At 39.6% G+C, this 57,671-nt stretch carries 46 protein-coding genes (2 of these 46 cut by a window edge); 12 read left to right on the top strand and 34 right to left on the bottom strand.

Going from position 1 to position 57,671, the window contains the following annotated elements; all coding sequences use genetic code 11:
• The 5 genes from D172_RS07175 to D172_RS07155 form a co-directional block, all read right to left on the bottom strand.
• Positions 1-2,598 carry the 5' portion of a nitrate reductase gene (locus D172_RS07175; protein WP_007375240.1) on the bottom strand. 99 nt of this gene lie to the left of the window's left edge, so the window shows 2,598 of its 2,697 coding nt (coding positions 1-2,598); the start codon lies at positions 2,596-2,598; its stop codon lies off the left edge, out of view.
• A gap of 29 nt (positions 2,599-2,627) precedes the next feature.
• Positions 2,628-4,151, bottom strand: a complete 1,524-nt coding sequence (locus tag D172_RS07170; protein ID WP_007375241.1) for an FAD-dependent oxidoreductase — start codon at positions 4,149-4,151, stop codon at positions 2,628-2,630.
• A 227-nt stretch (positions 4,152-4,378) separates the two neighbouring features.
• Positions 4,379-5,572 (bottom strand): alginate export family protein, encoded by a 1,194-nt coding sequence (locus D172_RS07165; RefSeq protein WP_007375242.1) that lies wholly within the window; start codon positions 5,570-5,572, stop codon positions 4,379-4,381.
• 9 nt (positions 5,573-5,581) lie between these two features.
• Positions 5,582-7,339: a bifunctional protein-serine/threonine kinase/phosphatase gene (locus tag D172_RS07160; protein ID WP_007375243.1), complete on the bottom strand. Its 1,758-nt coding sequence runs from the start codon at positions 7,337-7,339 to the stop codon at positions 5,582-5,584.
• A gap of 13 nt (positions 7,340-7,352) precedes the next feature.
• Complete coding sequence (locus D172_RS07155) at positions 7,353-8,822, bottom strand: NarK family nitrate/nitrite MFS transporter (RefSeq protein ID WP_007375244.1); 1,470 nt, start codon at positions 8,820-8,822, stop codon at positions 7,353-7,355.
• A gap of 288 nt (positions 8,823-9,110) precedes the next feature.
• Here D172_RS07155 and moeB point away from each other — a divergent pair, with 288 nt between their 5' ends.
• A complete protein-coding gene (gene moeB, locus D172_RS07150) occupies positions 9,111-9,869 on the top strand; it encodes a molybdopterin-synthase adenylyltransferase MoeB (RefSeq protein WP_007375245.1) in 759 nt (252 codons plus the stop codon).
• Here the strand turns inward: moeB and D172_RS07145 are convergent, their stop codons facing one another.
• From D172_RS07145 to modA, 3 genes are read right to left on the bottom strand one after another with little or no spacing between them, the layout of a single operon-like run.
• On the bottom strand, positions 9,870-10,898 hold the full coding sequence (locus tag D172_RS07145; protein WP_007375246.1) for an ATP-binding cassette domain-containing protein: 1,029 nt from the start codon (positions 10,896-10,898) through the stop codon (positions 9,870-9,872).
• A gap of 1 nt (position 10,899) precedes the next feature.
• Complete coding sequence (gene modB / locus D172_RS07140) at positions 10,900-11,577, bottom strand: molybdate ABC transporter permease subunit (protein ID WP_007375247.1); 678 nt, start codon at positions 11,575-11,577, stop codon at positions 10,900-10,902.
• A complete protein-coding gene (gene modA, locus D172_RS07135; RefSeq protein WP_205986649.1) occupies positions 11,564-12,316 on the bottom strand; it encodes a molybdate ABC transporter substrate-binding protein in 753 nt (250 codons plus the stop codon). Before modA ends, modB begins: the two co-directional genes overlap by 14 nt.
• A gap of 45 nt (positions 12,317-12,361) precedes the next feature.
• On the opposite strand from modA, the gene glp reads away from it, so the two are divergent.
• The gene (gene glp, locus D172_RS07130) at positions 12,362-13,579 is read left to right on the top strand and encodes a gephyrin-like molybdotransferase Glp (RefSeq protein ID WP_007375249.1); all 1,218 of its coding nucleotides are present in this window, start codon (positions 12,362-12,364) and stop codon (positions 13,577-13,579) included.
• Positions 13,580-13,647: 68 nt separating this feature from the next.
• On the opposite strand, the gene D172_RS07125 is transcribed toward glp, so the two are convergent.
• The 8 genes from D172_RS07125 to D172_RS07090 all read right to left on the bottom strand — a co-directional run bounded on the left by D172_RS07125 (position 13,648) and on the right by D172_RS07090 (position 27,314).
• On the bottom strand, positions 13,648-15,528 hold the full coding sequence (locus tag D172_RS07125; RefSeq protein WP_007375250.1) for a hypothetical protein: 1,881 nt from the start codon (positions 15,526-15,528) through the stop codon (positions 13,648-13,650).
• 9 nt (positions 15,529-15,537) lie between these two features.
• Positions 15,538-16,611, bottom strand: coding sequence for a hypothetical protein (locus tag D172_RS07120; protein ID WP_007375251.1), 1,074 nt, complete (start codon positions 16,609-16,611; stop codon positions 15,538-15,540).
• 79 nt (positions 16,612-16,690) lie between these two features.
• A complete protein-coding gene (locus tag D172_RS07115; RefSeq protein WP_007375252.1) occupies positions 16,691-19,738 on the bottom strand; it encodes a hypothetical protein in 3,048 nt (1,015 codons plus the stop codon).
• A gap of 827 nt (positions 19,739-20,565) precedes the next feature.
• Positions 20,566-21,732 carry a 2-methylaconitate cis-trans isomerase PrpF gene (gene prpF, locus D172_RS07110; RefSeq protein WP_007375253.1) on the bottom strand — a complete coding sequence of 389 codons (1,167 nt, stop codon included), beginning with the start codon at positions 21,730-21,732 and terminating at the stop codon, positions 20,566-20,568.
• 11 nt (positions 21,733-21,743) lie between these two features.
• A complete protein-coding gene (gene acnD / locus D172_RS07105; protein WP_007375254.1) occupies positions 21,744-24,353 on the bottom strand; it encodes a Fe/S-dependent 2-methylisocitrate dehydratase AcnD in 2,610 nt (869 codons plus the stop codon).
• Between the two features lie 125 nt (positions 24,354-24,478).
• On the bottom strand, positions 24,479-25,603 hold the full coding sequence (prpC, locus tag D172_RS07100) for a bifunctional 2-methylcitrate synthase/citrate synthase (protein WP_007375255.1): 1,125 nt from the start codon (positions 25,601-25,603) through the stop codon (positions 24,479-24,481).
• A gap of 35 nt (positions 25,604-25,638) precedes the next feature.
• Complete coding sequence (prpB, locus tag D172_RS07095; RefSeq protein WP_002962361.1) at positions 25,639-26,517, bottom strand: methylisocitrate lyase; 879 nt, start codon at positions 26,515-26,517, stop codon at positions 25,639-25,641.
• 89 nt (positions 26,518-26,606) lie between these two features.
• Positions 26,607-27,314 (bottom strand): GntR family transcriptional regulator, encoded by a 708-nt coding sequence (locus tag D172_RS07090; RefSeq protein ID WP_007375256.1) that lies wholly within the window; start codon positions 27,312-27,314, stop codon positions 26,607-26,609.
• A gap of 265 nt (positions 27,315-27,579) precedes the next feature.
• Between D172_RS07090 and rsmF the strand changes: the two genes are divergently transcribed.
• The gene (rsmF, locus tag D172_RS07085; protein ID WP_033022945.1) at positions 27,580-29,031 is read left to right on the top strand and encodes a 16S rRNA (cytosine(1407)-C(5))-methyltransferase RsmF; all 1,452 of its coding nucleotides are present in this window, start codon (positions 27,580-27,582) and stop codon (positions 29,029-29,031) included.
• Positions 29,032-29,251: 220 nt separating this feature from the next.
• Here the strand turns inward: rsmF and D172_RS07080 are convergent, their stop codons facing one another.
• The 14 genes from D172_RS07080 to yceD all read right to left on the bottom strand — a co-directional run bounded on the left by D172_RS07080 (position 29,252) and on the right by yceD (position 41,093).
• Positions 29,252-31,111: an alkaline phosphatase D family protein gene (locus D172_RS07080; RefSeq protein ID WP_007375258.1), complete on the bottom strand. Its 1,860-nt coding sequence runs from the start codon at positions 31,109-31,111 to the stop codon at positions 29,252-29,254.
• Positions 31,112-31,115: 4 nt separating this feature from the next.
• The gene (locus tag D172_RS07075) at positions 31,116-31,895 is read right to left on the bottom strand and encodes a TatD family hydrolase (RefSeq protein ID WP_007375259.1); all 780 of its coding nucleotides are present in this window, start codon (positions 31,893-31,895) and stop codon (positions 31,116-31,118) included.
• Positions 31,896-31,913: 18 nt separating this feature from the next.
• Positions 31,914-32,240 carry a PilZ domain-containing protein gene (locus D172_RS07070; RefSeq protein ID WP_007375260.1) on the bottom strand — a complete coding sequence of 109 codons (327 nt, stop codon included), beginning with the start codon at positions 32,238-32,240 and terminating at the stop codon, positions 31,914-31,916.
• 12 nt (positions 32,241-32,252) lie between these two features.
• Positions 32,253-33,167: a DNA polymerase III subunit gene (locus tag D172_RS07065; RefSeq protein WP_007375261.1), complete on the bottom strand. Its 915-nt coding sequence runs from the start codon at positions 33,165-33,167 to the stop codon at positions 32,253-32,255.
• A 1-nt stretch (position 33,168) separates the two neighbouring features.
• Positions 33,169-33,795, bottom strand: a complete 627-nt coding sequence (gene tmk, locus D172_RS07060) for a dTMP kinase (RefSeq protein WP_007375262.1) — start codon at positions 33,793-33,795, stop codon at positions 33,169-33,171.
• A gap of 6 nt (positions 33,796-33,801) precedes the next feature.
• The gene (mltG, locus tag D172_RS07055; protein WP_007375263.1) at positions 33,802-34,788 is read right to left on the bottom strand and encodes an endolytic transglycosylase MltG; all 987 of its coding nucleotides are present in this window, start codon (positions 34,786-34,788) and stop codon (positions 33,802-33,804) included.
• Entirely contained in the window at positions 34,782-35,597 is an 816-nt protein-coding gene (pabC, locus tag D172_RS07050) for an aminodeoxychorismate lyase (protein ID WP_007375264.1), read from the bottom strand. The genes mltG and pabC overlap by 7 nt, the downstream gene beginning before the upstream one ends.
• A 59-nt stretch (positions 35,598-35,656) precedes the next feature.
• The gene (fabF, locus tag D172_RS07045) at positions 35,657-36,895 is read right to left on the bottom strand and encodes a beta-ketoacyl-ACP synthase II (protein WP_007375265.1); all 1,239 of its coding nucleotides are present in this window, start codon (positions 36,893-36,895) and stop codon (positions 35,657-35,659) included.
• 216 nt (positions 36,896-37,111) lie between these two features.
• Complete coding sequence (acpP, locus tag D172_RS07040) at positions 37,112-37,348, bottom strand: acyl carrier protein (protein WP_002962377.1); 237 nt, start codon at positions 37,346-37,348, stop codon at positions 37,112-37,114.
• A 250-nt stretch (positions 37,349-37,598) separates the two neighbouring features.
• Positions 37,599-38,345, bottom strand: a complete 747-nt coding sequence (gene fabG / locus D172_RS07035; protein ID WP_007375266.1) for a 3-oxoacyl-ACP reductase FabG — start codon at positions 38,343-38,345, stop codon at positions 37,599-37,601.
• 11 nt (positions 38,346-38,356) lie between these two features.
• Complete coding sequence (gene fabD / locus D172_RS07030; RefSeq protein ID WP_007375267.1) at positions 38,357-39,283, bottom strand: ACP S-malonyltransferase; 927 nt, start codon at positions 39,281-39,283, stop codon at positions 38,357-38,359.
• A gap of 52 nt (positions 39,284-39,335) precedes the next feature.
• A complete protein-coding gene (gene plsX, locus D172_RS07025; protein ID WP_007375268.1) occupies positions 39,336-40,376 on the bottom strand; it encodes a phosphate acyltransferase PlsX in 1,041 nt (346 codons plus the stop codon).
• A 12-nt stretch (positions 40,377-40,388) separates the two neighbouring features.
• The gene (gene rpmF / locus D172_RS07020) at positions 40,389-40,559 is read right to left on the bottom strand and encodes a 50S ribosomal protein L32 (protein ID WP_002962381.1); all 171 of its coding nucleotides are present in this window, start codon (positions 40,557-40,559) and stop codon (positions 40,389-40,391) included.
• 9 nt (positions 40,560-40,568) lie between these two features.
• On the bottom strand, positions 40,569-41,093 hold the full coding sequence (yceD, locus tag D172_RS07015) for a 23S rRNA accumulation protein YceD (protein WP_007375269.1): 525 nt from the start codon (positions 41,091-41,093) through the stop codon (positions 40,569-40,571).
• Positions 41,094-41,224: 131 nt separating this feature from the next.
• On the opposite strand from yceD, the gene D172_RS07010 reads away from it, so the two are divergent.
• Positions 41,225-41,824: a Maf family protein gene (locus D172_RS07010; RefSeq protein WP_007375270.1), complete on the top strand. Its 600-nt coding sequence runs from the start codon at positions 41,225-41,227 to the stop codon at positions 41,822-41,824.
• A gap of 9 nt (positions 41,825-41,833) precedes the next feature.
• Here the strand turns inward: D172_RS07010 and D172_RS07005 are convergent, their stop codons facing one another.
• Complete coding sequence (locus tag D172_RS07005) at positions 41,834-42,496, bottom strand: HAD-IA family hydrolase (protein WP_007375271.1); 663 nt, start codon at positions 42,494-42,496, stop codon at positions 41,834-41,836.
• A complete protein-coding gene (gene rluC, locus D172_RS07000) occupies positions 42,493-43,452 on the bottom strand; it encodes a 23S rRNA pseudouridine(955/2504/2580) synthase RluC (protein WP_002962392.1) in 960 nt (319 codons plus the stop codon). Before rluC ends, D172_RS07005 begins: the two co-directional genes overlap by 4 nt.
• A 774-nt stretch (positions 43,453-44,226) precedes the next feature.
• Between rluC and rne the strand changes: the two genes are divergently transcribed.
• Entirely contained in the window at positions 44,227-47,520 is a 3,294-nt protein-coding gene (gene rne / locus D172_RS06995; protein ID WP_058230545.1) for a ribonuclease E, read from the top strand.
• Positions 47,521-48,318: 798 nt separating this feature from the next.
• Here the strand turns inward: rne and yejK are convergent.
• Positions 48,319-49,335 (bottom strand): nucleoid-associated protein YejK, encoded by a 1,017-nt coding sequence (gene yejK / locus D172_RS06990; protein ID WP_007375275.1) that lies wholly within the window; start codon positions 49,333-49,335, stop codon positions 48,319-48,321.
• Between the two features lie 62 nt (positions 49,336-49,397).
• On the opposite strand from yejK, the gene D172_RS06985 reads away from it, so the two are divergent.
• The 7 genes from D172_RS06985 to D172_RS06955 all read left to right on the top strand — a co-directional run bounded on the left by D172_RS06985 (position 49,398) and on the right by D172_RS06955 (position 55,716).
• A complete protein-coding gene (locus D172_RS06985) occupies positions 49,398-49,610 on the top strand; it encodes a DUF1414 domain-containing protein (RefSeq protein WP_007375276.1) in 213 nt (70 codons plus the stop codon).
• Between the two features lie 5 nt (positions 49,611-49,615).
• On the top strand, positions 49,616-51,112 hold the full coding sequence (locus D172_RS06980) for a DUF3413 domain-containing protein (RefSeq protein WP_007375277.1): 1,497 nt from the start codon (positions 49,616-49,618) through the stop codon (positions 51,110-51,112).
• A 102-nt stretch (positions 51,113-51,214) separates the two neighbouring features.
• Positions 51,215-51,691: a hypothetical protein gene (locus D172_RS06975; protein ID WP_033022918.1), complete on the top strand. Its 477-nt coding sequence runs from the start codon at positions 51,215-51,217 to the stop codon at positions 51,689-51,691.
• Between the two features lie 112 nt (positions 51,692-51,803).
• A complete protein-coding gene (gene aceK, locus D172_RS06970) occupies positions 51,804-53,522 on the top strand; it encodes a bifunctional isocitrate dehydrogenase kinase/phosphatase (RefSeq protein ID WP_007375279.1) in 1,719 nt (572 codons plus the stop codon).
• Between the two features lie 17 nt (positions 53,523-53,539).
• Entirely contained in the window at positions 53,540-54,478 is a 939-nt protein-coding gene (locus D172_RS06965) for a LysR family transcriptional regulator (RefSeq protein WP_007375280.1), read from the top strand.
• A 175-nt stretch (positions 54,479-54,653) separates the two neighbouring features.
• Positions 54,654-55,097: a ferritin-like domain-containing protein gene (locus D172_RS06960; RefSeq protein WP_007375281.1), complete on the top strand. Its 444-nt coding sequence runs from the start codon at positions 54,654-54,656 to the stop codon at positions 55,095-55,097.
• A 223-nt stretch (positions 55,098-55,320) separates the two neighbouring features.
• On the top strand, positions 55,321-55,716 hold the full coding sequence (locus tag D172_RS06955; protein WP_007375282.1) for an ExbD/TolR family protein: 396 nt from the start codon (positions 55,321-55,323) through the stop codon (positions 55,714-55,716).
• Between the two features lie 401 nt (positions 55,717-56,117).
• Here D172_RS06955 and D172_RS06950 read toward each other — a convergent pair whose 3' ends face one another.
• A protein-coding gene (locus D172_RS06950; RefSeq protein ID WP_033022920.1) for a TonB-dependent receptor plug domain-containing protein crosses the window boundary here: on the bottom strand, positions 56,118-57,671 show its 3' portion. The gene runs 1,482 nt beyond the window's last position; only the last 1,554 of its 3,036 coding nucleotides appear in the window; its start codon lies beyond the right edge, outside the window — the gene reads right to left on this strand; the stop codon is at positions 56,118-56,120.

Here is a 57,671-nt window from a genome sequence, read left to right as displayed (position 1 = left end):
ACATTTAAGTTCAGACCCCAATTGCTCGACTGTGTTTGCACCGTTTTTAATGGCGTTTATAATTGGCTGCTCTCTTACTTTAAAGCAGCTACACACTTGCACGCCTTGGGTAAATTCTTCATCGGGGGTCGCATAAAGCAAAGACTGTAACTGTGTAAAAGTCAGTAATGGCACTGCAAATAAATGGTTTATCCACTCAAGTGATATTTCTTTTTGTTCATTAGAAATAACACCAACAAACGCTAATTGATCGTTTTGAATACACTGCACATGCATGGCTTTTGCCGTGTTCATAGCCGACCACTGCCCTTGTAAACCAGTTAAGGTTTGGCAGTAATACAGTAAATCACTTTGTGGCTCATTAAGCGCCAATTGGTAATTAAAGCAATTGCTTGCATTAACTTTGAGCCAAAAATCACTGTTTATAACAAGTTCGTTTTTAGCAAACAGCTGCATATATTGCACAAAGGGTGCTTTAACTATATTAACAGCGCCGTGTTTGCACTCAGCCTGACCAGATAGAGGGTCAACTACCGATTGATACAACCCACTTACTGTTGCTGATGACGCAAATTGCTTATTCCAATGAATAGGCATAAAGCATTCACCTTTTCGCACCGAATCGGTTACTTTTGCATGCGCGGTAACCTGCCCTGTTTGGGCAATTGCACTTATTAAATCGTTTTGCTTAATTGCTAATTTACTGGCATCAAGCGGGTTAATTTCAATGTACGGGCGTGTAATATGCGATGAAAGCGCAGTGCTTTTACCGGTGCGACTCATGGTATGCCATTGGTCGCGTATACGCCCTGAGTTCATTACAAAAGGGTAATCATTTGATGTTTTTTGCACCGGTAATTGCGGCGTTATGGGTATAAAACGCGCCTTTTTATCAGCGGTGCTAAATTGATTATTTGTAAAAACCTGACCATTTTTATAAGGCTGATTTTTAACAACAGGCCACATAATGGGTTTTAAATTATCATACTGATTTTGTGTGAGCCCAACTAAACCAGAGAGGTTTAATACTCGGCTGCCGTTATTTTCAAAGTCGGTTAATTGTGCCCATTCTTCAAAAATGCCACTTGGATCTGTAAAATCAAACCCTTCAAAGCCCATTTTTTTAGCGACTTCGCACATAATTTGCCAATCGTTTTTAGCTCCTGAATAAGGCGCTACTAACGGGCGCTGCCTTGATATTCTGCGCTCTGAGTTGGTTACTGTGCCGTTTTTTTCACCCCATCCGGTTGATGGAAAAGCAACATCGGCAAATTTTAACGTATCACTTTTTGCAATACAGTCAGATACAACCACCAGCTCACAGGTCTCTAATGCTTTTTTAATAGCGGCGTTATTGGGCAAGCTCACCATTGGGTTTGTTGCCATTATCCACACTGCTTTTATTTTGCCTGCGGCTATTTCATCAAACATATCGATGGCATTACTGCCTGCATTTTTAGCGATCGTTGGCGAGAGCCAAAAGCGTTGTACAAGTGATTGATGCGCTTCGTTTTCAATATCTAAGTGCGCCGCTAACTGATTAGCCAAACCACCTACTTCGCGCCCGCCCATCGCATTGGGCTGCCCAGTAATTGAAAACGGACCACTGCCTGGTTTAAGTAATTTACCTGAGGCTAAATGCGCATTAATAATAGCGTTGCATTTATCTACACCCGAGCTTGACTGATTTATACCCATTGAATAAAAGCTAATCGCACTTGGGCTGTTAGCAAATAGCGCGTAAAACTCAGTAACTTGCTCAATTGCTATATCGCAAAAGTCACTAACTGCCTCACAGCTCCATTTTTGTGCTTCTTGCAATGCGCTTTCAAAACCGTTTGTGTGCTGAGCAATAAATTGCGTATCGAGGTGGTTATGCTCATTTAAATAATTAAGCAAACCGTTATAAAGCGCAGCGTCACTGCCTGGTTTTATATTTAAAAATGTGTCGGCAAGCTCAGCGGTGTCGGTTTTACGCGGGTCAATAACGACTACTTTCATATTTGGGTTAAGCTGCTTTGCACGCTCCATTCGCTGATACAAAACCGGATGAGTCCATGCTGCATTAGAGCCAATTAAAATAAGCAGCTCAGTTTGCTCTAAATCCTCGTAGGTACACGGCACTACGTCTTCACCAAAAGCGCGTTTATAACCTGCCACAGCAGACGACATACACAGGCGCGAATTTGTATCAATATTGCCTGAGCCTATATAGCCTTTCATTAATTTATTAGCAATGTAGTAATCTTCAGTAAGTAACTGCCCCGATACATAAAAAGCCACCGCATCGGGTCCGTGCTTTTGTATTATGTCGTTAAATTTATTTGCAACATGGTCGGTTGCTTCATCCCACGTAACGGCTTGATTATTAATAAGAGGCGACGTTAAGCGGTTATCACTGCCTGTGGTGTCGAGCAAATGCGTGCCTTTTACACATAAACGACCAAAGTTTGCGGGGTGCTCTCGCATGCCTTCAAGCTTGGTTGGCACATTATTAAAAAGTGAAATATCAACACCGCACCCTACACCACAGTAAGCACAGGTTGTTTGTTTTAAACTGGTTTTATTTATAGTTGGTGACGTGTTTGCGGTTGTCATACTACTGCTCTCTTTTAGTGTGCTTTAATTTATGCAGGCTGTTTTACAGGCTCATTAAGGGTAACTACGTTAATAGTGTTACTTGCTTTAGCGAGCGCGCTATTTATTACGTTTTGAACGAGCTTTTCACACCCTCCACAACCTGTACTGGCTTTGGTGCTTTGCTGCACACTTGCCAAATCTATGCAGCCGTTAGAAACTGATTGTTCAATGGTGTGTTTAGTTACTTTATGACAAGCGCAAATAATGGCGTCATCAGGCAAGTCATCGGCGCTTAGCTCTGCTATGTCGCCGGCAAGGGGCATAATGAGCGCTTCGGGATCGGTGGTAAGTTTAATGTCGTTTAAATGATATTGCAGCAAATTGTCGTAATCGCTGGTATCGCCAACAAGTACCGCGCCAATCAGCTTATTACTTTGTGAATTAGTGACTATTTTTTTATAAATACCATTGGCTTGGTCTTCAAAGTAATAGCTTATTGCGCCTTCGCTGCGTGCATGTGCATCGCCGATAGAGCCTACTTCAACACCCATTAATTTAAGCTTGGTGCTCATATCGGCACCGCTAAATTCATCGGCTTTATTGTCTAAGCCAGTACTTTGTAAACTACCTTGCTGCGTATCTTGTAAAATATGACCAACTGCTATTTTAGCCATGGCGTAACCAGGTGCCACTAAGCCAAAAATAAAATTATTCCACAGTGCACATTCACCAATAGCGTATATGTTTTTGTCGCTCGTTTGGCAGTGGTTATTAATTACAATACCGCCGCGTTCGCCTATCTCTAAATTAAACTCGCGGGCTAAATTATCATAAGGGCGAATACCTGCCGAAAATACAATCATGTCAGTTTCAAGGGTTTTACCGCCCTTAAAACACATTTTATAACGGCAACTTTCACCTTCTACTATTTCCTCGGTTGCTACCGATGTATGCACAGTAACGCCCAAGTCTGTAATTTTGTTTTTTAGTAACCGACCGCCCCCCGCATCAACTTGTACGCCCATAAGTTGCGGTGCAAATTCTATTACGTGAGTATGCAGACCCAGTTGCTTTAATGCGTTTGCAGCTTCAAGCCCCAGTAAACCGCCACCAATTACCACGCCTACTTTGCTGCCGTGGGCTGAGTTTTTTATTGCGTGTAAATCGTTAATGGTGCGATAAACAAGGCAATGCTCACGATCTTTACCCGGTATAGGCGGTACAAATGGGAATGAACCTGTAGCAAGCACAAGTTTGTCGTATTCAAACAACTCCCCTTTAGCGGTCGTTACAGTGTGCGTATCACGATTTATATCAACCACTTTAGAATGAGTATGAAAGCGTACTTGCCAATCGTCATAGGTTTTATTGCATGTAAGTGCGAGGTCGTCTGCGGTTTTGCCTTTAAAAAAAGAGGATAGTTGTACACGGTCATACGCTAAACGGTCTTCACCGCTAAGTACCGTAATTTCAAATTGTTCATCAGCCTGATTTTGAGAAACTAGCTGCTGCACAAAATGGTGCCCCACCATTCCGTTTCCTACCACTACAACACGCTGCTTACTTAACATTTACCCACCTTAAAGTGATACCTATTTTAGTAATTGACTAAAATTGAAATCGAATGATTTGTTATAGGATTGTTATAGCAATATGTAAGCCAAATATATAAGCATTTAAAATCAGCAAGTTGTCTATGTTGGTGCAGGGGTGAAAAGCATAAAGCCCCACAAGATGGTGCAACTGCACCATCTTGTGTCGCTATAAATTACAAGTGAATATTAGAAGATAAAGAGGGTTAAAATTTAGCGCTCATCCATACCCACAATTTTTGAGTATCGACTTTATTAGCAGCAGTATCGCCCGCTGAGTAATCAGCGTATTTAACACCCACTGCGTATTGTTTATTAATAGGTTTAACGTATTGTACGTTTAGTTCAGTACCCAAATCGTCAACCCCATTTGATTGCTCATTAGCATCAAAACTGTGATAAGCCACCAACCATTTTCCGTCAAACGCTTTACCATTTAAGCTTATGTAAGTGTCGTCCAAGCCTTGTGCGGGTGTATTTAAAAACGTATCTGCCCAACCATTAAATTTATGTAACGTGGCAAGCGGTGTTGCAAACCCGTAATCGCCATTATCAGAGCCAAGTGACTCTATGCCAACTTTTAATGTTACTGTTTTTATACCCAAACCATTTAAATCCACAGCGCCTTCAAGTGCATAGTAATCGGCATCAAAATCACTCACGCTTGTTGAGGCAGACTGCGTTGCATACTCCGCTTTGTAATAAAATTTTATGTCGTTTAGGGTTTTATTACCGTTAAAAGAAACGCCATAAGTGTCTAAACTGTCGTCTTGTAGTGCATCGTCACTTAATAAGTAACTGTATAAAACCACTTTACCGTAGTCTGTTTTAAAGCTTGCATTAATTAGATGATCGGACGATTTAATGTCTTTATCGTCAGCAAATATGCGGTTACGCTTATTTAAATAACTGTACTGTAAATCTATGTTATTAAATGCGTAATTAATGGTTGCTGCATCAAAGGTTTGTCTGTCTTGACGCCAACCTACGTGCCCAACAAAACGCTGCCCATCAAGGGCTATTACTTGGCGCCCTACTTTTAGCGATAGACCATCGCGGGCATATTTAACAAAACCTTGGTCTATCTCGGTGTTTTCTGGGTCGGCAATAACAGAGTAATTAGTATTTTTCCCCACCGTATTGTTGTAATCATCTACGCCCAATAGGCTGCGAGTATCTTCTACTTCAATAAGGGCTGAAAAACCATTAACCTCGTCTGTTTGATGCGTTAAGCGGGTTCTAAGTGTTAAGCCGCTTGCATCTTTTAGAGCATTTTCTTGATCAACGCTTTCAAAACGCAGTCTAAAATCAAGATCAGTTTGCGAAGCTTGGCTTATTGAAGGTGCAGTGAAGCAACCCAGTATAAAAATAATAGGTAAGTTGTTCTTATAGTTAAGCATTTTGGTTCTCTAAGTTTTAATTATTAATACACATACCAAAGCAATAAATAAACACAGCGAAATACATTTCCACACCATAACTGGATCGCGTTTCATTATTGAACTTTTATTAGCGGTACTTTCTAAATAAGGATTAGGTTTGTTGATATCGTTTATAAACTCAGAAAAAGCTTGGTATCTGAGCTCAGGTTTAGGGGCAAGCGCCTTCATAAGGGCTTGATCTAACCAAAACGGAATATCGGCTCTGTATTTACGAATACTTGTGTAATGCCAATGGCTGTAATCTTTTGGCGCTACGTGGTTAAGTGGCAGTGGTTTATAAGGCAATTTTGAGCACAATAACTCATATGCAATCACGCCAAGTGAAAACAAATCACTTTTAAAATCGGCGTGCATAGTAATGAGTGTTTCGGGTGCAGTGTAGTCGGCAGTGCCTTGCGGGCAATCATCCGCAATTTGTTTAACCGACTCGTCCATAGCCGCAACACTTACTGTGCCGTAATCTATTAGCGTTACTTTGCCGTGCGCATCTATCATTACGTTATCGAGTTTTAAATCACGATGTACCATATCGAGTCGCTGAAACGCCCTTAGTGCATGTACTATTTGTTCAATAATACTGCGTACTTGGGTTATTTCTGGGTGCGGCACGTCGTGCTTCCAATCACTGAGTGTTTGCCCGTCCATGTACTCACAAATATGATACAAAAAACGACTTTGCGATTGCGTACTCAGTACTTTCATCACGTTTAAATGGTTTATGCGTTGCCCTACCCAGCCTTCTCTTATAAAGCCTTGAAGGTAGTGCACATCGTCTTCAAAATTAACCGAAGGTGCTTTTAAAACCACTGGCGGTATATCGGGCGCTTGTTGCACTAAATAAATGTGCGAGCGACTACTGGCATGTAATTTACGAATAACCGTGTAGTCATCAATTTTTTGCCCAACATTAAGCGCAGGTGGAATTTTTCGTCGTGTTAGCGAATGATAAAGTTCATCTAACTTTTGCTCGGCAATATTTTCTACTTTTACCAGTAAGCAACTTACGTTGTCGTCACTGCCTCGCGCTAATGCAAGTTCGGTAATTGCTTTAGCTGCACTTTCTAAATTAGTGTGCTCTAAATTAACGTGTTCATTAACTAATTTAGCTATATCGCTGTTTGGGAGCACATCGTGTACGCCATCGCAGGTTAATATATAAATATCGTCTGCTTTTAGGTCAACTTCGTATACATCTATTTCTTGATGAAGTTGTGCGCCAAGCGCACGCGTTAGCGTATCGTTTACTTTGTGATCCCGTGTTATTGCCTCTATTTTATTTTCTCGCAAGCGGGTAATACGCGTATCACCTAAGTGAAATATATAACCCGTTGCCGACTTTAAAATAAGCGCTGTAAAAGTCGTCATCCAATCGGCTTGGCGCTGACCAAGGTGATTATAATTAACCGATTGCGAATAAAGCCACTGATTTAAACTTGCTAACACCTTCGATACTGACTTTTTAACCGCCCAACTTTCGGGGGTATTTAAATACTCATTTATAAAATGAGTAACCGAAAGTTGAGACGCTTGTTTAGCATTTTTTGCTGATGAACACCCATCGGCTAAGCAGGCAATAACGCCTTTAGACTCTTTTTCTTGCGCTTTGGTATTAAGAGCTGCAAACGCATCTTGGTTTTCTACTTTTAAGCCTTTTGCGCTGTGTCCGCCAAATGAAACGTTGAGTTCATTTTTTAGCGCTTTAACGTGGAGTGTTTCATCAAACATAGTCAATAATGCCTTAAGTCACTGAAATAAGTTCAACGGTGCCGTCTTCATTTACTTCGGTAATATGTCCGTCTGGCTCGGTCATAAAAAACAGTGCGCCTAAGCCAAGTATTGCGCTGCCCGCAATAATGAAAAAGAAAGTTTGATAATCAACAAGTGACAATGCCGTTAAGTACACTACTGCACCTACATTACCGTAAGCGCCTGTCATACCAGCTATTTGCCCAGTTAAACGGCGCTTAATTAGCGGTACTGCCGCAAATACAGCACCTTCACCAGCTTGCACAAAGAACGAACATGCCATAGCCGCAACAACTGCAAGCCATAAAGGCCAAGATGCATCAACTAAGCCCATTACAAAATAACCAACAGCAAGACCCGTTGTAAGTACAATAAGGGTAATACGACGACCTAATTTATCTGAAATCCAACCGCCACCTGGGCGAGATGCTAAGTTCATAAATGCATAAGCAGAGGCTAAAATACCCGCGTACACCATATCAAGCGCAAACACATCCATAAAAAACAGCGGTAACATAGAGACAACCGCAAGCTCAGAACCAAAGGTTGTAAAATATAAAATATTTAAAACAGCTACTTGCTTAAACTCATAACGATGCGACTCGGGTACAGGCTCTTTAAAAATATGACCATTTACGTCAAAGGTTTTATACACTTCGTAAATATAAAGCAGAACTAAAAAAGCATACACGGCAAGTACAAAATTAGCCGAAATTAGGTTAGCACCGGTTGGTGAAAGCTTCCAAGTAAGTAATGCTAATGCGCCATACATAGGGATTTTCATAATAAGGAGTAATACAAAGTCGCCTTTACTGGTTACTTCCATTGCGCCTACTTTTTTAGGTTTAAAGTATGTACCGCCTTTTGGTGTATCGGTTACATTTAGGTACCAAATAATACCAAATATAACGCTTAATACACCGGTTAAACCTACTGCATAACGCCAACCATCTTCGCCACCAAACATAAGTGCAATAATTGGCAATAACATAGCCGCTGCTGCTGAACCAAAGTTACCCCAGCCGCCATAAATACCTTCTGCTATCCCCAGCTCGTTAGCAGGAAACCATTCACTCACCATACGAATGCCCACAACAAAGCCTGCACCAATAAAGCCTAGCGCAAAACGGGCTATAGCGGCTTGTTCAAATGTGGTTGCCATAGCAAACATAAAACACGGAATACTACAGGTAATAAGTAGCGCCGCATAAACAATCCGGGGACCAAATTTATCGGTCAGCATACCCACCACAACACGGGCAGGAATAGTTAACGCTACATTTAAAATTAGTAATGTTTTAACTTGTGCCATGGTAATACCAAGCGAGCCCGCAATTGCACCCAATAAAGGAGCATGGTTAAACCATACAAAAAATGACACAAAAAAGACCATCCAACTTAGATGTAATACTTTCATTTTTCCTTTAAAGGATATTAAGTTAAATCCAGAACTCGGTTGCATGTTTATTTCCTCGTAAACGTATTATTGTTTTATAAATGCCCCACTCTTTTATATGAGTAGCAGCCCAAACTTTGTTAAATTTTAGTTAACCCAATACAGCAATTACTGAGCCACTAATTAAAAACCATATATTTCAGTTGGTTATATGCATTTATTATTTTAATGCGTTATAGTTGCACTATATGAGTGAGGGGGTATGGGCTGTTACAGTGCAAATAAAAAGCGTTACTACTTGCTCTAGGATTTAACAAATTGGTATTGTTCAAAAAAAGTATGAGATGTTTAAAAATGCAAAAAGCACCGTTAACGTACCAACAGCAACTACGCTATTCTCGGCACATTATGCTGCCGCAGCTTGATATAGACGGACAAGAGAAGCTATGGCAATCGCATGCTTTAATTGTTGGTGTGGGTGGGCTTGGATGTGCGGTAAGTCAATATTTAGCGGCATCTGGCGTTGGGACGCTTACCTTAGTTGATAACGATGAAATAGACGTGACCAACCTGCAAAGGCAAATACTGTATAAAGAAAGTGATATTGGTAGCTCAAAATGCAGTGCTGCAAAAAAACAGCTTAACGCACTTAATAGTGAAATAGATATAAACACCATTGAGGCATTTTTTGATGTAAATACCTCTACAAAACAATTATTTAATAACATTGATATAGTGATTGATTGTTCAGATAACCTAGCAACGCGTAATGCACTTAATAGCGCCTGTTTTAAAGCTAAAGTTCCGCTAGTGTCAGGCTCTGCAATACGCATGGAAGGACAAGTCGCGTGTTTTACTATGGATGAAAATAGCCATTGTTATGGTTGTTTATCGCAATTTTTTAGTGAACAAACACAAAGCTGCTCCGAATCCGGCGTACTTTCTCCTATTGTGGGGTTAATAGGCAGCATTCAGGCTACTGAAGCGCTAAAAATGCTTGCTGGTTTGCCAAGTGGTTTAAGCGAGCACTTATTGCTGGTGGATGGTTTAAGCATGGAGTTTAATCGTTTTAAAATAGCTAAAAGCAGTCAATGTGCAGTGTGCAGCATTTAGTTATTCTAGATTACTGATTGTTGTATAAAGCACATCGCCCACTTTAAAGTCGTTTTTGTCCCACACTCGTCTTGAAGCCAAACAATACAATGTTTGCCCATCTACATTAAGCGTTAACTGCCACTTATTATTAATAAGCTCAGCCTGAGTTAATACCGACTTTAAAACATTACTGTGCGTTGTTTGCTCAGGCTTTAACGCACTAAACGACATTTGCTCACTTTCTATAATTAGCTTATTACTACTATCTACAAGTGCAGGAAGCACAAAAAGCGGCTGCTCACTTTGCTGTAATTGCAGTTGATATAGCCCGTAGTCTTCATCAAATTTAACCACATCGTAATTAATTAAGCTCAGCGGTGTTTGCCTGTCGTTTGCGTAAATAGCTTTTGCAACGTGCGCACTTGCACCTTGGTTTATCACCTTACCTTTATCAAGCTGAATAAGGGTATCGCAGCAAAATAGCAGCTCTTTTAATGAGTGACTTACTATTATAAATTTAATATTAAACTTAACGGCTAACTCATTGAGTTTAGTGAGCGTTTTAAAACGCAATGACCAATCAAGCGCACTAAAAGGCTCATCGAGCATTATAAATTTTTGACCGGCAAGCAAAGTGCGCGCAAATACTACACGTTGGCGCTCACCGCCCGATAAGCTTTGTACGTCACGATTTAGTAAGTCTTGTAATTTAAGTGTTTTAACAACGTATTGAAGCGTTAAGCTGGTTTGTTTATTCCCGCAGTGTTTTTGTGTAAACGCTAAATTACCTGCCACATCTAAATGAGGAAACAACGGACACGATTGCAACTGAAGCGTTATACCGCGTTTATCGCTTGGCAGCTCATGCACTGGCTGATTATTTACATAAACACTTTTTGCAGGCTCTAAACCGCTAATACAACGCAGTAATGTTGACTTACCGGAGCCAGAAGGTCCGAAAACACCCAATACATCAAACGACTCAAGCTCAAGGTTTATATCTAAATCAAAATTATTGAGTGCTTTAAAAAGGCTTAACTTAATCATGTTATTGCTTAACCCCGACAATGCTTTTATTAAACTTAAATAACAGCACTAAACAGGCAAACGAAATAGCCAGTAAAATAAGTGAAAGCTGATGCGCCGCCGTATAATTTAACGATTCAACATGGTCATAAAGCGCAATAGACACCACCTGTGTTTGCCCCTGAATATTACCGCCAATCATTAATACCAAACCAAATTCACCCAATGTATGTGCAAAACCTAAAGCAAACGCGCTACCAATACTGGGTTTTAAAAGCGGAATTATTAAATGCACAAAGCGTTTAAACGGGCTCAACCCAAGCGCAATGGCAGCTTCGTTATAGGTTTGATTAATATGTTTAAACCCAGCCACAAGCGGCTGCATTACAAAAGGCAGTGAATAAAAAAGCGAGCCGATAACCACGCCCTGAAAACTAAACGCAAGCTGCGTACCCGTTAGCCAAAACCAAAACTGCCCAAAAGCGTGATCAGGCGAAAATAAAACAAGTAAGTAAAACCCTAATAATGTAGGCGGTAGCACTAAAGGCATTGCAATTAATGCCTCTAAAAATGGTTTAAATTTACCGTTATAGCCAGCGAGCTTGTATGCCAGTGGAATACAAAAAATAAGAAGGAGTACTGCGGTTATAAAGGCAAGTTTTATAGTTAACCACAGCGCGGTTAAATCACTTTGAAGCATTGTTATCCTTTATTCTGTAACCTAATTCAATTAACTGCTGCTGCGTAGCTTCTGCCATTAAAAATTGCATAAGTTGCTTAGCGCTAGCATGCTTTTTAGTCGAGCTAATAATAACGCCTTGTTGAATTATATCGGGATATTGATTGGTAGGCAGCACGGTATAATCTAAATATTTTTGATCTTGCGTGTTACTGTAAGCCGCCTTTAGTGATGAAACAGCCACCAGCCCTACTCCTACATTACCACTTTGCACAAACTGAAACGCATGTGTAATGTTATTCCCGTACACATAATTTATTGGTTTTTTAAAATGGTTATTCGCGTAATGCTCTGAGGCACGCCCGTATGGTGAAAAACGCGGATTAGCAATGGCTACTTTATCATTTACTTTTTCAGCTTTGGGTTGCCACAAAGCAAGTTCGCCTAACGCGTAAGTGATTAAGCTGCTTTGCTCGGCATAGCCTTCTTTAATAAGCGATTGCGGGCGAAAATCGTCAGCCGATAAAAACACATCAAATGGCGCGCCATGCACTATTTGCGAATATAAAACACCGCTAGAGGCGGCTGATATTTTCACGTCAACATTTGGTAATGGAGATTTTTTTAGTAGGGTTTGCAATACCGTTTTAAAATTACTCGCCACGGCTACTTGTAGCGTTTCTTTTGCGTTTACGCTGCACGAAAGCATGCATGCTATAAGCAAAAAATAACCCAACCATGTATTGTAAAGCTTTGACATTATAAGTATTGTTTCAAAATAAAATGATTTAAGTAAGCAATATATATGAACGATGTTTGCAATGCACCCGGTTTATTGCCAATTGAAACTGCAATACAAAATATACTTGGCTCGATAACGCCTGTTAAAGACGTTGAAACCATCACTATAATGCAAAGCGTTGATCGCGTTTTAGCAAGCGATGTTAAATCAACTATAAACGTACCAGCGCATAACAACTCTGCAATGGATGGCTATGCGCTATGTATTTCAGATAAAAGCTTAACCTATACACAAGTAGGTAGCGTGTTTGCGGGTCAAGTTTTTGAAGAAACGCTTACCCCAGGGCAATGCGTAAGAATAATGACCGGCGCCGCCATTGCACCCGGCGCTAACGGCGTTGTAATGCAAGAAAACGCCTCGGTTAATGGCGATAAAATTACGTTTACTGCGCAACCAGAGCTAAATGAAAACGTACGTTTTGCTGGCGAAGATATAGCAATCGACGATGTTATTTTAAAAGCAGGGGATAAATTAAAAGCCGTTGATGTGGGGTTACTTGCATCTTTAGGAATTGCCAATATAGACGTAGTAAGAAACTTAAAAATAGCCGTGCTTTCTACAGGCGATGAGCTAATTGAACCTGGTCAGCCTCTTAAACAAGGCGCTATTTTTGAAAGCAACCGCGCTGTTATTATTAGTGCGCTGCAACAAAAAAATATAGACGTGCTTGATTTAGGAATAATCCCTGATGACAAAGAACTCATCACTAATGCATTTTTGAAAGCGAACGAACTTGCCGATGCCGTAATAAGCTCAGGCGGTGTATCCGTTGGTGAAGCCGACTTTACTAAAGAAGTGCTCAACGAAATTGGCAATATCCACTTTTGGAAAATAGCCATGAAACCAGGCAAACCTTTTGCCTTTGGTAAATTAAGTAACAGTTACTTTTTTGGCTTGCCAGGTAACCCTGTGTCGGCTGCTGTTACGTTTAATCAATTAGTAGAGCCTGCACTGCAAAAGCTGTCGGGTCTTGGTGAAGTAAACCCTAAAATGCGCTTTAACGCTGTTACTACATCCGTTATTAAAAAGCGCCCTGGCAGAGCTGACTTTCAGCGCGGTACTGCAACAACTAACGAACAAGGTGACTTGATGGTTGCCCCGTTTAATAAACAGGGCTCGGGTGTACTTTCGTCGCTTAGTAAAGCTAACTGCTTAATTGTAGTGCCAGCACAAAGCGGCAATATCGAAAAAGGCGCAACAGTAAGTATTGAGTTGCTATAAATGCTTACTATTAGACATAAAAAACCAACTAATGTTGGGTTTTTATGTCTAATATTTAAGTCAATTAATTAGAACAACGATTCAAAATCGCCATTTGAAAATAAAACCCCGGGGATGCCACGAACGGCAGTAACGTCAGCTATTTTAGTATCACCAAAATATAAACCTCCACTGTAATTACGGCCCTTTTGTTTTACATCTAACCAACGGCCATCTTCGCCTTTCGCAATGAGGTTAATATTGCCACTAACATCACGAATACGTAAATCCAACGCCCTATTTTTTACACTAACAAATATATCTGTAGAAGTAAGTTCAGATAAATTTTCAACATCACCTACGTATGCAAATTTAAAATCGCTTGCACCACTCAATGGAAAATCTAATTCAAAAGTAAAGGCTAAATCGTCATTATCTTCACCAATAAAAGGCGAAGCCTCTACTGCTGTGATATGAAATGCAGTGTTTTGAGTGTCGCTTACGTAATTACCATTAAAATCAAAGGTAGATAACGTAGTTGACTCCTCACCTAGTGAATTAACAAAACGATTTAAGTTTAATGATAAGTCACCTTCTAGTTTACCCGCTGCTTTATTGATAATTACATTGGTCGTGATCTGCGCTATACCTGTATCAGCTTCTGGGTTTAATTCACTTTGAGCATCTATACCATCAAATTGAATCACCAGCTCACTCACATCAACACTTAATACCGTAGCGCCATTTGTGACAGTTGCACTCATTACACCTTCAATTTTATCTCCCAGTACACCACTTACCCTAAATGTTGGGATTGATAAATCAATTGCTATAGGTAAATCATCATATGTGCCAGTAATAGCCCATGTATAAGGTGATTGGCTATAAATGATATCCAAATCACGAAGCTTATATTGTCCTGCTGGCGTAGAGCCTTCTGCAAGTGGAGAATAGTTTGTAATAACTTCATTTAAAGCATTAGTAAGCGCACTAAGAGTTCTTTGTGTGTCTTCATCAAATGCACCTTCAAGCTCAGTAAATTTTGCGTCTAATTCATCTGAGTAAGCTTTTTCTTGAAGTCTTGCAACACCTATTATATTTCGCGTATCAACAAGTAACTCTCTTGAATCTAAGCTTTGTACTTCTGCTGAACGAGCCTGCCAATTTGTGAATGTAGTTACGCTCGCAATGGTTTGCTTAACTTGACCAGCGACATTTTTCAGCAAAGCATTACCTTGGTCGCTAAATAAGTTATCTGTAACATACTGCACTGCTAAATCGCTGTAATCTTGCCACGCTTGCTGGTCAGTCTCCAAGTTAGTAAATGCATTAAAAGCACTTACAACGCTAAACGTACTATCAGCAACACCAGCTAAAATTGCCGCGTAAGTAAATGCGTTAGTAACCATTTCTGCTTCAACACTTGCATTTAAATTACTGTGCGTTAAATGATAAAAAGGCGTGGCTGATAAACTAGCCTGTGTAGCACCAAAACCTTCGTCAGTAATTGCTTTACTCAATGGCGATAAATAAACCGTATTTACACCAGGAGCACTAAAAGCAGCTGCTTTGTAATTAAGAGTAACGGCTGTTAATTCTTGATAGTCGATTAAACGGTTCGCGTTTAAGTCATTTGCATCACCACGAACTGTTCTGCCGCAACCGGTAAAGCGTGGGCAAGGTAGCGTTGTATCACTAGGTATAAACTCAAAGCTATTAAAAGTAAGTGGAGTTACATTTATACTCGCAGTATTGATGTTTTCGACTTCAATTGATTCTTTCACCACCCCATCACTATCTAAAACATTAAGCGTTCCCTGTGGTGATTGCCAATTAGATACATAAAAATTTACAGAAGAAGATGTTGAAACTTCACTCACTGCAACAGATTCTGAACTGTCACTGTCTGATGAAGAACCACAACCTACCAATGCAATAGCGACCCCTAAAGGTATAATTTGTTTTAACATCTTCATTCCTTAAAACTTAATGTTCACGTACCAATTCACATTCGCATAATAGGCTTTATCTAAATCTAAGCTATCTGTTTGTAAATTAAGACCAAAATATTCACTTTCTATACCAACCAAAAACGCTTCACTTTTTGTTTCGTAGCCTGCTTGTACTTTCCAATGATCCCAAAAGTGAATGCGGCCTTTTAATTGGCTAAACGTGTCTTTATCGTAACGTTTTAAAGTTAGTTGGGTTGAAAAACGCTCGTTTATTCTGTAATCGGCAAATGCTTGTAGTCGCATTTCCATCTCAAAATCATGCGATTCGGTATTTCCAAATGCAGACGTTTTTAATGATACTGTTGGCTGAGTAATAATATCGCCGTTGTCATCTTCGCTAAATGGGATCTCAGTAGTTTGACCCTTTACAGAGCCGCTGTCTTCGTACTCTGTTTTATAGAGCAAATCTTTTACGCTAAAACCAACTTGAAGCTCATCATTTACTTGCCAATCAGCAAAAATATCTAGGCTATAGCCAAGCCCTTCAGGTTTTTGTGAAGGTGAAAACTTTTTAAATAATATGTCTTTTGAAAAGTTGTAATCGACAGTTACAGCGCCTTCAACTTCATCACTATAAATTTCACCATTTACAGTGGCATCTTGATAGTGCGAGCTGGCAAAAACAGAAAGTTTAGGTGTTATTGTTAATGCATTTTTATCTAAAAATTTAAAATCATAAGATACAAATACACCGTTAGACGTTGCTTGTTTAGCATCAAGGTAATATGTATAAAATCTATCTTCAAACTCTAGATCATTTTTTTCGGTATGAGTATATTTGGCTGTATCAGGATCAAAGTTAAGAACATAGTCGTAACGACTTTGTAAACCTACCTTAAAATTACCGTAGCCAACACCTACTTCAAATATATTATAGGTAAATGCACTGTCACCCGATTTTAATGGAGCATCAAAATCATCTACAAAAGCTTGTACTGGTTGTGCTTCTGTATAAATTTCTGCGTCAAAGTGGGTAAAAATTTGAAATTGGTTATCTGCGGAAGCAAGAGGAGAAATAAAAGCTGTTGAAAATCCTAACAAGAGAATTTTTTTTTCATAATTTAATCGCTTTCTATAAAAAAAGGGAAAAGCGCTGCTTTCCCCTTTTATAGTTTAAATATTACTTAGATGAATCAATTAAATCAACATCAGTGTAATCAACTACGTCACCATCAATGTAAGTAATTGAAAGACCGTTTGTTGTTTTAGCTGCAGTACCAAAAGACATCATCATCTCATTGTACATAGCCATAACGTCACCAGTGTAACCTGCACTTTCATTACCAGTAATAGACAACGTGTAACCCATTGCATTATTTACTGTAATATCTAAAGCACTTGCTTCTTCCATGTCGCTGTCAAGGTATGTAGTCATTACTTTAAAGTCTACATCACCAGATACACCTTCTAATGAAATAGAACTTGAATCTGTTTCTTCATCAGCTGTAATGCTTAACACGCCGTTAAAGCCAGAATCGCCATCCATAATTTCAATATGGTTAGTCGTTTCAGTCATTATGATTTCTGCATCATCTACATTATCAGCCGTCACCGCGCCATCAAAAGTAAATACTAAACATGAATCGATTTGAGTAGCATCAATTGTACCTGCTGCAAATTCAACACAATCCGTCAATGCTGCTACTTGCGTATCAGCAGTTACAAGCTTAATAGATGCATCATTTTCGCCTACCAGCGTAGCACCCCAAGCAACAACTAGCTTATCACCTTCATAAGAAGCCGCTGCGTTAATCATTTCACCTGTAGTAGCATTGCTAAGCATAAGTGTAAGATCATCTAAGCTGTAATTGTAAGCCCAGTTAGGGAAACGTGTAGATGTACCCGATGCAGAATCACCCATACCAGAAACTTCATCGATTACATCAGCTACAATTTCAGCAGCATCAATAATAGCATCACCACCAGTACTCGTTAGCACTGTCATAGTCGCTAATGACTCTGACGTAGCTTTAACAGAAGCTAGTACAGTTAGTTTAGGAAGCGCTTCTTCTGCAGCAACTTGAAGCGCTAACGCAGCTGTAAACTGCTCCGCTGCTAATTCAGCTTTATCAGTAGCAACTTTAACCATTGCATCAGCATCATCAACTAATGTTTGTGCTGCGTCTTTATCTTCATCTGTTACAGCAACATCTAAATATGCTTGTGCAGCTGCTTTAGCTTGCGCTATAGCAATTTCCAATGCATCTACAGTTGCAGCAAATTCAGATGCGGCAGAGACTGCTGCTGTTGCAAGCTCTAGAGCAGCCGCTGCATTAACAGCGGTATCGATCGTCGCGTTTTGTGCATCAGCAAGCGCTGAAGTAGAAGCAGCTTCTGCCGTCATTGATAGGGTTTGCTTCGCATCTGCAACATCTGCTGCATCAATAGCAATAGCTTTAGCCGCCGTTACTTCAACATCAAACTCTGTAACAGCCGCATCAACAGCAATAACTAATTCAGCAAGCGCTGCGTCAAACGCACTTACTTTGTCAACTTCTGTATTTGCATCAGATAGTAGATCTTCTGCATTATCAAGAATTTGTTGGTATGTATTATTTTGGTCAACAAGTAATGTTGCTGCTGAAACAAGACCTTGAGACTTAATAAATAATTTATTTACTTTATTTGCTAAATCGGCAGTTTCAGCTTCATTAACAAGTGTAGCTACTGCACTTGCAAATGCGACAGCACTTGCTGCATCAGTAACCGTTTCTCCACCTAGAGATTGAGCATCTGCTAAGTTAGTCTCAGCTGTCACTACTAAAGCTTGTAAAGTAACAAGTTCAGCTTCTGATGCTGTAACCTCTGCTGTAACAGAAACAGCTAATCGAGCATAAAAATTGTCATCAGCTTCACAGTTATCTGTACAACCTAACTTTTCTAATGCTTTTTTAACTTTTTTAGCAATAAGCGCTAAACTAGCGTCAGTTGCTGCGCCATTTTTAATAGCTTTATTTTTTGCTGCTTTTGCTTTAGCAGCAATGCCAGCCGCTTGTAAAATAAATGCATCTTTTTCAGCATCTGTTGCATTTGGATTAACAACATTGAATGCATTTATAATTGCAGCTTCAATAGCATCATCATCACCAGTAGCAATGGCTAAAAAAATGTTAGATGTGTTTGTTACTGCTTGTTGAAGTTTAGCCGCTAACGCTGCAATTTCAGCATCATCACTACCGCTTAACTTACCATCTTTAATGCCTGTTTTTAATTTACTTAGCACATCGCTGATAGAGTCTAAACCTTGAATAGATGACGCTATTTGAGAAATTGCTAAAATACCTTCGCTTAACTCTTCTTCACCGTCTACATCACTTAAATCAACTGCACCACCAATTGAAGGGTCAGCAAGTAACTCTGGTATTTGAAGTGTGCTATCAGGTCCCATTAATTGGAAAAAACTGCGTAAACTTACTTCAGCAATAGTAGGAGGACCAACCTCTCCTCCAGCTGTAATAATTAACTGAGAACCGATAGTCGTAAACAATGTTGCATTAGCTGTTAAAGAACGAGATACACCTGGATCGCCTTGAGCTCCACTTGCACCTGACGTATCAGCTGTAATTGCTGGGACAAATTTGATTACTGAAAGTTCTAGATCAGTTTTGTACCATTCACCAAATTCAATTGCAGTATCGCCATCATTTACATCATCAACTTCTGGGGCTGTTGCGTAAGAACCACAACCTAAGTAAGCATCACATCTTAAAAAGCTCTCATCGCCTTCTTCTGACGTTTTAACTGTGATGTAAACTGGTCCAGTAAAGTTATCTTCTAAGAAAATGCTGTAGCGTCCGCTTTCATTTGTTAGAACATCATCAGGGTTACCTGCAATTTTGTTTGCTTCTAAATCAGCATCGGCTGCATCTTGCGATAAACCTTCTCCAGAGAAAGATTCAGCTTCAGAAGAGGCTTCTAATCTAAATGCAACAGCTACACTTTGACCAGTTGCATCTAATGTAGAAACGCTTACTACCGCGTTCATCATTGCGCCTTTAACAGCTTTACCAGTTACTTCAACATTAAATTGAGCATCATCTGATGAGCTAAAAGATTCAACAGGAGGTACGTATACATTCCTATCGTTATCAGAACCACAAGCTGTTAAGCCCAATGTAAGTGCAACTGATGCTGCAATTGGTGTAAATTTGATCATACGCTTCGACATTTATTTCTCCTTGATAGCTTGAAATGAGTATCAGAAATTAGTTTAGTCACAATTTGCATTGTTCAAGTTTACAAAAATAATAAACGAACACGCAATACTAACCTTTGTTACTAGAATTCTAAAAATACCATTAAGCCATATATTTTTGCTACATATTTATACATTTTATTAAATGTATTTTGATTTTATCTACATACTATTTCTTTATGACCCTCAGTAATCTAATTAAAAATCATAAAAACTCAGGACGCTAAAATATAGTATATCCATTTTGTGAATTGAATATTACATTTAATTTAGTTTGTTAATATTATTCTTCAAGTAAATGCGATGAATCGAAGAAAAAAGCGGTTTTTTTACTGAACTGGAATGAAAATTAACTAAAAAAATATGACTATGACAACATTCAAATTTTTTCAATCGCTAAGCATTGAGCCATATATTTGGTTTTTCTTTTTATTACCTAAGGCAATTTAATCGCGATGCGAGGTTTGTAATCTAGTGGGCTCGCTAACTGCGTTGAAAATAGCTGGCTAGAGAAAATAAGTTTAATATCATCATGATTCAATATGTTAGTAAGTCTCTTAACCAGAGTTAAGGTTAAGTAATAACCGAGCAAATAGTCCCCAACACGAACCCAAGGGCAATGCATGTTTGACATCTATGCTGCGTTATCGCCTATTTATAGTAAATAACACCATAGGCGTTGCCTTGCCTAAAAACCAAACATACAGCTGCAAATTCAACCTCGAAGATAAATAGACCCAGATATTGAAATAATTACTACATAGAAAACCCCACTGCATAATCACAAGAGGGACTTTATTTTAATAAGGAACCCTTACAACCCCTTCCATTAATACTCGTGCACTGCGGCTCATACTTGCTTTGGTAACTAGCCAATTACCTGCAGTATTTTTAGCTTCAGCACCTACTTTTAGCGTGCCCGACGGATGACCAAAGTTAACTTCACTCAATGCGCCGCCACCAGCGGCTATATTTACGAGTGTGCCTTCGATTGCTGCGGCCGTGCCAATAGCAACAGCCGCTGTGCCCATCATGGCATGGTGCAGTTTACCCATCGACATAGCGCGCACTAATAAATTGATATTTGCAGCTTCAATAAGCTTTCCGCTAGACGCTTTGTAATCTAAAGGTGATGCAACAAACGCAACCTTTGGCGTATGTTGGCGAACTTGCGCTTCACTAATGTTAGTGATTAAGCCCATTTTAACAGCGCCATAAGCACGAATGGTTTCAAGCTTTTCAAGCGCTGCAACATCGTTATTTATATCGTCTTGCAGCTCTGTGCCGGTATAACCAATATCAGTGGCTTTAATAAATACAGTAGGAATACCTGCATTTATCATGGTTGCTTTTAAAGTACCAACACCTGGAACCTCTAAGTCATCAACTACGTTACCTGTTGGAAATAACGCGCCATCGCCATCAGCGGGGTCCATAAATTCAAGTTTTACTTCAGCTGAAGCAAAAGTAACACCATCGAGTTCAAAGTCACCGATTTCTTGCACTTCGCCATTTGTCATAGGGACATGCACTAATATGCTTTTTTTAATATTAGCCTGCCACACCCGCACGATAGCAACACCGTTATTAGGTACTCTGCTTCTATCGACTAAACCATTACTAATGGCAAAAGCACCGACTGCTGACGTTAAGTTGCCACAGTTACCACTCCAATCTACAAAAGGTTTATCTATAGCCACTTGACCAAACAAGTAATCAACATCGTGTTCGGCTTGCTCACTTTTACTTAAAATGACGGTTTTACTGGTACTTGATGTAGCACCGCCCATGCCATCCGTTTGCTTAGCATACGGATCGGGGCTGCCAATAACACGCAGTAATAAATTATCGCGCGCCTCGCCTGCTACTTGAGCAGGCTTTGGCAAATCAGTTAAATTAAAAAATACACCTTTACTGGTGCCGCCACGCATATAGGTTGCAGGCACTTTAATTTGCGGTTTAAACATAATGCTTGCCCTTATGCAGATTGTGTTGCTTCTAAAAAGTCTTGAGCAAAGCGCTGTAATACACCACCAGCTGCGTAAATAGAAAGCTCTTCTTGGGTGTCGATACGGCACTTCATAGGCACAGTAAGCACTTCACTGTCTTTACGGGTAATGCTTAAATTAACGGTGGCGCCTGGTTTTAAATCACCCGTTACATTGTACGTTTCACTGCCATCCAGCTTTAGAGTTTTACGCGTTGTGCCTGCTTTAAACTCAAGCGGTAAAACCCCCATACCAATTAAGTTAGTACGGTGAATACGCTCAAAGCCCTCAGCTGCTATTACTTCAACGCCTGCAAGTCTTACGCCTTTTGCAGCCCAATCGCGCGATGAACCTTGACCGTAATCGGCACCGGCTACGATAATAAGCGGTTGTTTACGCTCCATGTAAGCTTCGATTGCTTCCCACATACGGGTATTAGTACCTTGTGGCTCTAAGCGTGCGTAAGAACCTTGTTTAACGTCGCCGTTTTCGTCAAGTACCATTTCGTTTAGCAGCTTTGGATTGGCAAAGGTTGCACGCTGCGCTGTTAAATGATCGCCCCGGTGCGTTGCGTACGAGTTATAGTCTTCCTCTGGGACGTTCATTTTGGTCAGGTATTCGCCAGCAGCGCTGCTTGCCATAATTGCGTTTGATGGCGATAAATGATCCGTTGTAATGTTATCGCCAAGAACTGCAAGCGCACGCATACCGGTCATTGTGCGCTCACCCGCAAGTGCACCTTCCCAATAAGGAGGGCGACGAATGTAGGTGCTTTCTGGGCGCCAATCGTAAAGTGGGTCGTTATCTTCACCGTAATCTACGGTTAAATTAAACATTGGCTCGTATACTTTTCTAAATTGCTCAGGCTTAACGCTTTGCTTAATAACTGCATCAATCTCTTCGTCAGATGGCCATAAATCTTTAAGTGTAATATCGTTACCTTGTTGATCTTGCCCAAGTATTCCTTTTTCAATATCAAAGCGAATAGTACCAGCAATGGCGTACGCAACAACCAAAGGAGGTGACGCTAAAAATGCTTGCTTAGCATAAGGGTGAATACGCCCATCAAAGTTGCGATTACCCGAAAGCACCGCGGTAGTGTATAAATCGCGATCGATCACTTCTTTTTGAATAACAGGGTCAAGCGCCCCGCTCATACCATTACAGGTAGTACACGCAAAACCAACAATGCCAAAGCCAAGTTGCTCAAGCTCTGTTAGTAAGTTTGCATCTTCAAGGTATGATTGCACTGCTTTTGAGCCCGGTGCTAATGAAGTTTTAACCCAAGGTTTGCGCATTAAACCCTTAGCATTTGCGTTACGGGCAAGGAGTGCTGCAGCTATTACATTGCGTGGATTACTCGTATTAGTACAGCTAGTAATAGCAGCAATAATACACGCGCCGTCTGGCATTAAGCCCTCTTCATTTTCAACAATACCCGAAATACCTTCTTTAGCTAAATCGCTTGTTGATACTCGGCGGTGTGGATTAGATGGACCTGCAATATTGCGCCCCACGCTTGATAAATCAAACGTAAGCACACGCTCATATTTTGCGGTTTTTAAGCTATCGCTCCAAAGGCCTGCTGTTTTTGCGTAGTTTTCTACAAGGGCAATTTGTTCTTCTTCGCGACCTGTTAAACGCAAGTAATCTATTGTTTTATCATCAATATAAAACATGGCTGCAGTTGCGCCAAATTCAGGCGTCATGTTCGAAATGGTTGCTCTGTCGCCAAGTGTAAGCGCGTCGGCACCTTCACCGTAAAACTCTAAATAAGTAGAAACAACACGTTGCTCACGTAAAAATTCAGTAATGGCCAACACAATATCGGTAGCGGTAATACCTGGTTGGCGCTTACCTGTTAGCTCAACACCAACAATATCAGGTAAGCGAATATAAGAAGCGCGGCCCAGCATTACGCTTTCAGCTTCAAGCCCGCCTACACCCACCGCAATAACACCCAGCGCATCAACATGAGGCGTGTGGCTGTCGGTACCTACTAGTGTATCTGGAAATGCAATGCCATCTCGGTTTTGAATAACCGGCGACATTTTTTCAAGATTAATTTGATGCATAATGCCGTTACCCGGTGGAATAACGTCAATATTTTTAAACGCAGTTTTAGTCCAGTTTATAAAATGAAAACGGTCATCATTTCGTCTGTCTTCAATAGCGCGGTTTTTTTCAAATGCGTCAGGATCAAAACCGGCATGCTCTACCGCTAGTGAATGATCCACTATTAACTGCGTAGGTACTACCGGATTCACTTTAGCCGGATCGCCGCCTTTTGCTGCAATTGCATCACGAAGCCCAGCTAAATCAACAAGTGCTGTTTGGCCTAAAATATCGTGGCACACTACACGCGCCGGATACCACGGAAAATCTAAATCTTGTTTGCGCTCAATCAGCTGATTAAGTGCATCGGTTAACATGGCAGGGTCGCATCGGCGTACTAGGTTTTCGGCAAATACACGCGATGTATAAGGTAGTGTGGCGTATGCACCTGGCTTAATTGCATCTACGGCTTCTTGCGTATCGTAATAGTCGACATTTGAGCCCGGTAGAGGTTTACGGTATTGGGTATTATTAATTATGGTCATAATAAATTCGCTAATTGATGACGGTGTTTGCTCACAGCTAGCGTGTTTAATGAAAAGTTGAGAAAAACTGCTCGCTAGTGGCTATGTGCAATAAAAAAGTGAGCACATGCGTGCTCACCCATTTTTTAACGTGACTCTATTGGTGTGTAACTACGTGCATCGGGCCCTGTGTAATCGGCACTTGGGCGAATAATACGGTTGTTAGCACGTTGCTCTTTTACATGGGCAGTCCAACCAGTAACACGGCTCATTACAAATATTGGCGTAAATAATTTAGTTGGAATATCCATAAAGTGATAAGCAGATGCATGGAAAAAATCAGCATTACAAAACAGTTTTTTCTCGCGCCACATAATTTCTTCACAACGAACAGACACAGGGTAAAGTACGGTATCGCCCACCTCTGCCGCTAGTTTTTCAGACCATTTTTTAATAATTATATTGCGTGGATCAGATTCGCGATAAATAGCATGACCAAAGCCCATTATTTTGTCTTTACGTTCAAGCATGCCCATAATTTCTTTCTCAGCATGTTCAGCGCTTGTAAAACCTTGAGTCATATCCATTGCCGCTTCGTTAGCACCACCATGTAATGGACCACGCAGCGTACCAATCGCGCCAGTTACACAAGAATGAATATCAGATAAAGTTGAAGCACATACACGTCCCGTAAAGGTAGAGGCGTTAAATTCATGCTCTGCGTATAAAATTAGTGATACGTTCATCACTTGCGCAAATAACTCGCTGGGTGCTTTGTCGTGTAACAGTGTTAAAAAGTGTGCGCCAACAGAGTCGTCATCTGTTTGTGTTTCAATGCGTACACCATCGTGTGTAAAGCGGTACCAGTAACAAATAATACTTGGGAACACAGCAACCATACGATCAATTGCATCATTGGCTTGGCTAAAATCGTTTTCCATTTCAAGGTTACCCAACATTGAGCAACCGGTACGCATTACATCCATTGGGTGCGCGTCTTTAGGAATATTTTCAAGCACGGTTTTAAGTGCATCTGGTAAGCCGCGTAAACTTTTTAGTTTAGCTTTATATTGAGCCAGTTCACTGGTTGTAGGTAACTCACCGCGTGAAAGTAAAAAAGACACTTCTTCAAACTGCGCTTTTTCAGCAAGTTCGCTAATATCGTAACCACAATACGTTAAACCAGAACCGCTTTGTCCAACAGTACACAATGCTGTTTGACCAGCCACTTGTCCGCGTAAACCCGCGCCGCCTAATGCTTTATCTACCATGATCTTCTCCTATCTTAAATTTGTGTGTGATTTTATTATTTGTCAGATTTTGATGAAAAAAGTGTGTCGAGTGTGTTCTCGTACGTGTGGTAATCTAAAAAGTCGTAAAGTTCAGAGCGCGTTTGCATATTTTCAATTTGGCTTTGTTGCGAGCCTTCATTCAAAATTGCTGAATACACGTTTAATGCTGCTTTGTTCATGGCTCTAAATGCACTTAGTGGGTAAAGCACCATTTCAACACCTACATCGCTTAACTGCTCTTTTGTGTAAATAGGTGTTTGGCCAAACTCAGTAATGTTTGCCAAAATTGGAACGTTAATCGCTTTTGCAAATGCTTGGTAATCAGCAAGGTCGTGTACGGCTTCTGCAAAAATAGCGTCAGCACCGGCTTCAACACAGGCAGCTGCACGGTCAATAGCGGCATTTAAACCTTCTTTTTGAAATGCATCGGTACGGGCCATAATGTAAAAATCGCTATCGGTTTTTGCATCAACCGCCGCTTTAATACGGTCAACCATTTCACCTTGGCTTACAATTTCTTTATTAGGACGATGCCCGCAACGCTTTTGCGCTACTTGGTCTTCAATATGAAAACCCGCTGCCCCCGCTTTAGTCATTTCTTTTACTGTGCGCGCAATATTAAATGCGCCGCCCCAACCGGTATCGGCATCCACAAGTAGTGGTAAATCGCTAGCACCTGTAATACGGCGAATATCTTCAAGCACGTTATCAAGGCTTGTCATACCTAAATCAGGCATACCAAACGAGGCGTTTGCAACACCGGCACCTGAGAGGTAAATAGCTTGGTGGCCCATTTTTTCTGCCATCATCGCTGTGTAGGCGTTAATAGTACCTACCACTTGTAACGGGCGGTTATTGGCAATAGCGTGTTTAAATTTTAATCCTGCTGACATTACTTTCTCCTCACTTTGAACGGTTGCTACGTGGAGTAACTTATAGTTTTAATCTGTAATTGTGACTGTTTAACTGCTCTGCTTAGCTTTTAACTTTTAGCAGCTGATACTTTTTGCTTAGCTAATAAGTCGAATTTGGTTTGGATATTTGCTTGCGATGCGCTTATATGGCGCTTCATAAGCATTTCAGCCAGTTCGCCGTCGTGGTTTTCAATGGCGTTAATAATCGCTAAATGCTCATCAAATGCTTTTGATACACGCGGCCCCACCATGCCCATTTGTACACGGTACATCCGTATTAATTGATAGAGCTCATTACACAATAAATGAATTAAATGCGCGTTTTTACTGCCTTGAATAATACGGTAATGAAAATCTAAATCGCCGGCTTCTTGATAGTAAGATTCACCTTCTTTAACACGTTGTGTTTGTAGGTGCTGATTAAGTAATTGCTTTAAGCCTTTTATTTCTTCGGGTTCCATATTGTCGGCAGCCAGCCTACACGCCAAACCTTCAAGTGAGCAGCGAACTTGATAAACTTCAATCAAACGCTCAGCGGTAAGGGCAACTACTCGGCAACCTACGTTAGCTTTACGGTCAACAAGGTAGCAACTCTCTAAGCGATTTAACGCTTCTCTAAGCGTTGCACGGCTTACACCATAACGCTTTGCAAGTTCAGGCTCTGATATTTTACTGCCTTGAACTATACTGCCTTCAACAATCTCACGGCGCATATCTACAAATACCTGATCTGATGCGGTAGTAATAGGCGCTTCGTTTAAAAGTGTGTGTGTCATAAGTTATTTTTTAGATTGTCGACAATTAGTGTGGTTACTATGAGCTTATTAAAAAATCATGTCAACCCTTAAACCTATCAAAATGGCTAAAAAACACGCTCATTGTCGACACTATTAACCTAAAGTCGCATAAAAATGGTTTTAAAATGGACTAAAACAATGAAGTGTCGACAGGGCAATAAATCAGATGTTACGTCTTTAAGCGCTGAAAATGCATTATATAAATGCTATTATCGCGCTTTATTTTTATAGTATGAGCCAACGCGTGAACGCCAACACTTTTATTCCTGAGCACTTTATTGATGACGTAAAAACCTATTTACCAGCGCATCTAAACTTAGATGACTTTTTAAATGCGTGTCGCAGGCCACTCAGAAAATCTATCCGCGTTAATACATTAAAAATTAGCATTGAAGAATTTGTAGAACGTGCAACTGAAAAAAAATGGCTGCTAACCCCCATCCCTTGGTGCAGTGAAGGCTTTTGGTTAGAACGCCCAAGCGATGAAGAGCAAAACCTAGCCCTCGGTAATACCGACTTACACCTAAGCGGTGCGATGTACGTACAAGAAGCAAGTTCAATGCTGCCGCCTATTGCCTTAAAGCAAAGTATTGAACTCACAGGCACTCAAAATAACACCGTGCTTGATATGGCATCAGCGCCGGGCTCTAAAACCTCACAGCTAGCTGCGCTTATGAATAACCAAGGCGTGCTTGTTGCAAATGAGCTTTCGTCATCTCGTTTAAAGGTACTTAGCGCCACCTTAAAACGCATGGGGGTCGGTAACTGTGCGCTTTCGCACTTTGATGGCGTTATATTTGGCAACTACATGTTTGAATGCTTTGACAGCATATTATTAGACGCGCCCTGCTCTGGCGAAGGTACTGTGCGTAAAGACGCCGACGCACTAAAAAATTGGTCAATAGAATCAAACATACAAATAGCCCAAGTACAAAAAGACTTAATTAAAAGCGCATTTTACGCATTAAAGCCAGGTGGCACGTTAGTGTATTCAACCTGTACACTTACTCCGCTCGAAAACCAGCAAGTATGCGATTATTTACTCAGTGAATTTGGCGACTATATAGAGCCACAATCCCTAAGTGATTTATTTGAAGGTGCAAGCGAAGCCAAAACTAATGAGGGCTATTTACATGTATGGCCGCAAACCTTCGATAGCGAAGGCTTTTTTATTGCTAAATTTAAAAAGCACGCAAGTTGCGATAACCCAAATCAAACTGTTAAAAAAGGCGCGTTTCCGTTTAACGAGTTTGATAAAAAGCAAAGTGCCGCGTTTATGCAGTCGCTTAAAAAGCACTTTGAGTTAACTAATCTTCCTGGTAACTTAATGCAGCGCGACAAAGAGCTGTGGTTATTTCCACAAGGGTTTGAAGCCGTGCAAAATAAAATTAAGTACGCACGCTTAGGTATTCAAATTGGCATTATTCATAAAAATGGCGTAAGGCTAACGCACGAGTTTGCAACCGTATTTGGCAATGAGTGTAAAACTAATGTATTTGCTTTAAATAACGAGCAAGCAAATGATTATTTTCAAGGTAAAGATATACGCTTAACTGAAGCAACTCAGACAATAGGTGAGGTGGTATTAACTCTGTGTGGGTGCCCTATTGGGCTGGGAAAATGGCAAAAAAATAAGATTAAAAACTCACTGCCGCGAGATCTCGTGCAAAATACGCAGTTAATAAGCTGGGTATAAAAAATGGATAACCATTTTAAACTGCACATAAAAAATCTAAGCATTTGTTATTAAATATAACTAAATGCAAAATTTAGTTATGCATTTTATCATTACTTAACTACACTTTTAAGTACTTTCTTCTTCTCCCTAAGAATCTAGAAAGTTTTTTTAGTTAACGCAAGACTCAACAGAGAGTCATTCTAAAGCCCAGAGTTTTCCTAATTACTCTGGGCATTTTTTAATTTTCAACTAAATCAAACTCGGTTAATTCCCCAGAGCCATGAATCAATTGATAGCGCGCTAAATTGCCTTGTTCGAGTGTTATTACACTAATCGCAGAGTCACTTACTAAATACTTTTGCCCTTCGCCCTTAGTTTGGTGTTTATCTACTTCCATATGCCAACGTTTAGTAAAAAAGTTAAGTGGGCTTTTTGGTCCATATAAAATTGAATCTAGTTTATCGAGTACGTTTATTAATTTACGTGGAAATTCGTTTTTAATACCACTGGCGGTAAGTTGCCAAATTCGGTTTGGGTGATTACCAAAACGTTTTTGCACTGAAAAACAAAATGAATAGTGCACGTCTCCCGATAAAATAAGCGTTTCGTTTGGTGTATCAGTTCGCCTAAACGTATCGAGTAGTTTTTTAGCCGATCCTTCGTGTGCCATCCAGTTCTCTACATCAACCATAAGCGGTTGCCCGCAAATATTAAATATGGCTTGAATAGCTTCTATTGATTTAACACCAAATACGGGGGCTGGTGATACAATAATAACCTGATCGTGGCTTAATAGGCTTTCCTCAAGCTCTGTTAGGCGTTCCCAATCAAGTAGACCTGAAGGCTCGTTAAAATTTTGCTCATTTCGCCAACGGTGCGTACGTGTATCTAGCACCACTACTTTTGGGGTTGTAGTTAACTCGTAATGCCAAAAACTAAAATCGTTTAGTGGTTTATCAAATGCTTTAAACTGCCATAAATTATTAGCAGTACGGCTTTGCTTAAAAGGTGTTAGTAACTCGCCTGTTTTATTTAGTGCGTCGTTCCCCATTCCTTGGAAAAGCCAATAACTAATTAAGCCGTTATTAATGATTCGTTTACTACTTGGATTTTCATTTATAGCTTGCTCCCACCCAGCGGTGAGGTTCCAATCATCGGTTACATCGTGATCGTCAAACATCATTAATGTCGATACATTGGCAAACAACCGCTCTACTTCACTTAAGCCTTTTGCATAATCAATCAGTGCTGTTTTTTCAGCGTCAAAAATAGTTTTGTTTTGCTTGTTTTGACCTGAATACGTTGTATTTTGTATATCAATGCATTGCCAAGCAGCAGCACTAAAATTTAATAAATAAAGCGCTATGTATTCTTCAAAATGGATAAGGTGATTGTAGGCTTTTACACTTGAAAAGTGAGGTTCGTCTTTTTTTAGCCAGTAACCTATACCTAATTTTGAACGTTTTTGCCAAGGCGTTTTTGGTAAATACAAATGACGATTATAAAGTTGCTCTTTTATATCGTCCGGTAACTCAATGGCAAGTGGTTGCTCTTTATAAATACCGAGTTGCTTAACTAACTGATGAATAGCTAATAACATGGGGCCTGCTACGTCATCGGCGTAAACCTGATCGCCACTGAGCAAGAGTAGTTGTGCACCTTCGTTATTGTTGGCACGCTGGGTATTTTGCCAGTGACTTGCAGACACTAAGCTATCTTTTGCTGGATGATGTGCATTACGGCACGAGCCATGCAAAATATCACTGAGTTTATCGGGGATTACAAATGCAGGCGTTGTTTGACTGCTATAGCACCAAGGCGATAAATCGATTACTGTATCGTCAATTACAAGCTCATAGTTTAATAAGCTATCCAGAGGGAGTTTGTTCTCTATTGGCTTTATAATGACGAAATGCAGATACAAATGTTCCCCTAAAGAAACAGTGTGTTGATCGCTATAACACTCAACATTTAATAAGTTTATTTGGCAGTTTGCAGACTTGCTGGTAGCAAACTGAATACAGACTCCAGTTTTCTCTGCACGGCGCACCATTGGCCCCATTAGTAAAATAGGAAGGTTTGCCGTGTGAGTTTTCATGTATTTAGCCTTTAGCTGCTAATTTAAATAAAGAATAAAAGTTCTCGGTAGTCGCTTTAGCCAGTTCATTAAAGCTAATGCCTTTAAGTTCGCTAATGTAATAAGCAACGTCTTCTACGTATGCTGGCTGATTTGTTTGCCCACGATACGGTACCGGTGCTAAATAAGGCGAGTCGGTTTCTATTAATAAGCGATCGAGTGGGATTTTTTTTACGACTTCTTTTAGTTCTAAAGCATTTTTAAAGGTAACAATGCCGGAAATCGAAATATAAAAGCCCATGTCTATGGCTTTTTTGGCCATATCCCAGTCTTCAGTAAAACAATGCAATACGCCACCGCAATTTTCCGCTTTATGTTCACGCATTAAGTTTATGGTGTCGACACGTGCATCGCGAGTATGAATAATTAACGGCTTTTGTAATTCGTTAGCTACTTCAATATGCCCAACAAAACTGGCTTGCTGTACTGCATGTGTATCTTTTGAATAATAATAATCAAGGCCTGTTTCGCCAATAGCGACTACTTTGTCGTGCGATGCTAGGTCAATTAACTGCTGCTTGTTAAGTGCGTCTTTTTGATCAAGTGGATGTACGCCACAAGAAGCTGATACATCGTCGTAATGCTGAATTTTATCAAGCATACTCGGGAACTGATCAAGTGTTACACTTACACATAAAAAATGCTCAACCTTTTTAGCACGTGCTTTATCAAGCACTTGGTCAAGGTTTAAATCAAGTTTATCAAAATCAAGACGGTCTAAATGGCAATGCGAATCTACAATCAAAATTGGGCCTGTTTTTTACTACATGGTGTAAGTCGGATTACCGGAGTTTAACATAGTCCCCAGTAGTTTTTCGATCTTAGAATTAAGGTTTGTTTTATCATCTAAGAAAGTAATACCTATCCCTGGTGGGTTAGAGCTTTGTGCACCTTGTGGGGTGATCCACGACACTTTACCCGTCACTACATCATCTTCTAGTGCATCAGGCAAGGTAACTCTAAGTGCCAATGAGTGCCCTACTTCGTAACGCATATTAGTGGGTACAAATAAGCCACCTTTTTTTAAATAAGGCATATAACAACGATATAATTCATCTAGATCATCTATATCAACTAATAGCTCTTGCATGTTTAATCCTTTTTATGAATTACGTAATATGTGCGCTAATCGCGATACTGCAAGCGGTAAATTAAGCCCAAGGATTTTTGTGTTATTTTGCAAAAATTCACTCAGAGCCTGTTGCGCAATCTGATATGCATCAAAGCTCATGCCTTGCATTAACTGCTGCTTTAGTTGCTCACTTAAGAACAAAGTAAATATGCGAACAAGCTCAGGCTGTTTATTTATAATATCGACTAACACTTTAAAATTATGACTTTGTTTAAACTCAGTTGCAAACTTATAAAGCATATCAATACTTTGTAACTGACTTTGCTCTTGCCAATGCTTAACTTGTAATGGTTGGCTATAAAAAAGTGGCAACCAGCTATAACCTTTAATTTGCAATGACTCAAGCCATTGCTGGGCAAGTTGTGTGTTTATTACTTTTATATCTGTCTTAGCACACCGGCTTAATATCGTGGCCGGAAGCTGTGCAGCTTGGCTTGTTGTAAGTATCAAAAATCGGCTATTACTTGGCTCTTCTAGCGTTTTTAATAATGCATTTGCTGCGGCGGTTGTCATTTTTTCACAATTTTTAATAACAACTACTTTGTTACCATTTTGCGCCGCAGAGTGATTCATAAAATCACTGATCCCGCGTATATCGTCTACGCCAATACTTTGCCCATCAACCTGCGTTAAACGTTTATCAGGGTGCGTGCCTGCAAGTGTGAGTAAACAACTTTTACAGTGGCCACACGGTGCTAAAATACTATTAGCAGCTGCTGATTGCTGTACTATATTTTGGCACAATAAGGCGTTAGCTAACTGATCGCTTAACTCGAATTTACCAACGCCAATGGGTCCACAAAACAACTGTGCATGATGAAAACGCTGGCCACGAAAGCTCTGCGCTAAGCGTTGCTGTGTATCGTGTAGCCAAGGCAGTGCCATATTATTTTAGCCCTTCAAAAAATGTACGTAGTACGTTAGTTATATCGCGATGTACTTTATCAATACTTTGATTTGCATCAACGGTTTTAATTGAGCTGTCGTCGTTAGCAAGCTCAAGGTAACGCATGCGAGTGCGCTGAAAAAACTCAATAGCTTCTTGCTCTATTCTATCAAGTTCGCCTCGCCCTTTTGCACGTTCAAGGCCAATAACAGGGTCAATATCAAGGTAAATAGTTAAATCGGGCTTCAATCCTTTTAATACCATTGATGATAACGACGCTAGTGTATTTGAGCTAATACCTCGTCCGCCACCTTGATATGCTTGAGATGATAAATCATGGCGATCAGCCAATATCCATTGACCTTGCTCAAGCGCAGGATTAATGACGTTATGCATTAACTGCGAACGCGCCGCATACATGATCAGCAATTCGGTTTCAAAGGCAATTTCTTCTTCATGCTCTGCTTTTACAAGTGTGCGCAGTGATTCGGCTAGTGGTGTTCCGCCTGGTTCACGTACATTTATAAAGTCGATCTGTTTTTTGTTTAAAAAATCTTGGCATAAGGAAATTGCTGTTGATTTACCAGCGCCTTCTAGCCCTTCTATTACTATAAATTTTGGTTTCATAAAAATTTAGTTCTTTTTATTTAGTATGTACGTTTTAACTGCTGCATTATGCTGCTTTAACGTGATTGAAAATTGATGACTGCCATCGCCTTTTGCGACAAAGTAAACATACTCACTTTGGGGTGGATTAACTGCAGCTAAAATAGCAGCTTTTGATGGCATTGCTATAGGTGTTGGTGGTAAACCATTAATTCGATACGTATTGTAAGGCGTATAATCGCGCAAATCTTTACGTTTAATATCACCATCAAAATCAGCGCCTAGCCCGTATATTACGGTGGGATCGGTTTGCAGGCGCATATTGGTGTTTAATCGATTAACAAACGCTGATGCAATTAACGGACGTTCACTAGCAAGGCCTGTTTCTTTTTCAATAATTGAAGCCATTATTAGTGCTTCGTATGCTGTTTTATAGGGTAGATTAGCAGCGCGCTGCTGCCAAGCATCATCTAATGTTTGCTGCATTTTCTGTGCTGCACGTTTTAATACACCGCTTACAGTATCGTTATTATGATAATGGTAAGTGTCGGGGAATAACCAGCCTTCTAAGTGCATATTATTACCCAGTATTTGTGTACTTAGTTCATCACTTTTTAAATCGTTTTGTAAATTATCGGCTTTTTTAATAGCACTTAGTACTTCACGTAAGTTTTGCCCTTCAATAATGGTAAAACTAAAACTGACTTGCTGGCCTTGATTAATTTTTTTTATATTACTGATAACACTATCGGCTGTTAGCTCGTAAAGCCCCGCTTTTAAGTCGGTGAGTGTGGGATCTAATTTGGCAATTACCTGATAGCGCCAGCAACTTTCTACCCAGTTTTTAGCTTGCCATTGGTGGCATAACTTATTAAAGCCAGTGCCATGCTTAACTTCAAATTGTGTGTTTTGAGCTACCTTTAACGGGCTATTTATTGTTGCTTGTAATTGCTGGTAACCAACAGCAGTGGTTATAACAGCTAAAAAGAGTACCGATAAAATAACTTTTAACACTCAGCCTCCTTGGCTAATAATTTAGTTAATAATGCGTGGCTGTCGTCTGTATTAAATACCTGTTGTTCAATACGTTTTACTGGTACTGCTCCCATTAAGCTATTACACACAAATACGGCGTCTGCTTGGATTAGGTCTTCTACTTTCACGCGTTTAAATTCAACTGGTAATTTAGCACATAACGATTGTAGGTAAACGCCCTTTATTCCGCACTCATCAAGCAGTGGCGTAAACACACACTTATTTTTAATCGCAAAAATATTAGCTGCTGAGGCTTCAATTATATTGTTATTGTAATCAAGCACTAACACATCGTCGCAGTTTTGCGTTTGCATTGCTTTTTTAACTAGTACTTGCTCAAGCCGGTTTAATGTTTTAAGACCCGCTAAATGAGGTTGTGCAGCTAATTTAATTGGGCTTATTTCGAGACTTACACCCTTTTTAGTAAGCGCACTGTAATTACTAGGGTAATCTAATACACTCAATAAAATAGTAATATTACACTCACTTGGCAGCCCATAACCACGTCCGCCTTCGCCTCGCGTTACAAGTATTTTAAGCACGTTCAGTGGTGCAGCTTTTATATACTGAGCAATTTGATTTTCAAGGCTATTAAAGTCTAACTCAGGAAAACCCAAACGCTGTGCACATTCAATCAAACGCGCTTTATGGTGAGCCCAATACTGTACTTGCCCATCAACAACTTTAGCCGTTGTAAAAAAGCCGTCACCGTAATTTAAGCCTCTGTCACACGTGCTTAAAGTGCTGTTTTGATCTACTGCTATTATTGTTTGCATTTTATTTGGCATATAAAAAAAGCCCAGTTAAACAACTGAGCTCTTATAATTTGATTCGTTGTTAAAAAAGATTATACCTTTTTAAACAGCAACGAGCCATTAGTACCACCAAAACCGAACGAGTTACACAGTGCAAAGTCTAGCTTTGCATCACGTGCAGTGTGCGCAATATAATCTAAGTCACACCCTTCGTCTGGGTTATCAAGGTTAATAGTTGGCGATACTTTTTGATCCGTTAACGATAAAATCGAAACGATTGATTCAACAGAACCCGCAGCACCTAATAAGTGACCCATCATTGATTTAGTCGAACCAACCATTACATCTTTAGCTGCATTACCAAAAATAGATTTAACAGCGGCAGTTTCGGCTTTATCGCCAGCATGCGTTGATGTGCCGTGTGCATTAATGTAGCCCACTTGCTCTGCATTTACTTGCGCATCGTTTAATGCATTTTGCATTGCAAGGGCAGCGCCTGCACCGTCTTCTGGTGGTGATGTCATATGGTACGCGTCGCCACTCATGCCAAAGCCTACAAGCTCAGCATAAATTTTAGCACCACGTGCTTTAGCATGTTCGTACTCTTCAACTACGACAACACCAGCACCGTCAGAAAGCACAAAACCATCGCGGTCTTTATCCCAAGGGCGAGAAGCCGCTTGTGGATCGTCATTGCGGGTTGATAGTGCACGTGCAGCATTAAAGCCACCCATACCAATTGGTGTACAGGCTTTTTCGGCGCCACCGGCAACCATTGCATCAGCATCGCCATAAGCAATCATACGCGCAGCATGGCCTATGTTGTGCAAACCTGTTGTACAAGCCGTTACAATAGAAATATTTGGGCCACGAAGCCCATGCATTATTGATAAATGACCTGAAATCATATTAATAATGGTAGATGGCACATAAAATGGCGATAACTTACGCGGACCACTATTTAATAGTTTAATGTGGTTTTCTTCGATAAGCGTTAAACCACCAATACCTGAACCTACAGCCACACCTATGCGTGTTGCATTTTGCTCTGTTATCTCGAGGCCAGAATCTTCAAAAGCTTGAACACCCGCTGCAATGCCGTACTGGATAAATAAATCCATTTTTTTTGCATCTTTTGGTGACATATAAGCCGATACATCAAAGTCATTAATTAAACCAGCGAACTTTGTACCAAATTTTGATGTATCAAAGTGGGTTATTGTTTGAATACCACTTTTACCATCTAATAAGCCTTGCCAGGTTGATTGAACATCATTACCTAGCGGCGTCAACATTCCTAAGCCAGTTACGACGACTCGACGTTTAGCCACGGTTTGCCTCCAATAAGGGATATTTTTATAAGGTGGATGATCATACCCAAGCTACCTCAAAGTGCTAGTCCCAAAATAGATTAAAAACGCATAACACTAGCAAAAATAATTTTTAGTTAAGATTGGGAGTTAAGGTTTGTTTTTGAATCACGAACTTTGAGGTGGTTTGGATATATAGATTAAGGGCAGCGAATGCTGCCCTTAATTTGCGATTAATTACTCAGCGTGAGCTGTAACGTAATCGATTGCAGTTTGAACTGTAGTGATCTTTTCAGCTTCTTCATCTGGGATCTCAGTATCAAACTCTTCTTCAAGAGCCATTACTAGTTCTACAGTATCAAGAGAATCTGCACCTAAGTCATCTACGAAAGAAGATTCATTTTTAACTTCTTCTTCTTTAACACCTAGTTGTTCAATGATGATTTTCTTTACGCGTTCTTGGATATCGCTCATTCTTCTTTCCTTTATTAAAAACGCCAATGCGTTATTTTCAGATTGCGGCGTAGTTTACGCCGCATAATTCTCTGATTCAATGATTTGGCCATAAATAATTGTCTGGTCAAACCTCTGAGTGTAAGTTTTATCTTTTATCGCTTATTTTCACAGCAATTTCAAGTATGTTTAAAGCAAGTTCACAAATAATTCAATGTTTTTGAGTTAACTAACTTAACTTAATTTTATTATTTAGCCGATATTATGACTACTAAACCATGTACATCGCACCATTTACATGCAAAGTTTCGCCTGATACATACGCAGCTGCGTCAGATGCTAAATAACACACTGCAGCAGCAATTTCGTCTGGTTGACCTAAACGCCCTGCTGGAACATTGGCAAGCGTTGCTGCTTTTTGCTCATCAGTTAAATCATCTGTCATATCAGTTTGAATAAAACCAGGTGCCACTACGTTAACTGTAATACCACGAGATGCGACTTCGCGCGCCAGTGACTTAGAAAAACCAATTACGCCCGCTTTAGCCGCCGCATAGTTAGCTTGCCCTGCATTACCCATAGTGCCTACTACTGAGCCAATATTGATAATACGGCCTTTCTTTTTCTTCATCATTGGACGAAGTACCGCTTTAGATAAACGGAAAATCGAGCTTAAGTTAGTGTCGATTATATCGTCCCACTCAGTCTCTTTCATACGCATTAATAGGTTATCACGTGTGATACCTGCGTTATTAACAAGTACGTCAATATCGCCAAAATCAGCTTTTATTGCGGCAAGTGTCGCTTCAATAGATGCAGGATCCGTTACATTTAATGCATAACCTTTACCACTATCACCCAGGTACTCACTGATTTTAGCAGCGCCTGACTCGCTTGTAGCAGTGCCTGCAACTTTTGCACCTTGCGCAACTAATGTTGTTGCAATTGCTTTACCAATACCACGGCTAGCGCCAGTAATTAGGACAATTTTGCCCTCTAATGAAAATAAATTAGACATTTTATATACTCTTATTTAGCTGCAGCGATTGAAGCGGCATCGTTTACTGAGCCACAGATCATTGCTCTATCAATTCGTTTAGCAAGTCCTGTTAATACTTTACCAGGACCAAATTCGTAGCTTTGTGTTACATCTTGCGCAACCAAGGCTTGTACTGTTTCTGTCCAGCGAACTGGGCTGTATAGTTGACGTACTAGTGCGTCTTTAATTGCATCAGCGGTCGATTCAGCTTTTACATCAACATTATTAATTACATCACACTTAGGTGTATTAAATGTTAAAGCGGCTAAGTCTACCGCTAGCTTATCCGCTGCTGGCTTCATTAGTTCACAATGTGAAGGTACGCTAACCGAAAGTGGTAATGCGCGTTTAGCACCAGCATCTTTACATGCTTGTGATGCTCTATCTACTGCCGCTTTATGCCCTGCAATAACAACTTGACCAGGAGAATTGTAGTTAACTGGAGATACAACCTCACCTTGCGCTGAGGCAGCACACGCCGCTTTTATTTCTTCATCGCCTAAGCCAATAATCGCAGCCATTGAACCTACGCCTGCAGGCACAGCTTCTTGCATGTATAAACCACGGTTTTCAACAAGCTTAACAGCTTCACTCAAGCTTAGTACGTCGCTACATACTAGTGCTGAATATTCACCTAAGCTGTGACCGGCCATAACAACGTCGGCATCTGGGTTTGCTGCAAGCCAATCACGGTAAATAGCAACACTTGCAGTTAATAATGCTGGTTGTGTACGATGAGTTTGATTTAATTTTTCTTCTGGGCCATTAAGAACTAGCTCTGCTAAGTCGTAACCCAGTGCATCTGATGCTTCTGCAAATGTTGCTTTAACAATGTCAGAACTCTCTAGTAGCTCTTGTAACATACCAACGCTTTGCGAGCTTTGACCTGGGAATAGAAGTGCAATTTTTTGTGCCATACTTTGCTCTTTTTAATTAAACAAATAAATAATGAAATACACGGCACATCAATTATTGATTAACCGCCGTGTCTTTAGAATGTGTTTTTTCGAAAATAGCGGCTATTTTATCAGGAAGTTGACGTTCAACCTCCTTTACCGCTTCATCAATTGCTGCTTGAAATGCTTTAGCTGACGCATTTCCATGACTTTTAACGACAATACCGCGCAATCCTACCAGAGAAGCACCGTTATACTGGTCGGGGTTCACCCTTTTATAGAGTTTTTTTATTATTGGACGCAATATAAACGCCATACATTTATATAAAAGGTGCTTTTCAAGCGCAACTGTAAACTTATTCATAATAAGCTTGGCAATGCCTTCGCATGTTTTAAGTGCAACGTTACCCACAAAACCTTCGCATACAATAACATCAGCCTTGCCAGAAAAAATATCGCTTCCTTCGCTATAACCAATGTAATTAATATGTGGGCTTTGCTGCATTAATTGTGCAGCCTGTTTAATATCATCGTGACCTTTAATATCCTCAGCGCCAATATTTAATAAGCTAACGCGAGGGTTATCGCAGCCAAGTGCTTGGCCAGCAACTACAGAGCCCATAATGCCAAACTGATACAGCATTTGCGCATCGCAATGCACATTAGCACCTAAGTCGAGTAAATATACTGGGTTTTTAAGCTCTGTAGGAACGGATGAAATGAGTGCAGCACGTTTTACACCTGGCAGCATTTTTAGCACATAGTGAGCCATAAAAAATAGCGCACCAGTATTACCTGAACTAACACACGCTTGAGCTTCGCCTGACTTAACTAAATCAAGGGCAACACGCATAGATGAATCTTTTTTTGAACGCACAGCAATTGCAGGTTCACAAGCATTAGTGACTATTTCACTACAGTGACGAATTATGAGTCTAGGATGAGGTAAGGAATCGAGGGATTCGAGTTCTTTAGATATAACGTCTTCATTGCCACATAAAATGAGAGTTAAATTGGCATGAGCGTTTACTGCGTGAACGGCAGCAGGAATAGATGAACGGGGGCCGTAATCGCCCCCCATCATATCTAACGCTATGGTTAGATCATTCAGCATATAAGTAATCTCTTATTTAGAAATTACTTGAACGCCTTTGTAGTAACCATCTGCAGTCACATGGTGACGACGATGAGTCTCACCAGATGTTTGATCTACAGTTAAAGTTGGACCACTGATCGCATCGTGTGAACGGCGCATGCCGCGTCTTGCACGAGACTTTTTGCTTTTTTGTACAGCCATAGTCTTCTCCTAAGAATCTTTCTTAAGTTGTTTCAAAATATCAAATGGATTAGGTTTATCATCTTCCGCCTTTAAAACACCAAAGCTGGCAGGCTTTGCTGAATAACTGCATGAAGCTTCGTTGTGGGTAGCTACTAATGGAATTGCTAAAATTAGTTCGTCTTCAATTAAATCAAAAACGTTAACTTCACCATTTTCATCAAGCGCTACTTCATCGTAGTCTTCTGGAAAAATATCTAACTCTGTATCTTCACCTACTGGTGAATATGCAAAGTCTTGAACCAAATCCAACCCTAAATCACCATTACAACGTTGACAAATGACAGTAACGTGTGTGGACAAATTGCCTCTAATCACAGCGAAACCTTGATCATCATTCTTGCAATGTATTTTTACCGCTATTTCACCTACTTCTTCCTGCACAACTTTCTCTAAACGAGTAAGTTTTTCAAGCGGTACAATTCCGTCATACTTTAAACGGTGCTGCGCTGCTTTGCCTGGATGAAGAGTGATGGGAATTTTCACCTTTTGCATAGGGGCTGCATCATATAGATAGTTAGTTTGTTAGTCAAAGTAAAAAACCATTTTTACTTGGTTTTTAACGTGTTTTACTCTCGGATCTGATTTATCCTAACTCAATCTGAATTATCTTAGGGAAACAGTCCGTGAAGCACCCACTTATTTTAGCGTCAAGCTCGCCTTTTAGGCAGTCTTTATTACAAAAATTTAATTTACCATTTGATACATTTTCACCAGACGTTGACGAGTCAGCACTTGAATGCGAAACACCTACCGAACTGGTTAAGCGTTTAAGTGAATTAAAAGCCTCTGCAGCTAATAAACACTTTAACAAAGGGTTAGCTATTGGATCAGACCAAGTAGCTGTGTTTAATAATCAAATTTTAGGTAAACCACACAATAAAAACAATGCCGTAAAACAACTAAATTTATTTAGCGGTAATACTGTAACATTTTTAACTGGGCTTTGTGTTTACGATATTGTAACTGGAACAAAAAAAACCTGCGTAGAACCGTTTAATGTGACGTTTAAAACACTCAGTGATGCACAAATTAGTGCTTATTGCGACGCAGAGCAGCCATATAACTGTGCTGGCAGTTTTAAAAGTGAAGGGTTAGGTATTTGTTTATTTGAAAAGTTAAGCGGAGACGATCCTAATAGCTTAATTGGGTTGCCACTAATTAAACTCAGCCAATTACTGGCTGAGTTTGGTATTGATGTACTTACCGCTCAAAACAAGTTCTAGTTAAATAAATTAGCCAAGCAAAACCTGTTGCAGCTGCAGATAGTTATCTACCGTTGCAACCGGATTAAGCTCATTTAATTGCTGTGCGTTGTGCACCCCCATGGTTACACCAATTCTATCCATGCCTGCAGCTTTTGCCATTGTCATGTCTATTTGAGTGTCACCAATCATTACGGCATCTTGAGCGCTTATGCCAAGTTCTTCAAGTAATTGATACAGCATATCCGCAGACGGTTTAGACAGTGCGTCATCGCTTGTACGTGTTGCACTAAAAAAATGTCTCAGTTGGCTTTGATCAAGCAAGCGCTCTAATCCATCTCGACCTTTACCTGTGGCAACAGCTAAAACAATGCCTTGCTTTTTTAAAGCAGTTAAAACGCTGACAACATTAGCAAATACAGGAGTTGGCGTGGTATCAACACTATATTGGTGTTTATACCCTTTAATTAGCGCTTGATGCTGCGCGGTATCATCAGGAAATAAAACATCAATTGCTTTTTCAAGCGACATACCAATAATATTTTTAATTGCTAAATCACTTGGTGACACTAAATTAAGTGACTCAGCACTACTACGAATACAGTTAACTATTTTAGTGACTGAATCCATAACGGTGCCATCCCAATCAAAAATGACGAGCTTATATTTTTTAATTGGCGTCACTGCAATCACTGTTTTGCGTCTCGTAATTTTAGTAATGTATTTTTAAGCGTTTTATCAAGGGGCGCTTCAATACGCATCGTTGTTTCGTTTTTAGGATGATAAAAACTTAAATCGTGTGCATGTAAAAATAATCGGTTTAAGCCAACTTTACGCATAGATTCATCAAACCCTTGATCGCCGTATTTATCATCACACGCTATTGGATGGCCTTTACACTGCGTGTGCACACGAATTTGGTGTGTACGACCTGTAACAGGCGACGCTTGTACAAGCGAGCAATCATTAAAACGTTCAAGTACTTTAAAACGCGTATGCGAAGGCTTGCCCTCAGTGTTATCTACACGTACTACGCGTTCACCCGATTTAAGCGTATTTTTACGCAGCCCTTCGGTTACATTTTTAGTTTTAGAGTCCCACTGCCCTTCAACTAGTGCCCAATAATTTTTTTCCATTGTTTTTTCACGAAGCTGTTCATGCAATGCTGTTAACACCGAACGACGTTTTGCTATAAGTAAACAACCCGATGTATCACGGTCAAGCCTGTGAACTAGCTCAAGACTGCGCTCCTCTGGGCGAAGCGCGCGCAAAGCTTCAATTAAACCATAACTTAAACCACTGCCACCATGAACAGCCATGCCTGAAGGTTTATTTATAACGATAAGGTATTTATCTTCAAATAAGATATCGTTTTCAAGGCGAGTTACTTTATCTAGTTTTGATGGTACAAACTCTTCACGCTCAGCAACCCTGATAGGTGCAATACGAAGCACATCGTCAAGCTGTAGTTTATATACAGGCTTAATACGCTTTTTATTAACGCGTACCTCACCTTTGCGCAAAAGTTTATAAATAGCGCTTTTAGGCACCCCTTTTAAATGGGTAATAAGAAAGTTATCAATACGCTGACCTAAATGGTCTTCATTGATCGTGACATAAGTTACTTGTAAGTCGTTTTTTTCTGACATTGCCTAATCACTAATTTAAGTAAAATAATTTAGTTGCTAACACTGTAATAATAGTGGGATAATCAGCAGCGCAAATATTTAGTATTTGCAAATAACAACGGTGCTTTTTAACACATTAAAACATTCGTGATGCACATTCTGGGTAGCCGATCATACAGATCCGAGTTAAGTTTTCCAAAGCTTTTATACATACCTAGTCAACACGTGCGATCAATTAACGGCAATGCGCGTAATATATTGCTGGTTAAGTTTGAACATGAAGTGGTTTTTAATGCGATTGAGAAAGCAATGAACAGATAATTTGTCTGATAGTGACGACGTAAAAACACGTCGTTCAGCATTTGCTCAATTATTGTAGTACCGTACAGCAGCTTATTTAGAACTAAAAAAATCTAATAAATAAGCGTTCATTAACATTGGTAGCAACTTTTGCTCTTAAAATGGATATTAGTGATACATAAATATGTATTACTCACCAACTTAATGAGCCCTACGCACCTAATATGAATGACATTTAGTAAGATTGATATGACAGGCCAACTTCTGGGTAAAACATGTAAACGTAGCTGAAAAGCCGACTGTTTTAACACCATTTAGAATTTAATAACGGTAATACACGTTATTGTTTGCCAGCATTTAAAATACTGCGTACGAAAATACAGAGCCGTTCCGTTAAAGACCCAGTCGTGAGGCTGCACATTCTAAAAATAGGAACAACTGAACAGGCGATAAAAACATCGTCATGTCAGCGACATAAATAAGTAGAGTAACAATATGAAACGTATGCTAATCAATGCAACGCAGCAAGAAGAAATGCGCGTAGCACTGGTTGATGGCCAGCGCCTATATGATTTAGATATAGAAAGCCCAGGTCACGAACAGAAAAAAGCCAATATTTATAAAGGCAAAATAACCCGCATTGAACCATCTCTTGAAGCAGCATTTGTTGAATACGGTGCTGATCGCCATGGTTTCCTCCCTTTAAAAGAAATAGCCCGTACTTACTTCCCTGCAGGTTACACTTTTCACGGTCGTCCGAATATTCGCGACGTAATCAAAGAAGGTCAAGAAGTAATAGTACAAGTTGATAAAGAAGAACGAGGCCAAAAAGGCGCAGCGTTAACTACTTTTATCAGCGTTGCTGGTAGTTACTTAGTTCTAATGCCTAACAATCCTCGTGCCGGTGGCATTTCTCGCCGTATTGAAGGTGATGAGCGCACTGAACTTAAAGAAGCACTAGGTCGTTTAGAATTACCTAAAGGTATGGGCTTAATTGTTCGTACTGCTGGTGTTGGTAAGTCATTTGAAGAACTAAACTACGATTTAAAAGCATTATTAGTACACTGGGAGGCTATTGGCCAAGCAGCCGACAGTGCTAAAGCGCCTTTTTTAATACACCAAGAAAGTAACGTGATATTTCGCGCCATTCGCGATTATTTACGTCGCGACATTGGTGAGATATTAATTGATAAACCACGTGTTTTTGAAGAAGCTAAAGCGCACATTGAGCGTTTTCGTCCTGATTTCATGAGCCGCGTTAAGCTTTACCAAGGCGATACGCCATTATTTACACATTATCAAATTGAAAGCCAAATCGAGTCAGCGTTTCAGCGTGAAGTGCGTCTTCCATCTGGTGGTTCAATAGTTATTGACCCTACTGAAGCATTAACATCTATCGATATTAACTCGTCTAAAGCAACAAAAGGCGGTGATATTGAGGAAACAGCACTAAATACTAACTTAGAAGCTGCTGATGAAATTGCACGTCAGTTACGTCTTCGTGACCTAGGTGGTTTGATTGTAATCGACTTTATCGATATGACCCCTCCACGTCATCAACGTGAAGTAGAAAATCGCTTAAAAGATGCTGCTCGCCCAGATCGTGCTCGTGTTCAAATTGGTAAAATCTCACGCTTTGGTTTACTTGAAATGTCGCGTCAGCGCTTGCGTCCTTCATTAGGTGAAGCAAGCCAAGGCCCATGCCCTCGCTGTAGCGGACAAGGGACTATTCGTTCTAACGAATCAATCGCACTTTCTATTCTTCGCTTAATTGAAGAAGAAGCAATAAAAGACAATACGACACAAGTAAATGCACAAGTGCCTGTTGCTGTTGCCGCTTATTTGTTAAATGAGCAACGACGTAGTGTTCATCGTATTGAAAAACATCATAAATGTGATGTAGTGATTATTCCTAATCAACATATGGAAACACCACATTACGAAGTTATGCGTTTACGTAAAGACGAAACACTTGAAACGGTAAGTTACGGACAAGTTATTGCGCCTGAGCCTGAAGTATTTGAGATGTCTAAATCTCCAAGTACTCCAGTACGTGAAGAACCAATGCTAAAAGGTGTAGTAATGCCTTCTACACCAGCTCCACAAGCAGCGCCTGCACAAACAGCTAAGCCAGTGACCAATGAGACTAAAGCTAATGGTGGCTTATTTACAGCAATCACTAAGTGGTTTAAGTCGTTATTTGCTACTGAAACGGTAGAAGAGAAAAAAGAAGCCGCTGAAAAGCAGCAAGAAGAAGCACGTAATAACCGCAGAGGTAACGATAACCGCCGTCGAAATAACAATCAACGTCGTCGAAATAATCCTCGCACTAAGCCTCGTGCTGAACGCAGCAATACTGATCAAGATGAAGCTAAAACTGATTCACCAGTAACTAACGAGAACCAAGAAAGAAACGAAAATCGCAACAAGCGCCGTCGTAATCCTAACTCTCGTAAGCGCCCAGAGCATAAAAACCAAGAAAAAGATCAAGTTAAAACTGAAGCCCCTGCAAAGCCGGAAGTAGAAACTGATTCTAAACCAGCACAAGCTGCAGAGCCTAAAGAGCAGAAGCCTAAAGTTCGCCGTCAACGACGTAATTTACGTAAAAAAGTACGTTTAGAAGACGAAAATGCTGAACAAGCAAAAACAGTAGATAAAATAACAGAACAAACTGTGGTAAGTGATGAAAAACCACAAGTTAAAGAGCAAGTTACGCCTACTGTAGAAAAGCAAACGCAAGCTCCAGCAGAAAAAACAGCGCATATTAAAGAAGAGAAAGTTGACGTTGTTGATTCTAACGATGAAACATCTGCATCTGATGAAGAACAAGAGCAAACACGTACACGTTCACGCCGCTCTCCTCGTCATCTTCGTGCATCTGGTCAACGTCGCCGCCGACCAGAAGGTGAAGGTTCTGAAAACAAATCAGACGAAACACCTGCATTTGTACCAGTAGCAGATCAAGCTGCAGCTGAGTATGAAGCTGAACTTAAAGCTAAATCGCAAGAAACCGCTGTTGATGCTTCTGAAAAAGTTGAACAAGCACTTGCTGTAGAAGACTTGGCTAAAGTTGAAGCGGTTAAAGAATCAGCTGAAGTTGAAGCCCCTGTAGTGACTGAGCAAGCAGCTGAAATTGAAGCACCTGTAGTGACTGAGCAACCAACTAAAGTTGAAGCGCCTGTAGTGACTGAGCAACCAGCTAAAGTTGAAGCGCCTGTAGTGACTGAGCAACCCGCTAAAGTTGAAGCACCTGCAGTGACTGAGCAACCCGCTAAAGTTGAAGCGCCTGCAGTGACTGAGCAACCAGCTAAAGTTGAAGCACCTGTAGTGACTGAGCAACCCGCTAAAGTTGAAGCACCTGCAGTGACTGAGCAACCTGCTAAAGTTGAAGCGCCTGTAGTGACTGAGCAACCAGCTAAAGTTGAAGCACCTGTAGTGACTGAGCAACCAGCTAAAGTTGAAGCGCCTGTAGTGACTGAGCAACCAGCTAAAGTTGAAGCACCTGTAGTGACTGAGCAACCAGCTAAAGTTGAAGCACCTGTAGTGACTGAGCAACCAGCTAAAGTTGAAAAATCAGTACAGCATGTTAAAACCGTCGTTTCGCAAGGATCTGCAAGTGCGCCAATGGCACAACCTACTCCTGTAGCTGATAGCGAAGTAAAACATATCTCTGTTGCAATGGCTCACGACAAACGTGAACTAGTACCCGACAGTGGCTTACGTGCAGGCTCAATCAAACCTGCTGGTCGTGCAAGCTCTGCAATGACTAAAACAATGAGTGCTGATTAGTAACTAACGCTCATTTAAAAGCCCCGCTATTTACTCAATAGCGGGGCTTTTTTGCTTTAAGTGCTATGTAAAGTGCTTCTAACGTGAGCAAGCTCTACAAGTAAACACCAAACGTTAAATCCATAAACTGTATGCTGGCGTTTAAAAATAACGTTTTTATCAAAATTGTTAACTAGCAGTACCTTTTTAATGCATTGCAATACATTAAGACTCACCTCACCATTTTTAATTCACCATTTAAAGCTTTGAGAAGCTGCGCTTCTAACGTGAGCAAGCTCTACGTCTACAGGTAAACACCAAACGTTAAATCCATAAACTGTATGTTGGCGTTTAAAAATAACGTTTTTATCAAAATTGTTAACTAGCAGTACCTTTTTAATGCATTGCAATGCATTAAAATTCACCTCACCTCTTTTAATTCACCATTAAAGCTTTGAGAAGCTGCGCTTCTAACGTGAGCAAGCTCTACGTCTACAGGTAAACACCAAACGTTAAATCCATAACCTGTAGACGCACAGCTTGCTGGCCTTTAAAAACGACGTTTTTACCAACATTGTTAACTAGCAGTACCTTTTTAATGCATTGCAATACATTAAAACTCACCTCACCTTTTTTAATTCACTATTTAAAGCTTTGAGAAGCTGCGCTTCTAACGTGAGCAAGCTCTACGTCTACAGGTAAACACCAAACGTTAAATCCATAAACTGTATGCTGGCGTTTAAAAATAAGTTTTCTCATAAAAAAACGCGGTCTACTTGCCGCGTTTTCAATAAAGCTAAAACATTATTTATGTAACGTTTATTCTTGCTCTTGTTCCATAAAACGTTGTAACTGATCTTTTAAATTTGGCGGAATACCTTTAATCACTAAGGTATCAGTCGCTTCATTATAAGTAACGCGCTCACCTAAATGTTTACGCTCAAAACTTACACTTACGCCACCACCTAGACCTGAAAACTTAACCATACTGGTTACCGTTTTTTTATCTACAGGGAAGGTTTCTTCTAAGTCATAGCTTTGTTCTTTACAAAAACTGTCGAACGGGCTGTCATCGCCTTTAGTGAGCGTTGCTGAAAGCTCGCTTACGCTGGCATCTTCGCCTGTAGTTACGCAATCATTACAGTAATCAAATACTTGTTTACGTAAGTCGTCTTTTTCTGATTTATCAAACTGTTGCTCTGATAAATAATCCTCTACTGCGCTAAGCATTACTTGGCTTTGCTGTTTTGAATCAATACCCTCTTCACAACCTAAAAAGTCTAAGAAAAAGTCAGCAACTTTACGTCCAGCTCGTCCTTTGATAAATGAAATATAACGATTGTCGTCAGCTTGTGTATCCCACGCTGTTAAGTCGATGCGAGCAGCGAGTTGCATACGCGATATATCTAAATGGCGAGAAGCTGCTAAATCAAGCTCTGAAGTCATTGAATAATGTTCTTTGATGTTAATCATCGCAATTAACATGTAATCGGTAGCAACATACTGATAATGACAAAATACTAAATAACCTGTTTCACTAAAAGCATACTTATCAAGCTCTTCTTTTAAGACTGTTGAAGCTTGCTCTGTCATATGCCAAAAGCCCAACTCATCATTACGGTAACTTTGCATTGCTGATGCTACAATACTGTTTTTATCTCCACTGAAAGCACAATAACCTTTACCAGGTTTACCGTTGTACGCATGATGTAGCTGCTCAATGAACACGGCCACTTTATCGTTGATGATCATTTCATCATTTCGAAGGTGAATTTGCGTATCGTCGTCTTTTTTGTCTACATAATGAACGACTAATTTTTTAACGTCTGTTGTCATCTTTGTTTTTCACGCCTCTAGTGTTAAAATACGGGAATATAACTATTTTATTGAACCAACTGATGCCAATCTTATCAAAATACTCTAATGAAGAAGTAGAACAAATCGTCGATCAGCTTATTGATGTGCTAACTAAACATAATGCACCGGTTGATTTAAGCCTTATGTGTTTAGGAAATTCTATCACGCATATCTTAAAAGAGCATGTACCAACAGGGAAAAGACAAGCCGTAACTGAGAACTTTGCAAAAGCATTATCGCAGTCGGTTAAATAAACTCTATGAACTTATCGCAGCACAATCAGTTTTCATCAAAAGCGAGTCAGTTATTAAGCTGGGGGCATTGGTTCACCTTTGCCAACATCGGCTTAGCGCTATTTATTAGCTTAAGCTATTTATTTGCCGATTCGCCACCAACTAGCTTTATGGGCATAACTTATATGCTAGTGACATGGCTTAGCCACACTAGTTTTATTGCCTTTTTAGCATTTGTGCTGACGGTATTTCCGCTTAGTTTGATTTTCCCCTATCCTAGGCACATTCGTGGAATGGCTGCTGTAATTGCTACGTTTGGCGCATCACTGCTTACTCTTGATGCTTATGTGTATGTTAATTTGGGCTATCATTTAAGCACTTCCGCTTTGCCTGAAATCATCTCACTACTGTGGCATCGATTAACAAGTTCGCCTGCTTTAACAACTCTTTTTGCCGGCGGTATTGTTCTGCTAATCTTAGGTTTTCAACTCGTTGCCAGTAATCTTACATGGCGGCATTTAGCGCGTCTAAAACAGTTTAAATTTGCACGTTACGCAAGCTCATTTTTAGTTATATGTTTTGCGCTTAGCCACAGCATTCATATTTGGGCAGATGCTAACTTAAAATTTGATGTAACAAAGCAAGATAATGTTTTACCACTTTCATACCCTACAACAGCTAAAAGTTTGTTAGCTAAAAATGATTTACTAGATATCGAAACATATAAACAAGCTCATAGCGTTAAAATTAATAACCAAAATATTAACTACCAAATACCAACTCCTCTTGAGAAATGTGAAGATTACACTCAGGCTAATATCGACATTTTTGTTTTTGAAACCGACCAACAATTAGCCGACTTTATTTCAGAAAATAAAGGTCTACATAAAACAGAGCAGTTTTTACAGCCAACTAATCATAGCGACATGCTATTTAGTTTGGTATACGGTTTACCTGCCTTTTATAAAGTTGCGATAATTGAAGAGCACACTCTTCCCGCATGGCAGAGCCAACGTCGCAGTATTGAAGTAAGTGGTATTAACGAGCTGAGCTTTATTAATGACCAAGCTCACACTAACAGTGCGATTAGAGTTATTAGCGGTTCAAAAGTTGTATCCCCACGCGATAACGCAACGCAAATCTTTGCTTTTAGCTTAGTAAATGATACTCAAGAAGTGGTAAGTACATCAACCTTATACAGCTCAGATAAAAGAATCTCAATGGTTGAAGGCTTAATTCAACCAAGTGATTTAATTGCGACTAGTGTCGGTCAGTACTTAAATTGTAAAGCGATTGCCAAACAAACAATGTTAGGTGTTAACCTATACAAGAAAAAAGACAATATGGGTGTTAATTACTCCCAAGGTGTAGTCATAGCATACAAAAAAGATAGGATCACATTAATAGACTCAGATGGGAATTTTAAAAACATCTCTGCCGCTGAAGGGTTCTCTATTGAGCAAGGTTTAGATATTCCATTTTTAGTACAAAGCATTAAGAAGTTAAAAACATTCACTCAATAACTGTAATCCTGACCTAGCTTGCTATAACGTCAAGCTAGGTTATAGTTTTTATTTTGGAACTGCGTTTTTAGCAACGCAAAATAAATTCATGGATGCCCTGCTATGATTAAACTTGTTAGTTACTTATTTTATTCACTTTGCATCTTTATCTGCTTTTATAATAACGCCACGACTTACTACAAATGCGTGACAGAAAAAGAGACTGTTTTTTCTCAGTTTCCTTGCGATCATCGCGCAACTACACACAAAGTAAATACCACAAACATACTGCAAAATGGCCCTGAAGTTGATTATAGAAAACAACTAAACGATCTTGAGCGAGAAAGGCTTTTGGCTGGGTTACAAGCTGAACTTCGCAGTAACAACCATAAATTAACGATACTCGATCGTGAAAAAGAGCGAGCTGAATACAAGCAACAACAGCGCCTTAACCATATTTTAGCCGACGATGAGAAAAATATAATTACTAAAGATATTACCAAGAACATTAAACGAATTAATAAAGAATATAAAAAAGAAGTATCTGCTATTGCTAAAAAAATTAAAGAACTAGAAAAAAAAATATTAATATACAAATAAAACTCTCATAAAGCATTATGAGCGTGTTCGTAATTTAGCTTGGTTTTAAACTTAAAATAACATACCCTTAACACAATAGAGTATAAACTCTAACGTATAATAAGGAATGCTTATGCAGCCACATCGTATTGCTGAACTAATTTTAACTGGCTTTAAAAAGCACTATAAGCTATTTCAAAAAACCACGGCAAAAGCCCCTCTCGCTTTTGCTAATAAAGATTGGCAAGCAATTAACGATATAAGCCGTTTACGTATTAGCTATTATGATGATCGTGTTAACGAAACGACACAATTTTTAAAAATAGAACATCCTACAGATACCCTTGATGAGTCTCTTTGGCTTGCAGTAAAAAAAATATATCAACACTTTTTATGCTTTCACCCACAAGCAGAGCTTGCCGAAACATTCTATAACTCTGTATTTTGCCGTCTTTACCATAGACGTTACTTTCATAATGACTTTATATTTGTACAAGCCACATTAAAAGACGCGCCATCTGTACCGGTTGAATCCGAGTATAGAAGTTATTTCCCGGTAGTTGATGGTTTAAAGCCTACGATAAAACGTATTATCAATCACTTTGATTTTAAAGCCCCATTTGTAGATTTAGAACGAGATATACGCTTGCTTGTTAAAGCATTTTACAAACAAGCCCCCGATACTCACCACCAACCTTGGCAAATGCGCTTTGATATATTACATACTGCATTTTATCGTAACAAAGCGGCGTATATTGTTGGCCGTGTAGTTTCTCAAAGCGGTGTGCAACCTTTTATTATTGCAGTACTACATCATAAAGATAAAGGCTTATACTTAGACGCCTTGCTCACTAAATCATCACAAATGCGTGTTATTTTTGGCTTTGCGCGTGCTTATTTTATGGTGGAAACTCATGCACCATCAGCGTTGGTAAGGTTTTTAAATCAGCTAATGCCAAACAAAACAATTGCAGAGCTATACAACGCGATCGGTTTTCATAAACAAGGCAAAACTGAATTTTACCGCGAATTTTTAAGTCATTTAACGCATTCAAGTGATGAGTTTACAATTGCACCTGGTACACCGGGCATGGTGATGATGGTATTTACCCTCCCCTCTTTTGGTTATGTATTTAAAGTCATTAAAGATAAGTTTGGTGAAAGCAAACCATTTGGTCGCAACACCGTTTTAAAGCGCTATCAGCTCGTAAAGAGTCACGATCGCGTTGGGCGTATGGCTGACACTATAGAGTATTCTAATGTCGTATTTCCTTTGGCTCGTTTTGATAGTAATTTGCTTGAGCAATTACATAAAACAATTGGCTCCTCTATGATAATTGAAGGCGATTGGTTGATTATAAAACACCTTTACATTGAACGGCGCATGACACCACTAAATCTGTTTTTAGAAAACGCTAATGACGAAAGTGCAGCAGATGCAATAGAGGAGTACGGCCAAGCACTTAAAGAAATGATTGCCGTTAATATATTTCCTGGTGATATGCTATTAAAAAACTTTGGGGTAAGTAAGCATAAGCGTATTATTTTTTATGATTACGACGAAGTACAATACCTTACAGATATGAACTTTAGAGAATTACCTAAAGCTAAAAATTACGATGACTATTTAATGAGTGAACAAAGTTACTCTGTCGCTCCACAAGATGTTTTCCCGGAGCAGTTATGTACTTTTGTTACACCTAACCCAACTTATAAACAGTTTTTATTAAGTACACATCCCGAATTAGTTGATGTTAGTTTTTGGAAACAAGCACAGCAAAACATAAAAAATGGGCATGTGAGTCATATTTACCCATACCCGACAGCACAGCGCTTTATTCACCACTGGTAGGCGCTAAAGGACACACAATGAATATAAGTAAAATAGATTTAAATTTACTGGTTTACCTCGACACACTACTACGAGAATGCAACGTAACACGCGCTGCAAACCAGTTGAGTATTACACAACCTGCAATGAGTAATGGCCTTAAACGTCTTCGTAACCTATTTAACGATCCTATTTTAGTTCGTACCAGCGATGGTATGGTCCCAACTGAGCGTGCTTTGGAGTTACAACCTGTTATACGTGGCATATTAATGACTCTCGAAGAAACTCTAGCACCTAATCGAGAATTTGAGGCAAGCCAAAGTAAACGTGTGTTTAGGATTATGGCCAGCGATTACGCTGCAAGTACCCTAGCGCCTAAACTGCTTAGTAAATTACATGACGAGGCACCCGACACCACATTAGATATACTTACCCCAAGTGATGTGACTTTTCATGATGTAGAAAATGGTAAAGTTGATATGGCTATCAATCGTTTTGAAAACTTACCACAATCTTTTCATCATAAGCGTATTTGGAAAGACAGTTTTTGCTGTTTAGTAAAAGCCGATAATCCAATAATTGAAAGCTTTAGCCTTGATAGCTATTTAAAAGCACGCCATATTTGGGTAAGTAAAACAGGTTTTGGTGTTGGTGTAGGAATGGATCCAAAAGACGTGCAAAAGCTAGGGTGGGTTGACGAAGCCCTCGCTCACTTTGGTAAACATCGTAATATCGCTACATTTACGCGTAATTACCATGTAGCGATTCATTTAGCAAAAGAGAAAAACCTTATTGCCACTCTACCATCTAAAGCCGCTAATATTTATGTCGACGATCCAGGACTTAAAATACTAGAACCTCCTTTTCCTATTCCTCCTTTTGAACTTGATATGATTTGGAGTCCACTGCTACACCGAGATGCGAGTCATATTTGGTTGCGCCAAAAAGTAGCTGAAGTTGCCGAGGAACTAAAGTAGCTTTATTACACAATACTTTGTAAAAATTGCTAGGCTAATAGAAAAAATTAACCTAGTAATTTAAAAATAAATAACAAAGCAATTAATATCAAATACTTATACATGAAAGGCATTATGGAATGACCTTTGCTTTTATTAGATTGAAGTTTATATTCATTTAATTAAAGAGGTCATTATGAACACCCATCAAGGATCAGAAGTAAATCATATTACAGACATCATTCAAGTAATGAACAGTGGCATCGACTTTTATGAAAAAGCCCTAGAAAAAATTGAAGACCCTGCAATTGGCGCTCTTTTCCAGCGCATGATCGATGCACGTAAAGTAAGTGTTGAGCGCTTGCAGCCCTATGCTATTAATGAAAAAGGGGAACGCGAAGATGGCTCTTCGTTCGCTATTGAAGCACGCCGTGCATACACTGGACTGCTTACAACATTTAGCTCACACAACGACAGCACCTATGTGAAGGAGCTAGAGGAAGTTGAGGATAAAACCCTTGAAGAAATTAAAGCCGCGATGGATAAACCACAACCTGCTGACTGTGAAGCTGCTTTGGCTAAAACACTACTAACAATGCAGAGTTGCCATGCAGAAATGAGTCGCATGAAAAACCATTAAACTTGATTTTGACGCCAAGCACCCAGCCATAGCGCTGGGTTTTTTATTGTCTTAAAGTATTCATTTATTTTATCTTACATATAACGACATAATTTATACAAACATTTAATATTATTAGAATATTTAATTAACTATATTTTATTTTAGCTGTGCTAGTTTTATTAATAGGATCCTGAAATCTTGCTGTGGCGCCGCAGCTTTAAATTATAAATAAGGTCCCAATATGAAAAAAAAACTAGCTCAACTGCAAAATAATGCTGATGTAGATATGACTCCAATGTTAGACATTGTATTTATACTACTCATTTTCTTTATTGTTACTACATCTTTTGTTAAACCTGTGGCCATTGAGTTAAATCGTCCGCTCGATAGCCCTCAAATAGATAAACCGGTTAAAAATGCTTTATTTAGTATAGATGAAAGTAATGGGGTTTATTTCTCAGGTAGGTTGATTGACTTAGAGCAAGTGTCGACTAACCTAGCAATGTTTGCTGCAAAATATGAAATAAGTTCAGTATTGATAAAAGCTGACGAAAACAGTAATCACAACACCCTAATGAACGTGATGAATAATATTAAAGAGTATGAAAACTACTCCATTTCTTTAATCTCGAAATAATACTAAGCGGCTTAAATGTGGTCTATTTAACGATAAGAAAATCGTGTCGATAACCAGGTAAAAATTTCGTTGTTTAGTTGTTCCATATCAGAAATTTTTAACACAGTTAGCGACAGGTTTAAGCCCTCAAATTGATCAAGTATTATTGCGGATGGGTATTATACCAATCTGCTTATATATGGGTCTATTTAACGTTAAGAAAATTACGCTAGAACTAGGCAAAAATTTTTGTATTTAGTTGTTCTAAATAAAAAATTTTTAACGACGTTATAGTGCAATTTAATTCGTTAAATTGATCAAAGATTTATGCAGGTTGGTATTAGATATAGGATAACTCTTTAAAGTAACAAAAAAGGGCCTTGCGGCCCTTCAACTTTAAATAACAATAGGAGAGTTATTTATTAAAAACGATATTCTGCGCCTATGTAGTAATAAGCACCATTAAAACCAAATGGAGCTGAACGGCGAGAGTATTCAAATACACCGGAGCTGCTTACTACAGTGTTACCGTTAGCATCAACGATTGTGCCTGAACGTGAGTTACCAATTTTGTTTTTGTCTGGGTAAACGTCAAACAGGTTATTAGCACCAATATTCACAGATAAATCTTCTGTTACGAAGTAATTAACTTTAACATCCGTTAAGATTTCTGCCGAATAAGTTTGGCTATCACCATCCTCTACGGTGTATTCACCAAAACGATTCAGTGATAAATTAACCGTCCAGTCATCACGTTGATAAAGCGCGCTTAAATTAATGCGATCCTCTGGTTGCCACTCTTCGATGATTGAAATCTCTTGTTCCGAGAATACATCTTCAACCGGCACAGTTTCTAAACCAGAACCTGATGGCGTAAATAACGATACAACATCAGTTTCAGTAAAGTTAGCCGCAAGTGTAAAATCAAGCGTACCGCCTAAGCCTTCTGTATTCCATGTTGCAACAAAATCGATACCACGAGTTTCTGTATCTGCACCATTTAAGAAAAACTGACCAGCGCCTGCACCTGAGCTAACTAAGGCCGCATCTAAGCTTGAAGAAAGCCCTTTACCCAAACGGTTACTAATAACAATACGGTCGTCAATATCAATTGAGTAGTAATCAACTGTTAAGTTGATGTTATCTGTCACGTTGTAAACGATACCTAAACTACGGTTTTCAGATTTCTCTTCTTTGAGTTTTGGAATACCTAAACTTTGTGCAAGTGTTGAGTCATTTCTAAATGTCCCTACTTCCTCAGCAACTAATGTACCATTAGGGCCTGTCACGAACTGCGTACTAATATTGTTAAAGTATAGTTGTTGCATAGATGGCGCTCTAAAGCCTGAACTTAATGCACCACGTAATGAAATATCATCTGTAACCGACCAGTTACCCGCTAGTTTAAAGTTAACAGTATCACCAAAACCTTTGTAGTTATCGTAGCGAAGTGCGCCAGATATAATAACATCTTCAATAAAGTAAGCTTCTGCATCCATATAAAATGAAATAACATCGCGTGACTCGTCAACCGACGATGCTGGAGATGAACCACCAAAACCTTGTGTGCCACCAGATGCATCTTCACTGCCTACACCACCACTTAACCCATCGTAAATACTTACGCCATTGTTTGTATCATAATCTCGGTATGCATATTCATTACCTTCTAGGATACGGTATTCGTCAGTACGAATCTCAGCACCCATTGCTAAAGAATAATCATCAAAGTTTTGTGTGAAATCAAGATTGATTGTTTGTAGTGAGAGCTCCATGCCATAAGCGTATGCTTCACGTGGAATAGTTGTACGGATATCAGCTGCACTTAAGCCTTGGTCGTAACGTAAAAAATTAGCGTATGAAGCATTAATTGTGTCACTTGTCGTGTAATCAATGCTGTTTTCGCCGTAAGTGTAGGATAAGTCTAAGCTAGCATCGTTATCAAATTGTGTCTTATAACCAAAGTTATATGAAAT

This window comes from Pseudoalteromonas sp. Bsw20308 (assembly GCF_000310105.2).
In the GTDB taxonomy this organism is placed as follows: domain Bacteria; phylum Pseudomonadota; class Gammaproteobacteria; order Enterobacterales; family Alteromonadaceae; genus Pseudoalteromonas; species Pseudoalteromonas fuliginea.
Note: the sequence above shows the minus strand (reverse complement) of the source record. Positions and strands in the feature narration are given on the sequence as shown.

Excerpts from the sequence above, each read along its gene's own strand:
- D172_RS06960 (WP_007375281.1), top strand. The coding sequence starts at position 54,654 with ATGAACACCCATCAAGGATCAGAAGTAAATCATATTACAGACATCATT.
- moeB (WP_007375245.1), top strand. The coding sequence starts at position 9,111 with ATGCAAAAAGCACCGTTAACGTACCAACAGCAACTACGCTATTCTCGG.
- D172_RS06980 (WP_007375277.1), top strand. The coding sequence starts at position 49,616 with ATGAACTTATCGCAGCACAATCAGTTTTCATCAAAAGCGAGTCAGTTA.
- D172_RS07160 (WP_007375243.1), bottom strand. The coding sequence starts at position 7,339 with ATGTTTGATGAAACACTCCACGTTAAAGCGCTAAAAAATGAACTCAAC.
- D172_RS07115 (WP_007375252.1), bottom strand. The coding sequence starts at position 19,738 with ATGTCGAAGCGTATGATCAAATTTACACCAATTGCAGCATCAGTTGCA.
- D172_RS07170 (WP_007375241.1), bottom strand. The coding sequence starts at position 4,151 with ATGTTAAGTAAGCAGCGTGTTGTAGTGGTAGGAAACGGAATGGTGGGG.
- fabD (WP_007375267.1), bottom strand. The coding sequence starts at position 39,283 with ATGGCACAAAAAATTGCACTTCTATTCCCAGGTCAAAGCTCGCAAAGC.
- tmk (WP_007375262.1), bottom strand. The coding sequence starts at position 33,795 with ATGAAACCAAAATTTATAGTAATAGAAGGGCTAGAAGGCGCTGGTAAA.
- prpB (WP_002962361.1), bottom strand. The coding sequence starts at position 26,517 with ATGTCAGCAGGATTAAAATTTAAACACGCTATTGCCAATAACCGCCCG.
- glp (WP_007375249.1), top strand. The coding sequence starts at position 12,362 with ATGAACGATGTTTGCAATGCACCCGGTTTATTGCCAATTGAAACTGCA.
- D172_RS07155 (WP_007375244.1), bottom strand. The coding sequence starts at position 8,822 with ATGCAACCGAGTTCTGGATTTAACTTAATATCCTTTAAAGGAAAAATG.
- rpmF (WP_002962381.1), bottom strand. The coding sequence starts at position 40,559 with ATGGCTGTACAAAAAAGCAAAAAGTCTCGTGCAAGACGCGGCATGCGC.
- aceK (WP_007375279.1), top strand. The coding sequence starts at position 51,804 with ATGCAGCCACATCGTATTGCTGAACTAATTTTAACTGGCTTTAAAAAG.
- D172_RS07165 (WP_007375242.1), bottom strand. The coding sequence starts at position 5,572 with ATGCTTAACTATAAGAACAACTTACCTATTATTTTTATACTGGGTTGC.
- yejK (WP_007375275.1), bottom strand. The coding sequence starts at position 49,335 with ATGACAACAGACGTTAAAAAATTAGTCGTTCATTATGTAGACAAAAAA.
- D172_RS07080 (WP_007375258.1), bottom strand. The coding sequence starts at position 31,111 with ATGAAAACTCACACGGCAAACCTTCCTATTTTACTAATGGGGCCAATG.
- acpP (WP_002962377.1), bottom strand. The coding sequence starts at position 37,348 with ATGAGCGATATCCAAGAACGCGTAAAGAAAATCATCATTGAACAACTA.
- D172_RS06975 (WP_033022918.1), top strand. The coding sequence starts at position 51,215 with ATGATTAAACTTGTTAGTTACTTATTTTATTCACTTTGCATCTTTATC.
- pabC (WP_007375264.1), bottom strand. The coding sequence starts at position 35,597 with ATGCCAAATAAAATGCAAACAATAATAGCAGTAGATCAAAACAGCACT.
- acnD (WP_007375254.1), bottom strand. The coding sequence starts at position 24,353 with ATGACCATAATTAATAATACCCAATACCGTAAACCTCTACCGGGCTCA.
- rne (WP_058230545.1), top strand. The coding sequence starts at position 44,227 with ATGAAACGTATGCTAATCAATGCAACGCAGCAAGAAGAAATGCGCGTA.
- rluC (WP_002962392.1), bottom strand. The coding sequence starts at position 43,452 with ATGTCAGAAAAAAACGACTTACAAGTAACTTATGTCACGATCAATGAA.
- yceD (WP_007375269.1), bottom strand. The coding sequence starts at position 41,093 with ATGCAAAAGGTGAAAATTCCCATCACTCTTCATCCAGGCAAAGCAGCG.
- D172_RS06985 (WP_007375276.1), top strand. The coding sequence starts at position 49,398 with ATGCCAATCTTATCAAAATACTCTAATGAAGAAGTAGAACAAATCGTC.
- D172_RS07070 (WP_007375260.1), bottom strand. The coding sequence starts at position 32,240 with ATGCAAGAGCTATTAGTTGATATAGATGATCTAGATGAATTATATCGT.
- modA (WP_205986649.1), bottom strand. The coding sequence starts at position 12,316 with ATGTCAAAGCTTTACAATACATGGTTGGGTTATTTTTTGCTTATAGCA.
- D172_RS07125 (WP_007375250.1), bottom strand. The coding sequence starts at position 15,528 with ATGTTAAAACAAATTATACCTTTAGGGGTCGCTATTGCATTGGTAGGT.
- D172_RS06965 (WP_007375280.1), top strand. The coding sequence starts at position 53,540 with ATGAATATAAGTAAAATAGATTTAAATTTACTGGTTTACCTCGACACA.
- fabG (WP_007375266.1), bottom strand. The coding sequence starts at position 38,345 with ATGTCTAATTTATTTTCATTAGAGGGCAAAATTGTCCTAATTACTGGC.
- prpF (WP_007375253.1), bottom strand. The coding sequence starts at position 21,732 with ATGTTTAAACCGCAAATTAAAGTGCCTGCAACCTATATGCGTGGCGGC.
- D172_RS07090 (WP_007375256.1), bottom strand. The coding sequence starts at position 27,314 with ATGACACACACACTTTTAAACGAAGCGCCTATTACTACCGCATCAGAT.
- D172_RS07065 (WP_007375261.1), bottom strand. The coding sequence starts at position 33,167 with ATGGCACTGCCTTGGCTACACGATACACAGCAACGCTTAGCGCAGAGC.
- prpC (WP_007375255.1), bottom strand. The coding sequence starts at position 25,603 with ATGGTAGATAAAGCATTAGGCGGCGCGGGTTTACGCGGACAAGTGGCT.
- D172_RS06955 (WP_007375282.1), top strand. The coding sequence starts at position 55,321 with ATGAAAAAAAAACTAGCTCAACTGCAAAATAATGCTGATGTAGATATG.
- D172_RS07145 (WP_007375246.1), bottom strand. The coding sequence starts at position 10,898 with ATGATTAAGTTAAGCCTTTTTAAAGCACTCAATAATTTTGATTTAGAT.
- modB (WP_007375247.1), bottom strand. The coding sequence starts at position 11,577 with ATGCTTCAAAGTGATTTAACCGCGCTGTGGTTAACTATAAAACTTGCC.
- plsX (WP_007375268.1), bottom strand. The coding sequence starts at position 40,376 with ATGCTGAATGATCTAACCATAGCGTTAGATATGATGGGGGGCGATTAC.